Below are 55,989 nucleotides of genomic sequence, written 5' to 3'. Positions count from 1 at the left end.
AAGCCGCTCACCGAGTTGGGCGTCCAGATCAAGGCCTTCAAGAGCTCCTCGGAATCACTCCTGGCACTGCGTGGCAATAACTGCGTCGCTGCGGTACACGACGCCACGCTGATCAATCCGCTGATTGCCGACAACGCCGAATGGCAGGGCTACCGCGCGCTGAGCCCGGAGCTGAACCCGGCACCCTCGGTGGTCTGGACGCGCAAGGGTGAAAGCGATACCCAGGCCAGGTTCGACCCGATTATCAAGCAATTACATCGCAGTGGCTGGCTGATTGACGCCCAGACCCGCAACCGCATCACCCCGGCGTCGCCGGCTCTGGTGGAGTTGCAGAAACAGTTCCAGGCCAGCGGCGCCTGAGCGGCGTCACGCCTGCCTTTTCTCCCAACGACCGACGCTCAAGGTAATCGCCCATGACTTCATTTTTCGCCCCACGAACCCTGGTGAGCCTGTGCCTGGCGTGGTCTGTCGGCTGCGTTGCCAGCCTGGCCCAGGCCGATGCCACGCTGGACCGGATCGAGCAACGCCACGCCATCAGCGTCGGGGTGATGCTCAGTGGTGCGCCGTTCGGCACCATCGACCCCAAGACCGGCGAGCACCTGGGCTACAACGTCGAGTTGGCCCAGGGCATCGGCAAGGCGCTGGGCGTGGAAACCCGGACGGTGTCGGTGCTGGCGCCGAACCGCGTGCAATTCCTGCAACAGGGCAAAGTCGACATCCTGATCGCCAACATGCAGTTCACTGAAGAGCGTGGCGAGATTCTCGATTACGTGCCGACGCCTTATGAAGAGGTCGGTGGCGCGGCGTTGATTCGCAAAGGCTCAGGCATCAGCCAGTGGGCCGATCTAAAAGGCAAACCGGTGTGCGTGTCCCAGGGCAGCAACTTCATCAAGCCCCTGCAGGAAACCTACGGCGCGCAGATCAAGGCGTTTCGCAGCCAGTCCGAGTCGCTGTTGTCGTTGCGCGGCAATGGCTGCGTGGCAGCGGTGCACGTGAGCCCGACCCTGCATGCGCTGTTGAGCGAAGCTGAATGGGCAGGCTATGAAATCCCGCTGTCGGGGGATCTGATTCCGTCGAATTCGGTGATCTGGCTGCGAAAAGGCGAGCACGATACCCAGGCAAAACTTGATGCCATCGTGCGCGAGTGGCACCGCAGCGGCTGGCTGATCGAACTGGGCGAGCGCACCGGCATGGCGCCGTCCCAGGCCCTGCGCGACCTGCATGCCAAGTACAGCAATGCCGTCCCCCTGGCCGCGCAACCATGAGTCAGTCGTTGTTTGTGGCGTTGCAGGCACTGGTGGGCGACAGGCATGTGCAGGACGGTGAAGAGGCCGCGCCGTACCTGACCGACAAGCAGGGTCGTTTCGTCGGCCAGGTGATTGCCGCTGTACACCCAGCCAGTACCGAAGAGGTCGCTGCGGTAGTCCGGGCTTGCGCCGCCACCGATATACCCGTGGTGGTGCAGGGCGGCAACACCGGACTGATGGGCGGCGCCACCCCGGACGCCAGCGGCCGCGCCGTGTTGCTGTTGCTCGACCGAATGAATCGGGTTCGCGCCGTGGACACCGACAACGACACCCTGACCGTCGAGGCGGGCTGCATCCTGCAAACCGTCCAGGACGTTGCCCGCGGAGCCGGTCGCCTGTTTCCCTTGAGCCTCGGGGCCGAAGGCAGTTGCACCCTCGGCGGCAACCTGGGCACCAACGCTGGCGGCACCGCGGTGCTGCGCTATGGCAATACCCGCGAACTGACTCTGGGCCTGGAAGTCGTGACTGCCCAAGGTCAAATCTGGAACGGCCTGCGCGGCTTGCGCAAGGACAACACCGGCTACGACCTGCGGGACCTGTTCATTGGCAGCGAAGGTACCCTCGGCATTATCACCGCTGCGACCCTGAAGCTGTTTCCACTGCCCAAGGCCCAGGCTACCGCGCTACTGGCGTTCGACTCGTTGGAGCAGGCAGTGGCCTTGCTATCCCACGCCCGCGCCGGTTTTGGTGCCAGCCTGACGGCGTTCGAGTTGCTCAGTGCCGAGTGCCTTGCGCTATTGCGCGAGCAGTTTCCCGACGGGCCGCGACCTTTCCCTGGCACTCGCTGGCCTTGGTTCGCGCTGTTGGAACTGTCCGATAACCACAGCGAAAGCCATGCACGGGAAGTCTTCGAGCAGGTGCTGGGTGAGGCCTTCGAGCAGCAGCTGCTGGCCGATGCGCTGATCGCTGAAAACCTCGTCCAGAGCCAGGCGTTCTGGCAGTTGCGCGAAAACATGAGCGATGCGCAAAAGCGCGCCGGTCGAAACATGAAACATGACATCTCGGTACCGATTTCCCAGATCGTGGCGTTCGTTGCCCATACCGATGCTCTGCTGCAACAGCATTTCCCCGGCGTGCGGCACTACACCTTCGGACACCTGGGCGACGGCAACCTGCATTACAACGTTGCCCATCCGCTGGACTCCACGGTTGATGCGTACATGGCCCATTACCCGGCGCTCAGCCAGTTGGTCCACGACAGCGCCCATGCCCACGGTGGCTCGATCAGCGCCGAACACGGTATCGGCCAGCGCAAGGTGAATGTACTGGGTCGCTACAAAAGTGCGGTGGAACTGGATCTGATGCGTCGAATCAAGCAGGCGTTGGATCCGCGCAACCTGCTCAACCCGGGCAAGGTCCTGGAGGAAACGCGGCCATGACCCTTTACCTGTCCAAGCGCGTGCAACGGGTCTCGTTGTCAGCCAATGCCGCCGCCAAAGCCCGGGCCATGGCCCTGCGTGAGGCCGGTCGCGACGTCCTCGACCTGACCACCGGCGAGCCGGATTTCGATACGCCGGCGCACATCAAACAGGCCGCCTATGCCGCCATTGCCGCTGGCGCCACCAAGTACACGCCGACGCCGGGCGTGAAGGCCTTGCGTGTGTCCGTGCAACGCAAGCTGCGCACGGAAAACCAGTTGGACTATCCGCTGGAGTCCATCGTGATTGCCAGCGGTGCGAAACAGATCATCTTCAATGCCTTCGCCGCCACCCTCGATGACGGCGACGAAGTGTTGGTGCCGACGCCGTACTGGCCGTCCTTCCCGGACAGCGTGCGCTTCAACGGTGGTGAGCCGGTGTTCATCGAATGCGGGTTGGAGCAGGGCTGCAAGCTCACGCCGCAACAGCTTGAGCAACACATCGGCGAGCGCACGCGCTGGCTGATCCTCAACAGCCCCGGCAACCCCAGTGGCGCGGTGTACAACGAGGCCGACCTGCAAGGCTTGGCCCAGGTGTTGCGGCGCTATCCCCACGTGCTGATTCTGCTGGATGAACTCTACGAGCATATTCGTTTCGACGGGCGTGCGGCCCAGAGCCTGCTCAACGTCGCGCCGGATTTGCAAGCACGCTGCCTGCTGGTGGGCGGGGTGTCGAAAACCTATGCCATGACCGGCTGGCGCATCGGTTTCGGTGCCGGGCCGCAGGCGTTGACCGATGCCATGACCGTGGTGCAATCGCAATCCACCTCCGGAGCTTCTTCGGTCGGCCAGGCAGCGGCGTTGGCGGCGTTCGACGGTGGGCTGGATTTTCTTGCGCAGCAGGTCGCGGCCTATCGTCAGCGCCGTGATGTGCTGGTGAATAGCTTGCGCAACATCGAAGGTCTTGAGGTCCTCGAGCCCCAAGGTGGTTTTTTCGTCTTTGTGCGCTGCGCCGGGTTGCTGGGGCGCTATCGCCCGGACGGTCGGCGCCTGGAGCACGATGCCGATGTCGTGGCGTACCTGCTGGACGAAGGTGTCGCCGGCGTTGCGGGCAGTGCTTATGGCTTGTCGCCGTGGTTTCGCCTGTCCATCGCCACGGCGACCGAAACCGTCGTCGAAGCGGGCCGCCGTATTGCCTTCGCCTTTGGGCAATTGAGGGACGAACCATGAGTCATTGGCTGGAGAAATTCGTTCATTGGAGCGCCGGGCTCGGCCTCAACTACAATTTTTTGCTCGATGCCTATCAGCGCGGCACGTTGGAGCAGGGCGCGTTGACCACGGTGCTGTTGTGCCTGCTGACCATTGTCGGCAGCCTGCTGGCGGGCGTCGGTCTGGCGGCGCTGTTGATCTCGGGCAAGCCCTGGCTCGCCAGGCCTGCGCGGGTATTTGTCGAAGTCACCCGCAACACGCCAACCCTGGTACAGCTGTATTGTGCCTTCCTGGTGCTGAACATGTTGCTGACCGAGGCGGTCGGTGCGGCCAACCTGCTGACACCCTTCGCCTGGGTGGTGATCGTGATCTCGCTGCACAAGGGAGCGTTCCATGCCGAGGCGCTGCGGGCCGGTATTGAAGCGGTTCCCGCGGTAACCCTGGAGGCGGCCAGTTCGCTGGCCTTCAACAACCGCCAATTGTTATGGAACGTGCAACTGCCCCTGGCCCTGCGTTTTGCCTTGCCGTCGCTGATCAACAACCTGATCGACCTGGTGAAGATGACCGCGGTGGCCTCGGCCATCGCCGTGGGCGACGTCACCTACGCGGCCATCATGATCTGGACCCAGAGCGATAACGTGCTGGAGCTGATGATCCTGATCCTGGGTTTTTTCGGCCTGCTGAGTTTCACCGTCAATTGCGTGGGGCGCTACCTCGAAGCGCGCCTGAGGATGCCCGGCTATGGCCATTGATTCGTCCGTTATCGCGCCGCTGACTTGGCCGCGTCGACATTTCGGTAAAGTGCTGCTGGGAGTGGGGGCGCTGTCCTGGCTGGTGTATTTCGCCCCGCACAGTCCGGTGCTCAAGGCGTTACTGCAATGGTCGCCGGCCCTGGCCGAAGGGTTCGGCCAGAACATTCTCATCAGCCTGCTGGCGATTGGGCTGGGTTCTGTCGCGGGGCTGTTGGTCGGCGCGATGGTGCTGTCGCCCCTGCGCCTGCTGCGCTGGCCAGCGCGGGTCTGGGTGCAGATATTCCGCAACGCGCCCTGGCTGGTGCTGATCTATTTCACCACGTATGTGTTCCCGTTCGAGATTCGTATCGGCAGTGCCTATGTCGCGTTCCCCGATTGGGTCAAGGTCACCCTCGGCCTGGCCTTGCCGGCCAGCGCCAATGTCGCGGAAATCTTCCGTGGTGCTATCGCCTCGATCCCCAGCACCCAATGGGAGGCAGCGCGGTCCCTGGCGTTCACCCGTGGGCAGATTTTCCGCTCGATCATCCTGCCGCAGTGCTTCAAGCGCATGTTGCCGCCATGGATGAACCTCTACGCGGTGATCACCATGGGCACCGCGCTGGCGTCTCTGGTGGGCGTGCATGACGTGATCGACACCGCGCAGATCGCCAGCAACACCGTGAACCTGACCGGCTTCACCGTGGTGATCTACCTGAGCCTGCTGGTGCTGTTCTTTGCCTATTGCTACCCGATTTCCCGTCTTACCCAATACCTGGAGCGACGTTATGCCTTCTATTGAAACCGTCGCCGAACCCCTGGTCAGCCTGCGCGACCTGCACCTGTCGTTCGGCAGCAACCCGGTGCTCAGGGGCATTGACCTGGATGTACGCCGTGGCGAGGCCGTGTCGATCATCGGCCCGTCCGGCTCGGGCAAGTCGACGATCCTGCGCTGCATCACCGGCCTGTTGCAGCCCCAGCGGGGCAGTATCCGCGTCGGTGCCACCGAGGTTCACGCGCTGGCTCAGGAAGCCCAGCGTATCGAATTGCGCAAGCGCGTCGGGTTTGTGTTCCAGCAGTACAACCTGTTCCCGCATCTGTCGGTCCTGGAGAACCTGGTGATTGCGCCGCGCAAGGTCCTGGGCCGCAATCGGGCCGCCGCCGAAAAAGACGCCCGTGCTTTGCTCGCCAAGGTGCGCATGGAGCACAAGGCTGACGCCTACCCGGGGCAGCTCTCGGGCGGCCAGCAACAACGGGTGGCGATTGCCCGCGCCCTGGCGATGCGTCCGGAGCTGATTCTGTTCGATGAAGTGACCTCGGCCCTGGATCCGGAAACCGTTGGCGAGGTGCTGACGGTGATTCGCGAGCTGACCGAAGAGGGCATGACCTGTGTACTGGTCACCCATGAAATGCGCTTCGCCGAGGAGATCAGCGATGTCGTCTATTTCACCGAAAACGGCGTGATCGTCGAGCACGGTAGCGCCGAGCGGATTTTCCAGCACCCCACCAGCGAGCGCACCCGGGAGTTTCTGCGCCATGCCTTGGGTGACCCGGGGCGACGGCCGCCCATCGCCGATGATCCTTACCTGTTGACCAACCTGAGTCGCTACAGCCTGTCCGTCTGACTTTTTGAAAAAAATGGAGCCCGCCTCATGAGTATTTTCAACCGCCCAGATGTCATCGAAGACTTCCTGCAGAAAGTGCGCGTCATCCACCAGCGCGATGTCGACCGCGCCGCGCTGGCGGAGATCGTCGCCCTGCTGGAAGGCCTGGCCGAGCGCCGCGACTTGTTCAACTTCGACACCTTCCCCGCACCAGTGCCAGGGCAGGGCAGCACTGCGTTTCGCTATCGCCTCAATGACGACGGCGACACCCCGACGCTGTATCTGAACTCGCTGTTGCCGGGCAAAAGCACGCTGCCTCACAACCACGAAACCTGGGCGATCATCAGCGCCGTCGAAGGCCAGGAAATCAACTACGTCTACACCCGCGACGATGAAGGTCGCGAGCCTGGCTACACCACGTTGCACCTGGAAAAAGAAGTGGTGGTGCAGCCCGGTACGTCCATCGCGTTCCTGGGTGACGACCTGCATGGCATTCGGGTCGCAGGCGAACAACCGACCCTGCATTTCCATCTCTATGGCTTGCCACTGGAATCGCTCAACGGCCGTTACGGCGTCGAAGCTGACGGGCGAATCCTCAATTACAACGCCTCGCAAATGGCGCCGTCGATCAAGGCCTACACCCACTGACGCGACTCGCGTTCCAGTCACTCCATTTTTCCAGCGGGACTCCCATGAGCCAGACCCTAACGCCCCAGCAGTTGCAGCAGTGGTTGTTCGACGGGCAGGAAATCGCCCTGTTTGATGTGCGCGAGCACGGCCAGTATGGCGAAGCCCATCTGTTTTTCGGGGTGAACCTGCCCTATAGCCGTTTGGAGTTGGAAGCGCGGCGGCTGGCGCCGAACCTCCAGGTTCGGTTGGTGCTCCATGATCAGGATGGCGCATGCCTGGCGGCACGTGCGGCGCAACGCCTGCAAGCGTTGGGTTACGCCAATGTGCACATCCTGGAGGGCGGCGCCGATGGTTGGCAGGCCGCCGGCTATCAGCTGTTTGCCGGTGTGCACGTGCCGTCCAAGGCCTTTGGCGAACAGGTGGAGGCAGTCCGGCACACGCCTCACGTCAGCGCGCGCCAACTGGCGCAATGGCAGGCCCAGGGTGAACCGTTGGTGATACTCGACGGCCGTCCGTTGGAGGAGTATCGCAAGATGACCATTCCCGGTTCGATCTGTTGCCCCAATGGCGAGCTGGGCTACCGGGTGCACGACCTGGTGCCGGACGAGCAGACGCCGATCGTGGTCAATTGCGCCGGCCGGACCCGTAGCATCATCGGCGCCCAGACGCTGATCGACCTGGGGTTGAAAAACCCGATCTATGCCTTGGAAAACGGTACGCAAGGCTGGGACCTGGAGGATCTGCAACTGGAGCATGGCAGCGAGCGTCGCTATGCCGACCAGGTGTCAAGCAACGCGCTGCCGGGGCAGCGTTTGGCGGCGACACGACTGGCCGAACGGGCCGGTGTGCCTACGGTCAAGGCTACCCAGGTCGAGCAGTGGGCAGCGGGCACTGGGCGCAGTCTGTTTCTCTGCGACGTGCGCACCGCCGAGGAGTTTGCCGCCGGCACGCTGCCGGGAGCGCAGCACACGCCGGGCGGACAGTTGATTCAATCCACCGACCTGTATATTGGCGTGCGTCAGGCGCGGGTGGTGTTGTTTGACAACGACGGCGTTCGCGCACCGATCATCGCCAGTTGGCTGCGGCAGTTGGGGCATGAGGCTTTTGTATTGTCGGGTGGGTTGAGCAGTGGCTTGGCACTACCGGTTCCAGCAATCGTCGCACCTGAAGAACTGCCGCTGATCAGCGTGCGGGCCTTGGCCGATGCCCTGAAGGATGACGCGGTGGCATTGATCGACCTGCGTTCGAGCAGGGCGTATCGCAAGGGGCATATTGCCGGGGCGCGCTGGTCGATCCGGCCGTTATTGGCCCGTGCGCTGGCGGGGGAGCAGCGGCCGCTGGTGTTGGTGGTCGACGATCCCCGACTCGCGGCCCTGGCGGCCCTGGAGTTGCCTCACGCTGAGGTCCGTTTGCTGGACGGCGGTCCAGATGCCTGGCGCTCGGCGGGCCTGGCGCTGCAAGAAGGCGCCGACACATTGCCGGATGCACAGTGCATCGATTTCCTGTTCTTCACTCACGACCGCCACGCTGGCAACAAGGACGCGGCGCGCCAATACCTTGCGTGGGAAATCGGCCTGCTGGCGCAAATGAACGACGAGGAAATCGCCAGCCTCAAGCCACTGCACGGAACGCTTCAAAGCACTGTCGAGGCGCGACTGCGCACCCGTCTGGTCCATGGCGCGCGCACTGAAAGGGGCGCCGGTGCCAGGGCCGTCAACGTACCGGTCAGCCGCCTGAGCACGGTGCTGTTCGACAACCTGGCACAGATGCGTGACGCCCGCTCCCGGCGCGACAGCGAGCGAGTCCTGAGTTATGGCGCCCGGGGCAATCCGACGGCCTTCGCCCTGGAAGACCTCGTCACTGAGCTGGAAGGTGGCTATCGCACTCGGCTGTTCGGCACCGGGTTGGCTGCCGTGGCGCAAACCTTCCTGGCCTACCTGCGGCCTGGCGATCATGTGCTGATCACCGATGCGGTGTATGCCCCGGTACGGCGTGTGGCCCGGGACTTCATCGAAGCCTTCGGCATACAGGTCGACTACTTCGCCCCCGACGGCAGCGACCTGCCCGGACGGCTGCAAGCCAACACCAAAATGGTCTACACCGAAGTGCCCGGTTCATTGCTGTACGAACTCTGCGACTTGCCAGCTATCGCCGCACTCTGCAAGCCGCGGGGCATCCTGCTGGCAGTGGACAATACCTGGGGTTCGGGCGTGCTGTACCGGCCGCTGACATTGGGCGCCGACATCTCGATCATGGCCCTGACCAAATACCTGAGCGGACACAGCGACGTGGTCATGGGCAGTGTGTGCACTCGGCAGCAGGCTTGGCCGGCACTGGCGGCCATGAGCGACACCTTCGGCAACACCGTCAGCCCCGACGACGCCTACCTGATCCTGCGCGGCGCCCGCACCCTCGCGCCACGCCTGGACACGCATGAGCGCCAGGCACTGGAAATCGCCCATTGGCTGCAGGCGCAGCCGCAGGTGAAGCGGGTCTTCCATCCGGCACTGCCCGAGCATCCCGGTCATGCGCTGTGGCAGCGGGATTTCAAGGGTAGCAATGGGTTGCTGTCCTTTGAACTACGCGAAAATGACGACGCCTATCTGGAGCGATTCATCGACGCATTGCAGGTGTTCGGGTTGGGTGCATCCTGGGGTGGGTTCGAGAGTTTGGTGACCGTCGCTGATACCAAGGACCGGCAAAGTGCCGAGGATCGGACGTTGAATCCGGTGGTGCGCTTGCATGTGGGGTTGGAGGATGTCGAGGTATTGGTCGAGGACCTGCAGCGGGGGTTTGCGCAGGCTGCTTCCAGTGCATCGATGGCTTGAAGCTCCGTGGGGGTAAGGCGTCCAACATCGATTGCGAACTGCCCCGGCGCTTTCGCGAGCAAGGTTGTGCACCCCACCACAAAACCTATCAACAATGGGCTACCAAATCCCCGGCCAACCGCTACCATTGCGCGCTGATCTTCCAATATCCCGGACCTCACCTTCATGAAATTGCGCCTGCTGACCGTCGCCTTGTTTTTTACCTGCACCCTGGCTCACGCCGCTGAATCGAAACCTGTTCCGAAAGCCCTGGAAGTACAGATCGGGCACTTGGTAGCGCTCATCAAGGACAGCTACGCCACCGGCTACCCCGAAGCAACGCTGGTGCAGACGCTGGACACCGGCGAGGACAGTCAGGTCACCCTTGCGGTCTTCACCATCGAGGGTTTCGGTATGGGCAACAACTACAGCCAATACCTGGCGGCCTTTACGCCCGAAGAGAACGAAGAAGGTGTGCCGCACTACAGCCTGTTGGACGTGATGCGCATCGGTGGCGACAGCTGGCGTGCCATCGACAAACTGGATGCCAAGCTGGTCAGCGACCCGACCGGGGAGCAGACCCTGATCGACATTCCCGTGATGGAGAATACCGACGAGGACGCGCCGAACTTCCCAAGCAAGGCCGCCGTGATTCACTTGTCGCTGGACGGATCACAGGCAGTGCGGTTGGTTGAGATCAAGTAAAGCGGATTTATGCGATTGCGATATGAGTGCTATGTCATTGGCATGGTTTATCGATTAATGCGGCAAGGTTAATTTGCTTCTCTGCGATATCAATCGAGAGGAAAGCCAAATGACTCTGCGTTCAACCGGTAGCCTTTGTTTTGCGCTATGCGCGGCGGCGCCTTTTGTCGACGCCGCCAGTACAGAAAGCACCAGCGAGTCCCGGACTTCGCAACAGATCAGTCGGGCCGACAGCCAAGCGTCGGTCGCAGGCCCGGCGGACTCTTTCACCGGGCGCGTGCGTGTTGATCCTCTGTTCCCGGCAACCGACGACATCAATGCCTCTGGCGCCTACGTCAGCTTCGAACCGGGCGCGCGTTCGGCCTGGCACACCCATCCCGCTGGGCAGCGCTTGGTGGTGATTTCCGGTGTCGGTCTGACGCAGGAATGGGGCAAGCCCGTGCAGCAGATCCTCCCGGGCGACGTGATCGTCTGCCCGCCTGGCGTCAAGCACTGGCATGGTGCCGCGCCGACGAGCGCCATGACCCACCTGGCCGTGACTGGCACGGTGGAGGGCAAAAACGTGGAGTGGCTGGAGAAGGTCAGCGAAGAACAATACAGCGCCGCTGGAGTGTCGACGCCATCGACCAAGCCGGATGCCGTGGCGGTTTCGCAAACCCTATCGACCAAGCAGCAAGCCATCCCGCTGATTGCCGCCGCCATGGCGACGAGCAACATGCCCGGCCTCAATACCGCCTTGAATCAAGGGCTGGATGCCGGCCTCTCCGTCAGTGAGGCGAAGGAAATCCTGGTGCAGCTTTACGCCTACAGTGGCTTTCCCCGCAGCCTCAACGCCCTCGGCGAATTGATGAAAGTGGTGCAGGCGCGCAAGCAACGCGGCGTCCAGGACGACCCGGGGCGCGAGCCCGTTCGCCTGATCCCTACCGGCGATGCGCTGCTGGCGGCGGGCAAGGCCAATCAGACGCGCATTGCCGGTGCGCCCGTCCAGGGACCGTTGTTCGACTTCGTCCCAGTCATCAACCAGTACTTGCAGACGCACCTGTTCGGCGACATTTTCGAGCGTGACAACCTGGACTGGCAAAGCCGTGAGCTGGCGACAGTCGCCGCGCTGGCGGTCACCCCCGGTGTGGAGTCACAACTGCGCTCGCACATGGCCGCCAGCCTGCGCGTCGGCTTGAGCGCCGCGCAACTGCGGCAACTGATCCAGCTACTGGGCGAGCAGGGCGATGCCGCCGCGGCCAAGCGCGCCGCCGAAGCATTGGACACCGTCCAGGCCAGTCAACCCTCGTAGCGCAAGGCTTCGCGCAGCAGCGTGAAGGCCGGTGAACTTTGGCGGCGACTGGGATAGTAGAGGTGGTAGCCGGAAAACGGCTCGCACCAATCTTCCAGCACCCGAATCAACCGGCCTTGCGCGACAGCATCCTGCACCAGGTCCTCCGGCATGAAGGCCAACCCCAAGCCTTGAAGCGCAGCCTCCAGGCGCATCGCGATGGTGTTGAACACCAACTGGCCTTCCACGCGGACGTTCAATTCCTGCCCCTGTTTCTCGAACTCCCAGACGTAGAGGCCGCCATGGGTCGGCATGCGCAGGTTGATGCAATTGTGCGCCGTGAGGTCGTCTGGGATGACCGGCTTGGCATGCCGGGCGAAATACGCCGGCGAGCCCACCACCGCCATGCGCATGTCAGGGCCGATGCGCAGGGCAATCATGTCCTTGGCCACCTGCGGACCCAGCCGCACACCGGCATCGAAACCCTCCGCGACGATATCGGTAAAGCCATAGTCGACGATGATTTCGATGTTGAGGTCGGGATGGTCAGGTAGCAGCCTGGCGAGAACGGATTGCAGGATCGTGATTGCGGAGTGCTCACCGGCAGTGATGCGCAACTTACCCGCCGGCTTATCGCGAAACTCACTGAGCATCGCCATCTCGTTATCGATCTCCTCGAAGCGCGGCGCGACCACCCGCAGCAGGTGTTCACCGGCTTCGGTCGGGGCGACACTTCGAGTGGTTCGCGACAACAACCTGACCCCCAGCCGCTCCTCCAACTGACGCATCGCCCGGCTCAGCGCCGGTTGCGACATGCCCAGTTTGGCCGCTGCGCGGGTGAAGCTGCGCTCCTGGGCTACGGCGGCGAAGATGGCGAGTTGGTCGTAGCGTTCGGTGGTCATTGATCCGTCTCTGGTATGAGCAGGCTTGGATTATGACATCTATTGTATTAATTGGCTGAGCCATTTGAAGTTGGGATCTGCCTGGAAAATTGACTGCTATAGTCCACTGGCACCCCCTGATGAACTTGTTGTACGTGAGGCGCTAAGCGCTATAAAAAATTATTTAAGTTGGCTAATTGTTATATCGAACAAGGAGAGGGGCGATATGCGTAGGGCCATGGCATTTCTGGTACTGTTGATGAGTGCCTCGAATACACTTTTTGCGAGTCAATTTACAGGAGAGCTGAAGCTACTCCCTGAAGGCTGCCAATTTACCAAGGAGCGAAAGTGTCAGTTAGGATCGATGCTTACGTTCAAATCGCCAAATGGCTTGGTTTGGCAAACCGATATTTGGAAAGCAGGCAATCATGAGTCAGGAACCACGGATGGCGCGTCGATCCCCAAATGGGCGCAACCTATAATAGGCGATGCTTACGACGCGTCTTTCTTGAAAGCGGCAATTGTTCATGATCATTATTGCTACGAAGAAAATCGGGTCCGGTCGTGGGTTGAAACGCATCGGATGTTTTATTACGCGCTCATCGATCTTGGTATTGATAAAGTCAAGGCGAAAACAATGTATTTTGCCGTCTTTACTTTTGGACCTCACTGGAGGGATGTTGTCGAGGGAGAGAAGTGTGGTGAAAATTGCATCAAGACTTTAGCTCCTTCTGGACTGGTTTCAGAAGAAAGCCAACTCAATTGGGATAATTCAATAACGACGACACAAAACTTCAAGGCGGCTCTTGAGGCGGATCCGAGCATGAGTCTCAATGAAATCGAAGCTTATGCCGAATCGGCCAAGCCAAATGATTTTTACGTTGGCCAGGGGAGTACGTATGTTCCCGAGGGCGTGAATGATCCCAATTTATTACAGAAATATTAGTCGAGTGGAGAGGGCGATCCAAGATCGTTCATTTCCCCTCGCTCCGCAGCTTGCGCCCGCAACCGTCTCCCAATCATATCGCACCCGTCGCGCAGCGCTTCGGTGGGGGAATGGTTGAACGAGCTTGTCGTAGGAATCGACGGAGCGAATATTCCCCATTGACTTGCAGGACATTTCCTAGAAAATTCCAGCCTCTTGCGCCTGCTGATTCCGGTGCCTAGTCTTTGTCCACCGCTGCCAATTCAGCGGTCGGGTTTAGTCGCTCGGTATTTCGTTAGGCGCAAGGTCTCCTTGAAGTCAGGCTACGGTTTTCTCGCTGATTTTATGGTGGCTGTGCGCAGGGCACTTTCGGGTGCGCCGGTTTCCTAACGTCCCGGTCGACTAACCTGCGCACAGCCGCCACCCCATTTCGTTTAGTCGCGAACAGTGGCGGATCCGACTGACGTTAGGAGGTCCATATGGACAAACTCATCCCCGACCCACCCGTTCCACCGCTGCACCTGGACATCGCAGCCGACGCCAACGCCGAACGCGTTATCGATTCCTATCTGAACCCCAAGCCCGCCCAGCCTGACAAGAAGCCACCTCCGGAGCAGCTATTCACCGTCGTGGAGGATGTCGATGCTGAAAGCCTGTTGGCCAATCTCAGCGAAACCTTGGCCTCCGCCAATGCCATGGCCGGCGATTTGGCGTTCGACCTGGAGGATTCTCGACGGCATGTTGCACTAGGGCTGCAGCAGTTGATCGAGCTGGGTCAGCTATTGGCAAACCGGGCGCTGGATGTCATCGACCCTAGATAGACGTTCGTAACTGGCGTGGGATAGACCCCATTTTTCCAAGATAAATCGGGTCGGAAGCAGAGCAGCTTCCGACCCAAAACACCCGCTTGCAGATCATCCCCAAGCGCTCAGCGCTCATACCTGATCCATGTCCTCCGTCACCCCCCGGTCCTCACCCAGGAATCCGCCACTCTGATGGTGCCACAGCCGCGCATAAATACCGTTCTTGGCGAGCAATTCAGCGTGGGTACCCTGTTCAATGATGCGTCCATCATCCATGACAATCAGTCGATCCATCGCCGCAATCGTCGACAGTCGATGAGCAATGGCGATGACAGTTTTACCCTGCATCATTTCATCGAGGCTTTCCTGGATGGCCACTTCGACTTCCGAATCCAGCGCACTGGTCGCCTCGTCGAGGAGCAGGATCGGGGCGTTCTTGAGCATCACACGAGCAATCGCGATGCGCTGGCGCTGGCCGCCCGAAAGCTTGATGCCGCGCTCGCCCACCAAGGTGTCGTAGCCGCTATGACCCTGGCGGTCGCTCAGTTGGCTGATGAACTCATCGGCCTGGGCATTGGCCGCGGCTCGGCGGATTTGTGCGTCGCTGGCATCGGGTCGGCCATAGGCGATGTTGTCGCGAATGGAGCGGTGCAGCAGGGAGGTATCCTGGGTGACCATGCCGATGGCGCTGCGCAGGCTGTCCTGCGTCACGTGGGCAATGTCTTGCCCGTCAATGCGAATCTGCCCGCTGTCGACATCATAGAAACGCAGCAGCAAGTTGATGAGCGTGGATTTGCCCGCGCCGGAGCGGCCTACCAGGCCGATTTTCTCGCCCGGGCGAATGTTCAGGCTCAAGCCATCGAGCACCTGGCGTTCACCGTTGTAGTTGAAGCTCACCTTGTCGAAGGTGACCGCTCCGCCAGTGGTCGCCAGCACCGCGGCGTCCGGCGCATCCTGCACCTTGGGGCCGCGGGTCAGGGTGGCCATGCCGTCCTGCAAGGTGCCGATGCTCTCGAACAGCGAGGTCATTTGCCACATGATCCAATGCGACATGCCGTTGATACGCAACGCCATGGCGGTAATCGCCGCCACGGCACCGGCGCCGACGTCACCCTGGTGCCACAGCCACAGTGCATAACCGCCTGCAGCCATGATCAAGCCCACCACCAACGCCTGGTTGACGATTTCGAATTGGCTGACCAGGCGCATCTGGCGAAAGCCGGTCTGCTTGAAGTCCTCCATGGCCGCGCGCGCGAAGTGCGCTTCACGGTTGGAGTGGGAGAACAGCTTCACGGTGGTGATGTTGGTGTAGGCGTCGGAGATCCGTCCGGTCATCGAGGAGCGCGCATGGGCCTGTTCCTGTCCGACTTTGCCCAAGCGGGGCACGAAGTAGAGCATGGCCAGCCCGAACAACACGATCCAGGCCACGAAAGGCAGCATCAGTTTCAGGGCGAAGCCGCCGGCCAATGCGATGATCGCAATGAAATACACGCCGATGCCGGGTGCGATCTCGATCAGAGTGAACAGCACGTCGCGCACGGCCAGCGCAGTCTGCATCACCTTGGTGGTGACCCGGCCGGAGAACTCATCGGAAAAAAACGACAGGCTTTGGCGCAGCATCAGGCGGTGAAAGTCCCAACGCAGCCGCAACGGCAGATTGATCGCCAATACCTGGTGCTGCACCATGGTCCGCAATGCCACCAGCCCGATGCTCGCCACCATGACGATGCCCATGCCCCATAGCACGCGACTTTCCTGCGCCGCCGCCTCACCACCGGCTTGCCAGGTCGAGAGCAGATCCACGACCTGACCGAGGAAGGAAAACAGCCAGGCTTCGTAGATCGACACACCGGCGCTGAGCAGCGCAAACGCAAGGATGTAGCCGCGGGCGCCCCGTGTGCACGCCCACAGAAACCGCGCCAGGCCTTCGGGGGGCGGCGGTACCTCGTCGGGTGGGAAGGGGTCGAGTCTTTGTTCAAACACGCGAAGCATGGTGGTCTCCAGAACGATCAATTAAGGAGATTCTGCCATTTAAAGGTGGCTTTGAGGGTTCTGTGGCGCCGCTGTCGAATTGACTACTCTCAGGGATGGGAACTCATCCGGCCCCGGATCGCCATGCGCAGACAACCCCAGGCGATGAATCCGAGGATCAACACCTCGGCCATGCCCACCAGCAGGTTGAATGAGAAGGTGAGCGGTTGCTCGGCCCAGTAGAAGGTTGTCGTGCCCGTTCGACCGCCGACACGCAGCCGCCCGGCAAACAGAGCGGGCACCAATGCGATGACGCGACTCAGCTCCAATAGTGCCAGGAAAACACCCATTAGAAGGAGCAGGGCGCGTGCGGGCGTGCCGAGTTTTTCGGTGGATTCATGGGAACGCGTGAGCCCCTTGGCTTTGCGCTGCCTGGCTTCCCTCACCGTTTTACCGCTGGTTGGGGCTGGAGCAGGCCTGTAGATTGCCTTCTTCACACCCGCCGCCGAGCCCACCACGACTTCGGTGGGCACTGCCACGTTCAGGTAGTCGGCCAGCTCACGCAACCACACGTCGGTGCGTTGACTTCCTGGCACCACCGGAACGTTGTCGGTCGTCAGGCGGTGCTCGCTGCCATCGCGCATCACCAGCCACAGTTGGGTGTAGGCCGGTTCGGCATCTTGGCGGCGGCGAAGCTCGAGGCATTTGGGGGTATCGATTCTGAACACCGAATGCACACGCTCGCGACGCCCAAAAAAGTTTCGGGTGCGGCGCTTGCCTTCACCGTCGCGTCGCGATAACAGCAAGGTCTCGTGGATGCCGGTGTACACCATCAGGAGCAGGCCGAGTGCGGGAATCAGCAGCAACCCGAGCACGATCAGCAGTGAGGACATTGGATCGACATCAATCAGCGGCGTGCCCCCATCAGCGATCACAAATACGGCGAACGCCACCGGCAAGATGAAGGCAAGCGCGCCTGTCAGCAGCACGAAGGCGCTCTGCACCCGGTTGCGCGAGTGGATGTGCAGGTCATCCTGGGCGGTGCGCTCGAAGCGATGTCCAAACAACATGCAGATCTCCTGGTGCGCCGCTTTTAGATCGATCAAGGGGACGTGACAATCGGTTGCACGTCGCAGGCCTGGATCGTGTTTTACGCCGCGCAGAATACCTCATGCCCAGACATAATCACTCCGCACTCAACTCCCACAACACATCCAGCACATGTTGCGTAGGCCGTTCGATCTCCTGACTGCGGTGGGCGATACCCAGTTGACGCCACAATAAGGGCTTTAGTGGCCGCATGACGATCCTGTTATCGAGCAATGGCGTGGCCGCCTCATGGGGCAACAACGTCGCACCATATCCTGCCGCCACCAGACTTTTGATCGCGTCGTTGTAGTTCAGTTGGATACGCGGCGCAGGCGGTTGCCCATCACTGGCGAACCACTCCGCCGTCAAGCGCGAAAGACGCGTGGTGGTGTCGTTCAAAATCAACGGCTGAGCGGCCAGCCAAGCGGGGGTCACAACCTCCGGGGACTCCCAGCGAGCCGGCAGGAACGCCATGACCGGATCCCGTCGCCACGGCTCGATCCGCAAGCCCTTCACCGGAGACTGCGGCAGCGCAACCAAACCAACCTCCAAAGAGCCCTCGGCAAGTTTCTTCAAGGTTTCCTGGGAGGTGAGCACCGCGACTTGTACATCGATAGCGGGGTGGCGTTGGCTCAATGTCTCCAACGCATGCGGCAGCAACTGTGCGATGGCCCCTGTGGAGGCGCCTAACCGCACACGCCCGGCCAACCCTTGAACCTGACGTTCAACGTCTTCAAGCGCCTGCTCTGCGTCCGCCAATAGGCGCCGCGCGCGTTCCACCAATGTGTTCCCTATCGCTGAAGGCTGAACGCGCCCGCGGGTGCGCGACAACAGCTTGCCGCCCACGCGCGCCTCCAGGTCGGCGATATGCAGACTGACGGTGGGTGGTGCAAGGTGCAGCGCACGGGCGGCCTCGGCAAACGACCCCAGGTCGGCAATCGCTACCAAGGTGCGCAGACGGTCGAGGCTGATTTCGCGCATGAGGGATTCCTTGTTCAGAAAAACTGAATTTCATCGTTTATAAATTCAACTTTTCCTATCTTAGAGCCTCGCTGAAGATTGGGCTCCTGATTTCCAATGTCCGAGAGCATTCCATGGCAAGTCCCCTTGTATTCATCGATGGCGACCAAGGCACCACCGGGCTGCAAATCCATCAACGTCTGCGCGAGCGCAGCGATCTGCGGCTTTTCACCCTCAGCCCTGAACATCGCAAGGATCCGCAACGTCGCGCCGAAGCCATCAACCACTGCGACATCGCGATTCTCTGCTTGCCCGACCAAGCCGCACGCGACGCGGTAGCGACCATCGAAAACTCCGCCGTTCGGGTGATCGATGCGAGCTCGGCGCACCGCACCCATCCAGACTGGACCTATGGATTCGCAGAGATGAACCCGCAACAGGCCCAACGCATCGCCGCTGCGCGCCGGGTCAGCAATCCCGGTTGCTACCCAACGGGGGCGATCGGGTTGCTGCGTCCATTGCTGGAGGCCGGATTAGTGCCCAGGGATTACCCGCTGAACATTCATGCAGTGTCGGGTTATTCCGGAAAAGGACGCGTCGGCGTGCAAGAGCATGAGGGCGCAGGCGCAGCACAGGCGTCGGCGTTTCAGGTCTATGGGCTGGGGCTGGCACACAAGCATATTCCGGAGATTCAGCAGCAAAGCGGGCTGACGGAGCGGCCGATGTTCGTGCCGGCCTATGGCGCTTTTCGGCAGGGGATCGTGCTGACCATTCCCTTGCAAACCCGATTGCTGGCGCCAGGCGTGAGCGCGGTGCAGTTGCATGGATGTTTGATGCAGCACTACGCCGATGCGCACCATGTACAGGTGATGTCGATGCAGGAATCCAAGGAGATGACGTCCCTTGATCCTCAAGCGCTTAACGGAACCGATGATTTGCGATTGTCGGTGTTTGAGAATGATGAGACCGGGCAGGTTTTGCTGGCTGCGGTGTTTGACAATCTTGGGAAGGGCGCCGCTGGCGCGGCGGTGCAGAATCTGGACTTGATGCTTGCAGGCGCATGACCGCGCAAATCAGCTCGCTGCCCTGACTTCAATGGGTAGCGGGAATATTCTGTTTGGGCATGAAGAATCGAGCAAAGAGCTCAGATTGTGACTTGATATTTAATTTTGCGTAAATGTTGCGGCGGTGAACTTTTATGGTCTCCGCCGAGAGGGACAGCTTTCCGGCTATCTCTTTATTGGAGAAGCCGCTGAGCAATAAACGGAGTACATCACTCTCGCGTGCTGTTATTTGGGTGCCAAGCTGATTGACCGTTTCCGGCCACAGAGGCGGTTCAGCCGGAGTTTTCTCTACGTCAACTTCATAGCCCATGCGCTGATGCATTAATGCAGTCACCCACGGCTTGATGATGTCAAGCATGGTTATTTGTTCTTGGCTAAAGCGAACTTTGCTGCCGATGGAAATGCACAACGTTCTGTCGGGGTCGAGCTGGACATTGTACTGTGCCTCATCCATGGAAATGTATTGTGCAAAATACTTGTGGTAGTACTCGGTTTCAAGAAAGTATGCCGGTGCAATATCCAATAGATGGAAGAAACCACTCTGTGGATTTTCCCGATTGGCTATATAGAACGGATCCAGCAAGTAAAGACCTTTCACATAGCGATGAATGAATGCGTCGACTTCTTCCGCGTCTGCTATCTCAGGAAGGCTAACGACCTGCACGTGTTGATTGCTGAAAATCAATACAACCCAATTATCGATCTGTACATACTCATTTAATGTGCGAACAAGTGAACTCCAGAAATCTGGACGATTCAGCTGCATGATCAGCTTTCCAATCGATCGATGCCAAGCCAGGCTGTGGAGGTCAAACGGCATTTTCTACCCCTTTAGGGTTAGGGATTCGCAGGTCAAAGGTAAGTATTCGTAGGTATTTACTATTCGGTAACACCCGGTATATTCACTGCCAGGGTTAACGATGGCCATGAGGGCATATCGTCTTGACAAGGATGTTGCATGAGAAAGTCACATTTGCGAACCATTTTTTCCGCCTCGCTTCTCTGTGCAGGGATAAGCACATCAGTAGCGGCTGTAGAGCCCGGGATGTATCTGTATAACTGGTTCGGGTTGCTTGCGCCGGAGACGCCAAAGGAGTTTGAACAGGAAACTGGTACGAGCGTGCATATGGATGCGTTCGACAGCGCCGAAATCATGCAGAGCAAGGTCATGGCTGGGCGCACCGGTTATGACGTGGTTGTGGCGACCTCCAATGTGTTGCCCAGCCTGATCCAGGCGGGAGTCCTTCAGCCGTTGGATCGTAGTCAACTGAGTAACTTTTCACATATTGATCCTGAGCTCTTGGCCCAGCTCGCGGTCAATGACCCTGGTAACCGCTACGCCGTACCTTATCTATGGGGCACTACCGGCATTGGTTATGACGTTGACAAAGTCAGGGTGGCATTGGGTGATAGTGCGCCGGTGAATAGTTGGGACCTGATCTTCAAAGAAGAAAACATTAGCAAGCTCCAGTCATGTGGTGTGGCAATGCTTGACTCTCCAAGTGAGATCATTTCCATTGCCTTGAATTACCTTGGACTCCCTAGCAATAGTAAGAACCCGGAGGATTACCAGAAAGTCCAGGCCTTGCTGTTGAAAATCCGTCCTTATGTCCTATATTTCGACTCATCCAGAATCGACGCCGACCTGGCTGACGGCAATATTTGTGCAGTTGTGGGATGGGCCAATGGTGCCCTTGCGGCACAGGCCATCAACGAGAAGACCAACACGGGGCGCAAGATCGCCTACAGCCTGCCTCGCGAAGGAGCGCTGTCCTGGTCGGAGAATCTGGTTTTGCTGAAAGATGCTCCCCATCCCAAGGAAGGCATGACGTTCATTAATTATATGATGCGACCAGAAGTTATCGCCAAGACCTCAAACCACACGCTATACCCTAACGCCAATAAGGATGCCGCCGAGTTTGTCGAGCAGAAGCTGCGAGACAATCCTTGGATTTATCCAGACAAAAAAACGGTCGCAACACTTATTCCTCTTGAGCCACTGCCATTGAAGTTGGAGCGGATCCGCACGCGGATCTGGACCAAAGTGAAGAGTGGTGTCTGATCTGACTTGATTTGCATGTCTGGAAAGTAAGACGCAAACGCCGATATACAGGGATGCTGGGCGGGTGGGTGAGTACCTGTTAATCCATCAACCCAGTATTACTCAGGGTCTTCCGGTCCATTGCGCCGCCTTATGTAAGAAGAGAACAGCGGATGTTCAGCCCAGCCAATCAAACGCACTTCAGTTTGACCATCGACGGTTTTGAGCACGATTTTCAAGTGCTCGCATTCACTGGAGAAGAGGCGATCAGCAGGCCTTACCTCTTCAACGTGGAATTTGTTAGCGAGCGGCCTGACCTGGATCTCGAAAACCTCTTCGACGTAGAGGCTTTTCTGACCTTCGACGCGAAGGGCAACGGCATTCATGGACGGGTCTACCACATCGCTCAAAGCAGTAACGGTGAGCGTTTGACGCGCTACAGGCTGGCCCTCGTACCGCACCTGTCCTACTTGCGCCATCGCATCAGCCAGAGGATCTATCAACAGTTCTCGGTGCCGAAAATCGTCGCCTTGGTACTGGAAGAGCACGGCATTCTGGGCGACGCCTATCGGTTTCATCTGGGGGCGACCTACCCCGAGCGTGACTACTGTACCCAGTACGACGAAACGGATTTGCACTTCATTCAGCGCTTGTGCGAAGAAGAGGGTATCCACTTTCACTTCCAGCACAGCGCTCAAGGTCACGTGCTGGTCTTTGGCGATGATCAGTCGGCTTTTCCCAGTATTGGCCAACCCACTGCTTATGGGCATGAGAGCGATAGGGTGGCCGACGAGCCATTGATCAAGCGCATCAACCTGCGTTTGGGACAGCTCACCAGTCGTATCTCGCAGCGCAATCATGATTTCGAGCAATATCTGGACAATGAGAAAGATGACAGACCGGAGCGTTTCACCGGTCATGAGCACGGCAAGCAGATACGCCTTCGGACTATGGAGCGCCGCCATGTGGCCTATCGACAAGCCGAGGGGCAAAGTGACCAGACTCGGTTAGTCAGCGGCCACGTGCTGGAAATCTCAGGCCATCCGCGCCAAGAGTGGAACACTCTATGGCTACTGACCCAGGTCATCCACGAAGGTCGGCAACCACAGGTGTTGGGTGAGGACGTCGCCAGTGACAACACTGGGAACGACGATGACTTTCATCAGGGTTACCGCAACCGCTTTGTCGTTCTTCCGTGGAATGTTTCCTATCGTCCGCCGTTGGCTCACAAGAAGCCTCAGGTACCAAGCCTCCAGACCGCTGTAGTCGTCGCTTTGGAAGGCGAGGGGATCCAGAGCGATCGGCGCTTCGGGCGGATCAAGGTCAAGTTCCCCTGGGACCGCGAAGATAGATTTGACGACAAGAGTCATTGTTGGCTGAAGGGAACCGCCGATTGGAGTTGTGAGATGGGGCCGCCTCGGACGGGCATGGAAGTCGTGGTTACATTTCTTGAGAATGACCCTGATCAGCCGGTGGTCAGCGGTTGTCTGTGTTGTCGCTAAGGGGGACAGACCCTTACATTGATGTTGCTGAGCGCCAGTTTTTGGCCGATTGCTGCCAGTCACAAGTGACTGCAATCGACTTTGGTGACCTTACGAACTGCCTTCGCTACGGATCACTCTATAGGCGCACATCAAAGAGCTTGCCTATACCGCAGAGCGGTCTGCGCGGGTTAATCTGCGACCACAAACGATCATATCGCAGCGTCGGTCGGGTGCCTTTACTGTCTTCCCGAGCCGACATCACACAGACATTCGTCAGGATTTACCATGGGCGAAACACAAATGATCCGCCAAGCAGTTGCAGACGATGAAGTAGCAGTGCGTGCTTGTGCCGAGAAAGCGTATGCCCAGTATGTTTCGGTAATAGGACGAAAGCCTGCACCGATGTTAGCGGATTTCGGTGCTCAGATCGCAGCCGGTTTTGTGCACCTTTCAGTCGGAGAACAAGACGAATTGCGAGGCTTCATCGTCTTCTTTCCTGTGGGTCAGCAGATGTTTCTCGAAAATGTAGCCGTGTCCAAAGAAGGTCGTGGGAAAGGGATCGGCAAAGCACTCATTAAATTTTGCGAGGCGCGGGCGACGCGCTTGGGCTTTGGTAGCGTTTGTCTCTATACGAATGTGAAGATGACCGACAATCTGTCAATTTACTGATTGCACATGGCCGATTTCTGCCTGCCGCGATTGCCATGGATGCCCGCTTCAGCGCCTTCGCTGCCGGAGCCAAGGCAGACCTCATTGATGCAACGAACCGGGTTGTTCGATGAGTCGAGTCACGACGAGCATTGTGGTCGCTGTCATGCCTCAGACCGGCGGCAGCGCCGCAAGGTGTGGAGAGTCGCCGAAGTACTCGATCAGGAGTTCGGTGAGGACCCGTATCTTGCGTGCGGGATGCTGGCCTGACGGGCGAATGACATAGGCACCTGCCGGGGGCGGTGGATGACGCGTCATGATCGGCACCAGTGCCCCCGAGGCCACATGTTCAAAGGTGAGGCAATCGGGCAGGTAAGCGATCCCAAGGCCTGCTGTTGCCGCAGCGACTAACGCGATGCCGTTGTCGGCTTTGAAGCGGCCCTGCGGACGAACCGTGATGATCTTGTCCCCATCCATGAATTGCCAGGCTTCGGTGCTCTGCATCAGGGCCTGATGGGCGACAATCTCCTCCGGCGTCTCAGGTGATCCGTGCGCCTTGATGTAGTCCGGACTGGCGAGGAGCTTCCCATAGATCGGGCCGATGCGCCTTGCGATCAAGTTGGAGTCCTGAAGGTAGCCAACCCGTATCGCACAATCGTAACCCTCCGTGATGAGGTCAACGAAACGATCGCTGTAGCAGGTCTGGATATGAAGCTGGGGGTGGCGTCGTGCCATTTCCGCGAGCACGGGCGCGAAATGCGTCGGGCCGAAAGAGAGTGGTACGGCGACTCGCAAACGGCCACGAAGGGCTCCGGCGGGCAGGATCGTTTCCTTGGCTATGTCGATCTCGGCGCAGACTCTGGCGGCGTAGTCGCGGAACGTAGCCCCGGCTTCTGTGAGAGCCGCCCCGCGTGTGGATCGTGCAAGCAACTGGACGCCAAGTTCCGTTTCAAGCCGAACGAGCCTGCGACTGACGATCGATTTGGACACGCCAAGCCGAAGCGCGGCAGGTGAAATGCCCCCCGCATCAGCCACTTCGACGAAGGTCTGCAGCTCTTCAATGTCCATTCCAGCGTTCCCCATTTTGCGACACAGCTCGCCTCGCAATGCTACTACTGCACCGAATAGGGGAACAGCACAATGCTGCTTCCGGGCAACGTCGCCGCTGGTGCATGTCTCCCGGAAAATCATTTCTCCCACAAGCGTGGATTACCCATAAAAGGATTTGCCAATGGCAAGCGAGAATATCCGCAACCCGCAGACCGACCAACTCCTGTCCCCCGAGAACTCGGCATTGATCATCATCGACTACCAGCCGATCCAGGTCTCCTCGATTCGCTCGATGTCCCGTGACGAGCTCGTCTTCAACATAACGAGCGTCGCCAAGGCGGCGGTCAATTATAATCTTCCGATTATTCACTCGACCGTCAACGTCGCGACCGGCCGCAACAAACCACCGATCCAGGAGCTGCAGGACGTGCTCGGCCATCTGCCAACCTATGACCGCACCTCGATCAACAGCTGGGAAGACACAGAGTTCAAGCAGGCGGTCAAAGCGATCGGCCGCAGGAAGCTCATCATGACTGCGCTCTGGACCGAAGCATGCCTGACGTTCCCGGTACTCGACGCGATTCAGGAAGGTTATGAAGTCTATGTGCCGGTCGATGCGGTCGGCGGCACGTCACTGGCCGCGCACGAGGCGGCGTTGCGCCGAATGGAACAGGCGGGCGCGAAGCTCATCAGCCGCGTGCAGATGTACTGCGAACTCCAGCGCGACTGGGCGCGAGCGTTGACCGTTCCCGGCTTCATGGGTGTCTTCGATAACTTCGATGGTTTCAACGCCGAAAAGGCCCATGGAGGCACGCGCTAAGAACGCCTGACTGATACGTGATGAAAGTGGCGTTCGCGAATGCGGCCGCTACTTTCACTTCCATAATCGGCGTTGATGGTCTTGCATTGGTGCTCAAGTAAAACAACAAGGAACCCTCAAAAATGCCCACCGCCCACGTCTTCATCGCCACCAGCCTGGATGGCTTCATCGCTCGCCCCGACGGTGACATCGACTGGCTTCTACAACGTGATGACCCATCCGAAGACCACGGCTATTCAGCCTTCATCGCCGACAAGGACGTGATCGTGATGGGGCGTGGGAGCTATGAAAAGGTGCGGACCTTCGACACCTGGTTCTACGACCGGCCCGTGATAGTGCTGTCCGAACAGCTAGCCGATTCGCCAGTGCCCGAGGCGTTGGAGGGCAAGCTGCGTTTCTCCGATCTGGCCCCCAAGGATTTGATGGCTGAGCTGGAGAGTCAAGGCGTGCAGCGCGTCTATGTGGATGGTGGGCGGGTGGTGCAGTCGTTCCTGCGCGATGGGTTGGTCACCGATATGGTGATCACCACCGTTCCTGTATTGATCGGCTCGGGGCGGCCGTTGTTTGGCGGGCTTGAGCGGGATGTGGATTTGAAACTGGTATCCAGCCGCAGCTTTCCTTCGGGGCTGGTGCAGTCCACCTACCGACTGGTCCTATGACTGGCGATTCATGCCACACAACCGGTGGGGCTTGACAGCCATGGGATACTGAAAGAGTAGCCACATCCATCGCGGCTTCATCCCGTCACGACGCAAAGGAAGGTGCTCTCCATGCGCAATGAAGAACTCAAGGCCTTATTCGATCAGCAGGCCGCCAGCTACGATAAGCAGTGGGCGGGAATGGCGCCCATTCGTGACGCCCTGTACACCCTGCTCGACGCGGTGTTCGCTGACTTACCGGAGAATGCCCGGATACTCTGTGTCGGTGTGGGCACTGGTGCGGAACTGACCCACCTGGCCAAGCAGAACCCCGGCTGGCATTTCACCGCCGTTGATCCTTCGGACGCCATGCTCGATATCTGCCGACAGAAAGCGGTACAAGAAGGCTTCCTTTCGCGTTGCAGCTTTCACCATGGTTACCTTGACGCGCTGCCTGCCGAGCCTGACCACGACGGCGCTACCTGTTTTCTGGTGTCTCAGTTTTTGCTCGAGCCACAAGCCCGTATAACTTTCTTCCACGAGATCGCCCGCCGGCTTAAGCCGGGTGGAATACTGGCAAACGCCGACCTCGCCGCTGATACCGAATCACCTGCCTATGAGGCGCTACTGCGCAACTGGATGACGCTGATGTCCTCTGCAGGTGTACAGCCGGAAATGCTGGTGAGAGCTCGTGCCGCCTACGCCCGAGACGTGGCTATCCTGCCGACACAGCAGGTCGCCGGTCTCATCGAGAGCGCTGGGTTCGAGGCTCCGGTACAGTTCTTCCAGGCGGGGCTGATGCATGGGTGGTTTTGCCCGCGCAAGGCAGACATCGTCTTGAGTTAGACGTGACCTTGACTTTCAACGCACGCGGTCGCGGCTTTGTGCGGCCAGGTCCAGGGCCTTTTGCATGTCCAGCCGCGCCGAGCGGCCGACGTCTTTGTCGTTGAGTTGGTAGCGGCGCTCCGACGGCAGAATGGGGGCGGTGAGGTCTTCGGCGTCCATCTGTTCGAAGTCGTGATTGTCGCCGATGGTCATGGCGCTGCGGCGTAGCAGCATGCGCAGTTGCTCGGGTTGCAGTTGCGGGTTGATGGACAGCATTGCCGCCAGCAGCCCCGCGACCATGGGCGTGGCGTAGGACGTGCCGCAATGCACTGCGCCTTGCTGGCCTGCGTTGGTCGTCGAGGCATGTGCGCATGCGGCGGCGGTGATGTCGACGCGCATGTCGATGTTCGAGGAGCTGCGTTTGACCGCGTAGGCCGGGTCGTCGACGGCGACGCCGGTGTGCTCGCTGCGCTGGTGCCCGCCGACCACCAGCAATTGCTCGGTGATGAAGGAGGAGGGCAGGCGGTATTCATCGCTGCCCGAGAACGAAGCGCCATTGCCGGCGGAGTTCACCACGATGACGTCGGGATGTTCCTTGCGCAGCCAGAGGAAAAACTCCTCCAGCAACTCCTCGTACCCGCCCATGGCGATGCCCGAGCGCAGCAGCGAGTCGATGTCATCGCCTTTGATGTCTTTCGCGCCGACGCGGTGGATGCCCCAGCTCCAATTGAGTACGCGTACACCGTCCTCCACGAGGTTGACCGAGGCAGCGACGTTGGCGGTGATCCCGGCATCGGAATTACGTTCGACGATGACCTCGAAGCCACCGCTGGTTTTGTCCAGCCCGCGGAGAAAACCAGTGTTGCCGCTGTCGTCCCAGCGTGCTGCGAGAATGCCGGCGACGGTTGTGCCGTGGTTGTCCGGTTTATCTGCGTCGCGGGCGTAGACGCAGGTGCGTGGTGGTGAGCAGGCGCCGAGGTAGTCTGCAAAGTCCGTCGTGTCGAAATCCACATCGCGCTCGATCAGGCCGATGCGCACCGGTTGCGGCTGGATGGGCGGCTGTCGTCCGGGGATGCGTCGTTGGTAATAATTCACCGCGTCGAGAAAGCGATTCGCGGCCCACTCATCGGAGTCCAGGGCTGGCTTCTTCGGTTCTTCAGGATGGACTGCGGCTTGCTCGGTTTCTTCGGCCGAGGACTCTTCGATGACCACGGCGTCCACGCTGGTCTCGCTGCCCAGGCGCAGCACCAGGGCGTCACGCTGCACCAAGTCCTTGGCCGGCAGGTGAAGTTGGTACAGGTTCAGCGGCGCGATGCTGCCGACCACCGTTGCCCCGTACTTGCGGGCCAGGCGCTCGGCTTCCTGGCGGCCATCACGGTCTTCTTCGATCAGCACGCTGACCAAGTCGACATAGGTGGTCAGGCCATCCATGTTCTTCGCTACTTCGTCCGTTCCGGCGGCCAGTACGTGACTGTTGCGCAAGGTCAGCCAGGCGGCATTGCTGGCGCGTGGGCCGTCCTGCAGCCAGAGCGGGCCGCTCTGGTAGTCGGCGCTGTCCAGGCGCAAGCGCAGGTTTTCCCCTTCGCGCTGGACCTTGTCTGCGGGTATCACCTTTGCGCCCAGTTTCAGTTGTGGCGTTGCGTTGCCCAGTCCGCGTACGGTCAGGCACCAGTCCTGGTGCTGGCTTTGCAGCAGGTCGCCGCAGCGTTTCAGGCTTTCCAGGCGCAGCGGTTCAGGCACTGCGGCAGTTGCGCAGGCAGACAAAGAGAACAACGTAGCGAGGGCAGCGGATCGTAGGGGCATGAGCCAGGTTTCTTTGCCGAGGGTCCTGTTGCTCCGACTGTTGCGTTGCTTGCTTCGTTCAGCGCAATAACGCTACCCAGCGATGACGCCTCTTCGTTCAGAAGCTATCGAGGCGCACACCCAACATGAACGCGATACCTGATATCCCGATCAAAACTGTCTTCCGGGTTTTCATAAGCTTCCAGTGTTTCCAAGAACCCTGTGCGCTCAAGACTCACCAGATCCTCAAGGGACCAATCAAAGGGGAAGTCGCTGGAAAAGCTTTCGCCCTGGTATTCAATCCAATGAAAAACCGGGAAGGGCAGGTAACCGAGCCACTCTGATCGATAGGTGATCTCGTCGGATTCGCTGCTCGTCACCACGGCGTGGATCTTGTTCTTGATGGTTGCTTGGCGTTCATCCATGGTGTTTCGATCCTGGGTGATGAGATGGAGAGAGCAGCAAAGTTGTTCGGCTAATGGCAATCATCGACGACATGCCTCGTATCCTGTGTAGAATCCGTTTTTTCCAGTTTTCAAAGGATTGAGCCCGTGATTACTTGCCATGTCAGGTACGTCATTGACCCCTACCAGATCCCAGCTTTCGAGAGCTACTCGCGCCAATGGATTGAAGTGGTGACCCGAATGGGGGGCGTCCATCATGGCTACTTTCTTCCCGCCGAAGGCGCCAACAATATCGCCTACTGCCTGTTCAGCTTTTCCAGCCTGGCCGACTACGAAAACTATCGAAGGAAAGCCGAACAGGATCCAGCGTGCGTTGAATTGGTGACCCAGGCGACGGAACAACGATTCATTCTGAGTTATGAGCGTAGTTTCCTGCGGCCTGTTCTTGATTGAGCGGGTGGCTGCTTGAATCAATGTCAGATTTCAAGCCATGAGCCAACATTCGTTAAAGTCCTACATCACACCGAAGACCTATTACTATCGCGGCACCTAGATAGACCTCTGGTTAACGCGTTTGGATAGCGCTTCGGCGCTTTCCTTGCGCTCGGAGTAGCGGTCGACCAAATAGGTTTCTCTGCCGCGCACCAGCAAGGTGAACTTCATCAGTTCCTCCATGACATCGACGACCCGGTCGTAATAGGACGAGGGCTTCATGCGCCCGGCTTCGTCGAACTCAAGGAAGGCTTTGGGGACGGAGGATTGATTGGGGATCGTGACCATGCGCATCCAGCGACCCAGCACGCGGAGTTGGTTTACTGTGTTGAAGGATTGCGAGCCGCCACATACCTGCATCACCGCCAATGTCTTGCCTTGGGAAGGACGAACCGCGCCCAGTGCGAGCGGGATCCAGTCGATCTGCGCCTTGAACACCGCCGACATCGAGCCGTGGCGTTCCGGCGAGCACCAGACCTGGCCCTCCGACCACATCACCAAGTCGCGCAGTTCCTGCACCTTGGGGTGATCGACGGGCGCATCGTCCGGCAGTGGCAACCCGGACGGGTCGAAGATAGCGGTTTCGGCGCCCATGAGCTCCAACAGACGCGCCGCTTCGCGGGTCAGCAACTGACTGAAAGAGCGTTCGCGGGTTGATCCGTACAGCAAAAGTATGCGCGGTTTATGTTCGGGGGCTGCGTTCTTTGCGAGTTTTTCCGCTGTTGGTACGTCGAAAAGTAACAGGTCAAGATTTGGGAAGTTATGCGGGGTTTCGCTGGAGAATTCAGTCATTACACAGCTCCAATCCGGTCCAGAACATATGGAAAAAAGCATATTCGTATTTCCATATGTTTATCGCAAGCCGCAATTGGCTGACCGCGCAAAATTCTGCCGATGGAAAACGATATTCCTTATGGGAATGCTACGCATAAGATTAATGAATTTTTATTATCCATAAGCGCGGTGTAGCTTGATTTCAGCACACGGAGAACTGCGCCTTGAAATCATCCTCGTTAAATTCAGCGGAAAAATTTGATACTTCACGGGCCAACGAGTACGGCCGGCAGAGCCGCATTGCGCTCGCTGGATACGACGCCTGCCAGGACTTGGCGGCGTGCATGCTGGCAGCGACCCTTGGGAATGTGGGCTCGGCGAAAATACTGGTGGTGGGCGCCGGCGGTACGGCGCAAGAGATCATTGCAATGGCCAAGCTGGAGCCGAGTTGGCGCTTCACTGCCGTCGATCCGTCCGGGCCTATGCTGGAGGCCGCGAAGCAGCAATTAGCCGCAAACAACGTGCTTGAAAGAACCGCCATGCATCTTGGGCATGTTGAAGACCTGGTAGCCAACGGGTCGTACGATGCTGCCACCTTGATCGGTGTGCTCCATCATCTCGATGGGGATGAAGCCAAGTCGAAAATATTACGGTCCATCCAGGCACGTCTAAAGCCGGGGGCGCCGCTGATTGTCGCCGGGAACCAATATGCGTATGCCAGTCAGCCGTTACTCCTCGCGGCCTGGGGGCAGCGCTGGCGACAGCATGGCGCCAGCCCGGAAGAAGTGACGGTCAAGCTTGGCAAGATTCTTCAAGGCGCCGACCCTCCACATTCCGAGGCAGCGGTTCAAAAACTGTTGAATGATGCAGGATTCGGCAGTGCTACCCGGTTCTTCAGCAGTCTTTTCTGGAGCGCCTGGTTAACGTGCAAAACGGCCTGAGCATGGAGCTTCAGCGACGGGGGTCAGCTTTCCGGCGGCGTGATGGGGGCGTCGCTGGCTTCTGCCGCCAGTTTCAGTCGGTCGGCTTTGCTGATGTATTGAGTCTTGTTTTTGGGTGCCAGCTTGGCACTGGCTTTTTTGGCGTTAGCCTTCAATATCTGGTTTATTTTCTTGCGGCGATTCATGGTGTTCTGCTCAGCATGTCAATTTTCCGGATGGTATCAGCTTTCCGTTTTCTCAGGATTTTTCCTCATTTTTGCAGGGGGCTTCACACGGCGCTCGATAATGATCGAGTCATTCGGGATCTCCAACCGGATCGCCGTTTCATCGGCGTGCATTTCAATGAGTGTCGAATTGCCTACGCCTCGGAAAATCACCGTCGCATTTTCAAATTTTTTGTAATTTTCCAGCGGTGAATCCTTGGGGGCTGGCAATAGATTGGCGTAAGGCGGTTTCACCAGAATCGTTGCCCTTTCTATACGTATTTGCGCGAAGCTCATGGCCACTTGCAGCAAGTCCGAAGTCACGCCCCCCATGAGAAGGGGCGTCAGGAGGATGACCCCAACGATCACTGCCCTGGTTCTCTTCAAGGGTTTCATTTCGGCGTGAGGATTCTGGTCAGGATGCTCGGAATCGACGACTTCAGGTACCGATGGCTGCGCTGCTTTTACTTTCTTGTTCTGCTCCAGATAGGCGGAGTAAACGATGTACTGAAAAATGGGCAGAAGGATGAGCTGAATGTGTTCCAAGGGGCTTTTATGGGTAAGGAAATAAATGGTCACCGCGCCGCATATTCCAAAAAATACCGAGAGGAAGGTTATTTTTGGTCGTTTGAATTCCAGTACGGGGTTTTTATCGGTGATTTTTCCATGTAGCCAGACGAAGCCTCTAAGTACGGGTATGAAGAACGGCGAAAGTAATATCCCGACAGCCGTGACGGAGACTGAAAAGTAAACACAAACCAGCCCGAAGCAAAACGCCGTGACCAGAAATAACAAGCTGTCTCCAACGGATACGCCTTGTGGGTAATGACCGTTGCTCAATAAATAACTGACGATGCACGTGCCGCCAATCAGCAATCCGATTTTTGCCGACAGGGAGAGTAGTTTTGTAGCGATCTCTATCTGTTTTTCCAGTCCGGTGGTTGCTTCCCGCATCATAGAATCCTCCTTGATATTAAGCAGCAGATGGTCGCTTCCCGGACGCATCTATCCGTAGAGCATAGCGATGCTTTGGTTGTTCGTGGCGTGTGAGTGCGCGCAGAGTTGGGGCGAGGTTGGCGAATGCTTCCCATGAGTCTCTGGAGGTGATCGCGGGTTCGCACTTGGTACAACGTCTAAATGTAAAAAAAGCGTCTTGGAATGCCGGTCTTCAGACTGCCTTAAGACTTTACCCGCAGGTTGGCAGCATCGCTTCCCAGCGATCGGATCGGGGCTGCCGAATGAGTCGGCGGCTCGTCAGACTTTCACGAGGCGCGTTATGACCCGCGATATTGCCGTAAACCGTTATGGAAAACTGTCGATCACCCTGCACTGGTTGATGCTGGCGCTGTTCGTCGGCGTATATGCCTGCATTGAAATCAAGGGGCTGTTGCCCCGTGGCAGCACCGGGCGAAGCCTGTTCCTGGGGTTGCACGGGCTCTTCGGGTTGAGCATTTTTGCACTGGTTTGGGTCCGCCTGTTCGGGCGCTTGACACCGCGCCCGCCGGTCACACCCGCGCCGCCGGCCTGGCAGACGGGTGTTTCCCACCTGATGCATGCGGCCCTGTATGGCTTGATGATCGCGACACCGGTGCTGGCCTGGCTAATGCTGGCCGCCGGAGGTAAGCCCATGCCGTATTTCGGGTTCTTCTTGCCGGCCCCCGTGGCGGTGGATCCCGATTTGGCCAAACAGCTCAAGTATTGGCACGAATTGCTCGGCAGCAGTGGCTACTGGCTCATCGGCCTGCATGCGGCGGCGGGTCTGTTTCATCATTACTGGGTGCGTGACAATACCCTGGCGCGGATGCTGCCGGGGCGGAACCGCTCTTGACTACTCGGCTGACGGCGATGAGTACCGCGCTCGAAACGCCTGTCTGACGCGGCCCAATTTGCGCCGGTTTGTCAGGTAGGTTTGCTCGCACGAACATATCTGACAAATCGGCGTTCCTGTTTCCGTGTCCCCTGGAACTCCGTGAAGAAACTAGTCCCTTTGTCACTTCAGATTGCTCTGGAAGAAGCTCGTCAGCTTATCGAACGGAATGAGGTTGACCCGATCATAAAGATCGACATGGCCTGCCCCAGGAATGATGACAAGTTCCTTGGGTTGACCGGCGAGCTTGTAAGCCTCCTCGCTGAACTCCCTGGAGTGCGCGTCGGCGCCAGCAATGAATAACATCGGATGAGGCGAAATGGTCTCGATGTCATTGAGCGGGTAGAAATTCATGAACTTGATGTTGCTCGTCAGCGTCGGGTGCGTGGTCAGGTCTTTGGAGGAGCTGGCTGGTGTGAATTCGCCGCGCGGGGTGCGGTAAAAATCATAAAATTCACGCTGGATAGGATGGGTACTTTCATCCAACTGATGCACCGTACCGCTGGTGTAAAGCGTTTCACCGCCTGCGAACTCCACATTACGCTGCTGTGTGGCCTGCGCGATGATCGCCCGGCGCTGTTCAAGCGTTTGGGAGTGCTTCAATCCGTTGCGATTGACGGCTCCCATGTCATACATGCTCACCGTTGCAATGGCTTTCATGCGCGGGTCAATCTTGGCTGCACTGATAACAAAGCTGCCACTGCCGCAGATGCCGATTGCGCCAATCCGCTCTTTATCGACAAAAGGCTGGGCGCTGAGAAAGTCCACTGCTGCGCTGAAGTCTTCGGCATAGATATCCGGCGAGACTGCATTGCGCGGCTGCCCCTCGCTTTCGCCCCAGAATGACAAGTCCAGGGAAAGGGTCACGAAGCCTCTTTCTGCCATTTTCGTGGCATAGAGATTGGCGCTCTGTTCTTTCACTGCGCCCATCGGGTGGCCTACGACAATTGCCGGATTCCTTGTCTTGCCATTGAGTTTTTTCGGGATGAACAGATTGCCGGCTACGTTCATCTGATATTGGTTTTTAAAATTGACCTTCTGTACGGTCACTTCGTCGCTGGAATAAAAATTGTCTGCGCCATTAGACATATCGGCCCCTATTGCTGACAGTGAACTGACAAGCAGCGTCAGTAAAACGATGATCTTTTTCATTGGAAATCCTATCGATGCGGAGTAATCAATTCTGGGAAAACATCACTTGCACACCCCGCCGGCCCAGCGCCTGAGCCAGTCTTGCGGGGTCGTCCACACGCCCCAGGCGCGTGTATGCGTAGGTTGAAACGAAGTTCGTATAGAAGATGACCAGGGTGTCCGGGCCATACAGCATGAGATCGCCGCTGTGGATCGTTCCCGGCTTGCTCGCTTGGGTAGGTAGTGCTTGGGGGAGGGCGGCGTACTTTTCATTGCAGTTGAGATCACTCATGTCCAACGTCAGTGGCAATGATGCGACAAGCGCGCGGGCAGCTGCGTTGTTGGCCAGGGTGATGGGGAAGCGTTGTTCCCCGACGGTCATCCACATGCCAGTGTTCTCCGTTAGCGAAGATGCCGATGCGGCTTCATTCATTGTCGAGTAGCTGCCGAGCACGAGCATCGAAGCCAGCAAACCAAGCCAGGTCGCCCTCATCGCAGTTCTGCTTTCATTCCTGTTCATGGGGAACATGGTGAGCGACGGACAGTCACGCGACTAGCTAATGAATGCTTAACAAGGCTATAAGTAAGGCTAATTAATAGGCTTAGATGTGTTTCGCCATGATCAAAAGAAATCTCAATGATCTGCTGTCTTTCGTCACGGTCGCGCGCGAAGGCAGCTTCACACGCGCTGCCGGGGCATTGGGTGTCACACAATCTGCACTGAGCCAGGCAATCAATGGCCTGGAAGCACGCTTGCAGATCCGGTTATTGACGCGGACCACTCGCAGCGTTTCGCCGACCATCGCTGGTGAGCGGCTGCTGCAAGCGATAGGCAATCGCTTCGATGAAATAGAAGCGGAGCTGGATATGCTGACGGAGATGCGCGATAAGCCCGCGGGCACCGTACGCATCACCTGCGGTGATCATGTCTTGCGCACGACCTTGCTACCCAAACTTACCGGGTTGCTGCACGACTACCCGGATATAAACGTTGAATTTGACGTGTGTTATGGATTCCGAGACATCGTGGCGGATCGGTTTGATGCTGGTGTGCGCCTGGGGGACACCATCGACAAAGACATGGTTGCCGTTCCGATAGGCCCTCCATTGCGGATGGCTGTCGTCGCTTCGCAAGCGTACTTCGCTGCCCACGCCATTCCCAAGGCCCCGCGCGACCTGATGAGCCATCGCTGTATCAACCAGCGCATGCAGACATCAGGCGGGCTCTATGTCTGGGACTTTGAGCGGCGAGGCAAACAGGTGAACGTGCGAGTTGACGGCCAGCTGATTTTCAACACGTCGACTCATATCGTGCAGGCGGCAGTGGCCGGGCTGGGCGTTGCCTACCTGCCAGAAGAAGAGTTTGAACCGTACCTGCAAGAAGGCCGGCTGGTGCGGGTGCTGGAAGATTGGTGTCCGCCGTTTTCAGGCTACTATTTGTACTATCCCAGCCGGCGACAGCCTTCGCCTGCATTTACATTGGCTGCTAATGCCTTGCGCAAAGACATCTGAAAAAAGGTGATTGACCGTTCAGCGGGGAAACCCGCACTTGCGCATCGTCTATGTTGTTCAGGCAACGCCGATTCACGGGGACAAGTTATCAAGTAGTCGCTTTCAGGACACGTTTCGTCGTCCATGTGCAATCGCCAACCCCCGGGAGTGGCAAGCTGTGAGGATGCCCCGGACCAGATGCGCCAAAGACACCTGGCCGGAGAGCGAGAATGGCGATCGGATGTGCCACGCGACCGTGACGTGGGCCGCACGCCCAAGCCAAGACTCCGGACGGCGGCCGCTATGCGGCGGTGGCGTTCGAGATGCCGAGGTACGTTTATGCCCGATGAGACGCTTCACCTGCCTTTGATCCACAGCGTGCTTGCGCGCGAAAAGGACACCCCCGGTGCCTTGCTGCCTATTCTCCATGCCATCCAGGCAGGCTGCGGGTATGTCCCCGACAGCGCCGTCCCGGAGATCGCCCACGCCCTCAACCTCAGCCAGGCTGAAGTGCGCGGGGTCATCAGTTTCTACCACGATTTCCGCACCACGCCGCCGGCGCGCCATACCCTGCGCCTGTGCCGGGCCGAGTCCTGCAAGAGCATGGGCGCCGAGACCCTGGCTGCGCAGTTGCGCGAGCAATTGGCGCTGGACGATCACGGCACCAGCGCCGATGGGAGCATCAGCCTGCGGCCAGTCTATTGCCTGGGTGCCTGCGTCTGCTCGCCGGCCCTGGAGCTGGACGGGGAGTTGCATGCGCGGATCACGCCTGAGCGTCTGCGTCAGTTGGTCAATGACTGCATGGAGGAGGGCGCATGCTGACGCTCTGTATCCCCCGCGATTCGGTAGCCCGTGCCGTGGGCGCGGACAAGGTGGCCGATGCGTTGGCCCTTGAGGCTGAGCGTCGACAGCTGCCGTTGACGGTGTTGCGCACCAGTTCCCGTGGCCTCTATTGGCTGGAACCGCTGGTGGAGCTTGAAAGCGCCGGCGTCCGGCTGGGCTTTGGCCCTGTCACACCGGCCGATGTGCCGGGCTTGCTGGATGCGCTGGCAGGCGATCCCGGCAGCCATCCGCTGGCCCTGGGGCCGGTGGAGGAGATTCCCTATCTCAAGAGCCAGCAGCGCCTGCTGTTCGCGCGCGCCGGCATCACACAACCGCTGTCCCTGGACGACTACCGTGCCCAGGGCGGTTTCCTGGGCCTGGCCCGGTCCATCCAGATGGATGGCGCGGACGTGGTCGCCAGCGTGCTGGATTCCGGCCTGCGCGGTCGGGGCGGTGCGGCGTTCCCGGCGGGCATCAAGTGGCGCACCGTGGGTGATGCCGTGGGGGCGCAGAAGTATGTGGTGTGTAACGCCGATGAGGGCGACTCCGGCACCTTCGCCGACCGCATGCTGATGGAAGGCGACCCCTTCCTGCTGATCGAAGGCATGATCATTGCCGGCATCGCCGTAGGCGCGACGATGGGCTACATCTACGTGCGTTCGGAATACCCGGCCGCCATCAGTACGCTGAACGAAGCGCTGCGCATTGCTCGCGGCGCCCGCTATCTGGGCGCGAACGTGAGCGGTAGCGGCTGCGCCTTCGACATCGAGGTTCGTGTCGGGGCCGGCGCCTATATCTGTGGCGAAGAAACCGCACTGCTGGAATCCCTCGAGGGCAAGCGCGGCACGGTTCGCGCCAAACCGCCACTGCCGGCGATTCAAGGCCTGTTCGGGCTGCCGACCCTGGTGCACAACGTGGTGACCCTGGCCTCGGTGCCGATCATCCTGGAGAAGGGCGCGCAGTTCTATCGCGACTTCGGCATGGGCCGCTCCCTGGGCACGATGCCGTTCCAACTGGCCGGTAACGTCCGTCAGGGCGGTCTGGTGGAGCGCGCCTTCGGCCTGAGCCTGCGTGAACTGGTGGAAGGCTATGGCGGCGGTACCGCCAGCGGTCGGCCCCTGAAGGCCGCGCAAGTGGGCGGGCCGTTGGGTGCCTGGGTGCCGCCTGCGCAATTCGATACGCCGCTGGACTACGAAGCGTTCGCCGCCATGGGCGCGATGCTTGGCCACGGTGGCGTGGTGGTCGCCGACGACAGCCTGGACATGGCCCAGATGGCCCGGTTTGCCTTGCAGTTCTGCGCCGAGGAGTCCTGCGGCAAGTGCACGCCGTGCCGGATCGGCTCCACCCGTGGGGTGGAAGTGGTGGATCGCTTGATCGCCAGCACCGAAGCCGGTGCTCGCCAGGAACAGGCCCTGCTGTTGCAGGATCTGTGCGACACCCTGCAATACGGTTCGCTCTGTGCCCTCGGCGGGATGACGTCCTACCCTGTCGCCAGTGCCCTCAAGTATTTCCCCGCCGACTTCGGTCTGGCGACCACGGAGGCCGACCAATGATCAACATCTTCGATCCCAGCAGCGATATCGACCTGGGCACCCCGGCGCGCGAAAGCGACGTGCAGGTCAGCCTGACCATCGACGGGCGCGAAATCAGCGTCACCTCCGGCACCTCGGTCATGCGTGCCGCGGCCTTGCTCGGCACCACCATTCCCAAACTCTGCGCCACCGACAGCCTGGAGGCGTTCGGCTCCTGCCGCATGTGCCTGGTGGAGATCGATGGCATGCGCGGCTACCCGGCCTCCTGCACCACCCCGGTAACCGAAGGCATGGTGGTTCGCACGCAAACCTCCAAGCTCGCCACGCTGCGACGCAACGTGATGGAGCTGTACATTTCCGATCACCCGCTGGACTGCCTGACATGCTCGGCCAACGGCAACTGCGAATTGCAGACCGTGGCGGGGCAGGTGGGCCTGCGCGAAGTGCGCTACGGCTACGAAGGCGCCAATCACCTGGATGAAGCCAAGGACGTTTCCAACCCCTATTTCGAGTACGACCCGAGCAAGTGCATCGTCTGCAACCGCTGCGTGCGTGCCTGCGAGGAAATCCAGGGCACCTTCGCCCTGACGATCACCGGACGCGGTTTTGACTCTCGAGTGGCGGCGGCCGGCGGTGACAACTTCCTCGATTCCGAATGCGTGTCCTGCGGCGCCTGCGTGCAGGCATGTCCGACGGCGACCCTGATCGACAAGAGCGTCGTGGAGATCGGCCAGCCGGAGCGCAGCGTCATCACCACTTGCGCCTACTGCGGTGTGGGTTGCTCGTTCCGCGCCGAGATGAAAGGCGAACAACTGGTGCGCATGGTCCCGGACAAGAACGGCCAGGCCAACCACGGCCACTCCTGCGTCAAGGGCCGCTTCGCCTGGGGCTACGCCACGCACCCGGACCGCATCACCAAGCCGATGATCCGCAAGCACATCGACGACCCGTGGCAGGAAGTCAGTTGGGACGAAGCGGTCACTTACGCCGCCAGCGAATTGCGCCGGATCCAGCTCAAGTACGGGCGCGACTCCATCGGCGGCATCACCTCCAGCCGCTGCACCAACGAAGAAACCTACCTGGTGCAGAAACTGGTGCGCACCGCGTTCGGCAACAACAACGTCGACACCTGTGCCCGCGTCTGCCATTCGCCTACCGGTTACGGCCTCAAGCAGACTTTGGGCGAATCCGCTGGTACCCAGAACTTCGACTCGGTGATGAAAGCCGACGTCATTCTGGTGATGGGCGCCAATCCCACTGACGCGCACCCGGTGTTCGGCTCCCAGCTCAAGCGCCGCCTGCGCCAGGGCGCACGGCTGATCGTCATCGATCCACGGCGCATCGACCTGGTGGATTCACCTCACGCCCGTGCCGAGCTGCACCTGCAACTGCGTCCGGGCACCAACGTGGCAATGCTCAACGCGTTGGGCCATGTGATTGCCACCGAAGGCTTGATTGACCAGCCTTTTGTCGAGGCACGCTGCGAGGCGGCGGACTTCGCTCGCTGGCGCGATTTCGTCAGCCTGCCGGAAAACTCCCCTGAGGTCCTGGGCCCGGTGTGTGGCGTGCCTGCCGAGCAGATCCGCGCCGCCGCGCGGCTCTACGCCACCGGCGGCAACGCGGCCATCTACTACGGCCTCGGCGTCACCGAGCACAGCCAGGGCAGCACCTCGGTCATGGGCATCGCCAACCTGGCCATGGCCACCGGCAACATCGGTCGCGAAGGTGTCGGGGTGAACCCGCTGCGTGGACAGAACAACGTCCAGGGCTCCTGCGACATGGGCTCGTTCCCCCACGAGCTGCCGGGCTATCGGCATATTTCCAACGAAGCGGTACGCGCCGAGTTCGAGCAGGCGTGGAACGTCACCCTGCAACCCGACCCGGGCCTGCGCATTCCCAACATGTTCGAGGCGGCCCTGGACGGCACCTTCAAGGCGCTTTATTGCCAAGGCGAGGACATCGCCCAGAGCGACCCCAACACCCAGCATGTGACGGCCGCGTTGTCCGCTCTGGAATGCGTGATCGTCCAGGACATCTTCCTCAACGAGACGGCCAAGTTCGCCCACGTGTTCCTGCCGGGCAGCTCGTTCCTTGAGAAGGACGGCACCTTCACCAACGCCGAACGCCGCATCTCCCGCGTTCGCAAGGTGATGGACCCGCTGGCCGGCAAGGCCGATTGGGAAGCCACCATCGCCCTGGCCGACGCCCTGGGCTACAAGATGCACTACAACCATCCTTCGGAAATCATGGATGAAATCGCCCGCCTGACGCCGACTTTCACTCGCGTCAGCTACGCCGAACTGGATCGTCACGGCAGCCTGCAATGGCCTTGCAACGATGCCGCACCGGACGGTACGCCGACCATGCACATCGATCAGTTCGTGCGCGGCAAAGGGCGCTTCATGCTCACCGGCTACGTGCCCACCGATGAGAAGGTCAACGGCCGCTACCCGCTGCTGCTGACCACCGGACGCATACTCAGCCAGTACAATGTCGGCGCCCAGACCCGACGCACCGACAACGTGGCCTGGCACGAGGAGGACCGGCTGGAGATTCACCCAACCGACGCCGAGAACCGCGGGATCGTCGACGAAGACTGGGTGGGTATCGGCAGTCGTGCCGGGCAAACGGTGCTGCGTGCGAAGGTGACCGAGCGGGTGGCACCGGGCGTGGTCTACACCACGTTCCACTTCCCTGAATCGGGCGCCAACGTGATCACCACCGACAACTCCGACTGGGCCACGAACTGCCCGGAATACAAGGTGACGGCGGTCGAGATCGTGCGGGTCAGCCAGCCTTCGGAATGGCAGAAGCGTTACCAGGCGTTCAGTGATGAACAGGGACGCTTGCTCAGGGAACGTCGCCATGCCGAGAAAGCCGAGGTGCGTCGATGAGCTCTGACAGCTTGATCAAGATGGCCAACCAGATCGCCCAGTACTTCGCCACCGAGCCGGATCACACATTGGCGGTGCATGGCGTGCGCCAGCACATCAAGAGCTTCTGGACGCCGGGCATGCGCCGGCAATTGCAGGATTGGCAGCAGATGCATCCGGGGGCTGTCCTGCACCCCCTGGTGCTGGAGGCGCTGACGGAGCCGGAGGGGACGACCTAGCGCAGTTTACTGGCGTCAAGTTATCTTCGTTGCGCTTATCAGGTGGCTGTCCTAATCTCCGAGACAAGGCATTGTGCCAGCAACGACTAGGGGAAAGGGATGTTCACCGAAAACGCACCGGTTCAGGTAGCGAAGGCGTTGCGCGCAGCCTTCAGCACTCGATTCGCATTGGTATGCGGATTGTCGCTCTTCATCACGGGTTGCGCCGTTCCAACAGGAACGGCGCATCTTTTCAAGGTTCAATCTGCTCGTCCTTCGACCGTCGTCGATAAGCAGTTCGAAGAGGCGGCAGCACTAAAGCTCAAGTGGCAACAAGCCCAGCAGGCCCACGCTGCCCTGGTGAAAAAAGCGGCGACCTCCGCCGACCTCGCTGCTGCCGATGCACAAACGCAGCAAGCAAGAAAAGAATTCCAGGACGCCATCCGCGATTTGAAAGCCGAGCGCCTGCGCATCGATGGTGACATCTTCAGCGCCGATAAAGCTGGCGCTATTCGTAAACCTGACAGCAACGGCAACGGTGGCGATGTGTTCGCTGTCTATTTGACGGATGCTTACTTTAAGTACCTCAAGGATCTCGGTGGGGTGAACGAAGTCGTGATCGTTGCCGAGTTCACTGAAGTGGGTGGCGAGAATAAAAGCGAAACGGTGACCAAAGTACTCGGGCCTTATCTCGGGGTCGCCGATAACGCCAAGCCGAACCTGCTGAATAAATTGTTGTACGGCCCCAAAAAGCTTGAGTCCGATCACCTGTCGATGAAATTGACTGTCCTGGAATACGACCAGGGCGAGAACGAAGACTCCGCTGCATTTCTCGACTTTATCGGCTCGGCCAGCAAGACATTGTCCCTGGCCAACCCGATAACAGCTGCTGAGCAAGTATTTGCCAAAGAAGTCGCCAAGAGTCTGTTGGCCCTCAACAAAGACGACATTGTTTTGCAGATCGACGTGGATCTGGTGGCTGGCCCCGACGATGAGGCGGTGGAAGATAACGGTTCGGTCTTGGCGCTCAGGCCTGGGAATTACGTGCTGATCAACCAGGAGCGCTGTGCGCCCACCAACTGCTATTTCTATTTGACGAATCGTGGCAATAAAGAGAACCCGCTGGCTTGGCTGGGGGATACGCTGATGCTGGTGCCTACCGCCATGCGGCGCGGTTGGACTGACACGCCAGACGGTACGTCGTTGGAGGACATCCAGGCTGGAGAGATCGAGTACGCCAATCACGGTCTGCAACAGCGCGGCAAGAACGAGACGTTCCTGGACAAGACCTGGGTGTCGTTTGCGGTCCGCAAGGGTGGCGATGACGTGCTCTGGGGACGGCGACGTGCGTTGATCGAGGCAGAGAAAGCCGTCCAATACATCAACAGGCAAGAGACGAGTGCGCTGTTGAAGAGTGCCGACTATGAACGTGCGCGGACGGCCCTGGATGCGGCCCAGCAGGCTGAGCAAGAGAGCCGGAGTGGGATAACGTTCGTTTCCCCCTTGGATGCCAAGGGTCGATTCGCGCCTTCAGCCAAGAACGACTCGTTTTGCCTTACCCACGCCAAGCCGGTCAGCAACCCTCAATATTCGTTCTATCAATTGAACGAGGCTGCTGAGCCTACGCCGATCAAGAGCGTGGCTATTGTTCCGGGTAAATCCACCTCCAGCGTGTCGTGCTTCAGTTATCCGGCAAACACTTTGCTTGCTGGCAAGTATCAATTGGTCGTGACCACGCCCGGGAAGATGATCCCGGTGACCCAGACTGCGGCCTTTGAGATGTTGCCATGAGTTGAAGAGGGGAGCGCAAGTGCTTCGATAGGCAACCCTGGCCGGCATCGTCATGGCGAATAGCAAGCCGGCCAGGGTTGTTTACAACTCAGCGAACAGTCAATTGACGGTGACGTACGGGTCCCAGGTGTTGGTCGGGCCAATCTGGTTCAGGTCACGATCCAGCAGAACGAAGTAGATTTTGTACCAGAGCTTTCCTGCGCTCAGCGCTGTCGATTGCCACATGGTGTACATCACATCGGTTTTGGAAATACCGCCGGGAGCAGCCTTGTTCAGATAGGGCACCACACCGGGGATGTTGAAAGAGTTAGGTTTCGAAATGGTGCCCTTGTAATCACCGCCCTGGTGGGGGTCGCCGATCTCGATGTCCTTGATCAATGCGATGCGGTCGAAGTTGCGCGACAGCGTGGTGGCGCGCCAGCGAATGTTGTCACCGGGGTTTACGTCGAACCACAACTCGTTGCCGCCTTCGCCTTCGCCGGCATTGGTGTTGGCATGGCTGTCGACGGCACCGCGGGTCACCAGCATGGCAATCGCGCCGCCTACGTCGTTGGGGTGGGCGAGCAGGTAATCGGCGTCAACGTTGACGAGCACATCAATGGTTTGGGTCGCTCCAGACATGTTGTTGCTCCTTGAGAGTAATGACATTGACGACCGCCCTTGCAAAGGGGTGTCCGGCCACCCGGTCCCTGGGTGCGGTCTCGAGAGGAACGATAGGTGATGGCCTTGTAGTGTCAAATTTCCAATTCTTGACGCTGGCGAAACGGAGCGAAGCGCAGCACAACCAAGGCTTTGATTTACCTTGTCGTGGTCAATCTCTTAATGGGTTTTTGGTTGTTTTCTGAGGGCATCAGTGGGCAAAGGCGCACAACCGTTGTCGGTGACTGCTTCTGATCCTGCGGAAGATGGGAGCCATTACCGACCGCGGTTCAGTTGTGGGACTGATTAGCCGTCCAGCGCTTCATCTCTTCGGCAATGAAGTGATGCACCAGGTCGCTGTACATCTTCTCGATGGCGTCCGGGCTCAAGCCTTCGGCCTCGGCCCACTTGCGTCGTGTCGCCAGCATGGCCTTGAGACGCTCCGGTGCCTGCACCGAAGTTGCCGATGTCTTGAATTTCGAGGCCGCGAGCACGTATTGATAGCGCTTGCCCAGCCGCGTGATGACCGCCTGGTCGAGGGCATCGATTTCGCGTCGGATGTCCTCCATGTTTGCGCATTGCGAGGGTTGCAACGGGTCCATGCAGTGAGCTCCGCTTGTTGAACAAGACCGGCCCGACGTGAGCCGATCTTCTGATGGAGTTTAGAAGCACCAGTCTTCAGCGCGAACGACACGACAGAAGGCGCCTGCCAGGGTTGCGTTGTGATGGGCGACGATCATTTCTGCCTTCAATTCAGGCGTGTCGGAACAGGTATGACCGTCGGCGATCAGGACCGCGTCGAACCCCAGGTCCCGAGCGGCTCGGCAGGTGCTGTCGATACAATACTGGGTTTTCATACCGGTGATGACCAGGCCTTCAGCAGCGCAAGCCTTTAGCCGCTCTGCCAGGCCTGTCTGGGTGAAGGCGTTGGGGCGATTTTTTTCGAAGATGACTTCATCACCCTCCAACTGCAGTTCCTGCACCAGTTGCGTCAGCGGGCTTCCGGGCTCGATGGGCGAGCCAGGCGGGCCTACGTGGCGAACCAGGAAAATCGGTGCGCCAGCCCTCCGGGCCTTGAGCAGCAAGCCATTCAACGTGTCCAGCAACGCTTCGCCGGCCCAGGGTTTATCCGGGCCGTGAAACAACCCAACTTGCATATCGAGAATCAACAGAGCGTGCATGGTGCTTTCCTTGCGTTTGGGCCAGCGACGCAAGGGCAAAAGAAAAGGCCCTTACCATCACTGGCGGGCCTTTGAGATACGTGTGTTATTGGCTCACGACACCTCACGACCCGCCTTGGCGATCGTGGTTGTGGTGGTCGAGGCAATCTGTGGCAGGTTCATGGTGCTGACATTAGCTTCCGGCCGTCAGGTTTGGCAAGCGGGTATGTCAGCTTGCTTGCGAAAGCGGTCGATCGTTCCCGCGCTGCTGTGTAGGTACGATCGGGTCGTGGGGGCTGTGAAGATCGTTCCTCACGCTCCGCGTGGGAATGCCGCCAGGGACGCTCCGCGTTCCGCTTCTGGGGGGTGACGCAGAGCGTCACGGGATGCATTCCCACGCAGAGCGTGGGAACGATCAGATTGCGGGGGCTGTGGAGATCGTTCCTCACGCTCCGCGTGGGAATGCCGCCAGGGACGCTCCGCGTTCCGCTTCTGGGGGGGGGGGGGTGACGCAGAGCGTCACGGGATGCATTCCCACGCAGAGCGTGGGAACGATCAGATTGCGGGGGCTGTGGAGATCGTTCCTCACGCTCCGCGTGGGAATGCCGCCAGGGACGCTCCGCGTTCCGCTTCTGGGGGGGGGGTGACGCAGAGCGTCACGGGATGCATTCCCACGCAGAGCGTGGGAACGATCAGATTGCGGGGGCTGTGGAGATCGTTCCTCACGCTCCGCGTGGGAATGCCGCCAGGGACGCTCCGCGTTCCGCTTCTGGAGGGTGACGCAGAGCGTCACGGGATGCATTCCCACGCAGAGCGTGGGAACGATCGGGTCGCGGGGGGCTGTGGAGATCGTTCCTCACGCTCCGCGTGGGAATGCCGCCAGGGACGCTCCGCGTTCCGCTTCTGGAGGGTGACGCAGAGCGTCACAGGATGCATGCCCACGCGGAGCGTGGGAACGATCAGATTGCGGGGGCTGTGGAGATCGTTCCTCACGCTCCGCGTGGGCATGCCGCCAGGGACGCTCCGCGTTCCGCTTCTGGAGGGTGACGCAGAGCGTCACGGGATGCATGCCCACGCGGAGCGTGCTAACGATCAGATTGCGGGGGCTGTGGAGATCGTTCCTCACGCTCCGCGTGGGAATGCCGCCAGGGACGCTCCGCGTTCCGCTTCTGGAGGGTGACGCAGAGCGTCACGGGATGCATGCCCACGCGGAGCGTGGGAACGATCAATTGTGCCGTCGCCGTCTCAACGGTTTAGCCTTCGAGCCCGCGCTGTTCGATCACGCCAAACACATCCGCCACATCCTGCACCAGGATCCGGGCGACGTTGGTGATGGTGTTGATGTCGCTCGATGCCGAATCACGCAGGCTGCTGCACGCCACCAAGGTCAGGTAATCGAGCGTGGCGTGCAGGCGTTCGCTGGCGCAAGCATGGAGTTCGGGGAGTGGGGCTTGGGTGTCGATCAGCAGGACGGGGTGGGTGGTGGCGGTTTGGGTGAGAGGGGTGAAGCGGCTGGATGAGTGAGTTGTCATGAGGTTGAATTCCTTTTAAGAAAGAAGAAATGCCACCTTTTTGCTGCGAATCAAATGGGTGGCAGTTGCGCGAGGGTTCGCAGACCGAGGAAAGAATCCAAAAACTCGGCAGACCCGAAAGTCTCCCGCGCACAACCGCCATAAAATGAACGCGGGCAAGTTTGCCTGAATTTCATTTGACGGTATTAGATCTTTTTCATCGAGGGCTGCGAAACCCAGCCACCGGCCAAAGCCAGCGACGACCCAACTATAGAAGTCGATCCCGGCACCCACAACCGACCTGTAGGACGCACGCTTCCCCTGTGGCGAGGGAGCTTGCTCCCGCTCGGCTGCGCAGCAGTCGCAAAACCGGTGCCTGCGGTATACCTGGCGAAATAAGGTGTCTGGTTTGTGGCCGCTTCGCAGCCCAGCGGGGATAAATCCCCTCGCCACAGAGGTAAATTCCTACGAGATTTTCGGACCGCTTTTGGCCGCTACCACTGGAGTGCACGACTTTCTGTGGGAGCAAAGCTTGCTCGCGATGCAGGCACCTCGGTTCCCCGGAAGACCGCGTCGTCTTCATCGCGGGCAAGCCTTGCTCCCACAGGAACAGTGCTCCCACAGGAGGCTTGCGGCGAGTATCTTCAGATTTTTCTAGCGACAGCCGCGAAAAAAAGCCCTGATATCCTCCGCCAACAACTCCGGCTGTTCCAACGCGGCAAAGTGACCACCGCGAGGCATGACGGTCCAGCGATCCACTTTAAAGCAGCGCTCCACCCACCTCCTCGGCGGCATAGGCAGTTCCTTGGGAAACAGCGCAACCCCAACCGGCGGTTTCAGCCGTTCACCGTGGTTGAACAGCAACGGCCGCTTGCCACCTTCCACATACTGGCGAAACGACGAGCCGATGCAGTTCGTCAGCCAGTACAGCGTGACATTGGTCAGCAGCCATTCTCGATCGATGGCGGGGGCGGGTATCGCACCAAGACAGGATCTTTTCGCCCATCCACGCCAACAGTCCCGCCGGTGAATCATTCAGGCCCACGGTCAGGCAGCCTTGCGTTCAGCAGGCGGTGCCGAAGGTCTTCAAGGGCCTTCAGGCCCCTTGAGGTTCGCGTGACATATACCCTTCGCAACCTCCCGACACTCGGGGCGACATAGGGATCACATGAAAGTCCGCCAACAGCAATCAGTTGCCCGTTGTCGAAGACTCCTAGAAAGCACTCTCCAGGTTGATCGAATCGATTGGACCCGTTTCTCCAATCGGCGATCAAGCGAGTAAGAAACCTAAAACCCTCTGTAACAGATTCTGCCTCCAGTTGCAGAATCGCTGAAGGAAGTTCTAGCAGTTGCCGTACCGTCAGTTCTCGTGTTGATTCAATCACTGGATTAAAGTTACTGATTCGGAAGCGGTTGTTGGAAGTTGAGGGCAAAGCGGCTCAGGGGCTTAGGCATCGGCATCGCTTCGACCTAGGCTCTCGGACATTCTTGCCCAATGTGTTGGACCTCAGCGATCATTGCGCTAGAGTCCCAGCCCAAGTTTAAACAGAGCGTCAAGGATGAATGAAAGTCACCACGGAAGCTGCCTATGCGGCGAGATACGTTACGAAATTTCGGCAAAGCTCAAGGCGTTGACTCATTGCCATTGCAGGCGCTGCCAGAAAGCTCATGGTGCTGCGTTCGCAACCTATGCCAGCGTTCCGGCTGCATCACTGCAAATCTCGGCAAATGGAAACGTGCTCAGGTTGTATGAATCTGAAACTGGCGTCAAACGGCAGTTCTGCGGGGGCTGCGGTTCAAGCTTGTTTTGGTCTGACCCTCACGGTGCGTTTCCAGAGTGGATATCGGTTGCCGTAGCCACTCTTGATACTGATTTCACACCTCACAAACAACAGCACAGCTACCGCGAAACTAGCTTTGAATGGCTAGTTTTGTCGGATTGCGTTGAGCCGACATTGCTTGAGAAGCCTTAAGCAACCTGGCCTTCTCTCTGGAAAACATGATGCGTCCAAACAAAGCTTGTCCCATCATTCTTTCCCATTCTCACCCGCCGCGAATCTTGTTGTTCCGTCATCCGTTGGCAGGTGTGCAAATTGTGAAGGGCACGATTGAGGCCGGTGAGTCTGCCCGGCAGGCCGCACTGCGAGAGCTGAATGAGGAGGCTGGCATCGACTGCGCGACAGTCTCGGCCGATCTCGGATGCTGGGACGCTGATCATCTTGCCCAAGTATGGTCGTTTCATCTATGTGACCCAAGGATCGCACTCCCGAGCAATGGACATACAACACGTGTGACGGCGGCGGTCTTGCCTTTGAGTTCTTCTGGGCACCGTTCGACGATTTACCTTATGACCAATGTCATCCCGTCTTTTGCCGATCGCTACGTTTTTTAACCTTTACCCTGGATGCGTCTGGCTATTTGCAGCACTGCTAACTGGATCTGAATGACTGAAACCCTGTCCATCCCAATCCTGCTGGACCTGAGAAAACAACCAATCAACAAAAACCTGCGTCTCAGCCACCGCATCCCCGGACACCCCGTAGTAATAGCGGGCTAACGGCAGGCGCAACGACGGCAGTGGACAGGTCAGGCGCCCGTTGGACAAATCCCTGCCCAGCAGCGAAGCCGGACACAACGCCACGCCCAGCCCATCGACGGCGGCCTGCAGCACGAGGTGCATGTGATCGAATTGCAGGGTCGGCGAGTTGTTCAATGGCTCGATCCCAGCGTGTTCCGCCCAGTCTTGCCAATCGCTGCTGCGCGTCCTGCCCGATAACAAGGTGTGTCGGGCCAGGTCGTGGACGTTTTTCAATGGCACGCTTTGCAGCAACGACGGGGCGGCGACCAGCAGCAGGTCGTCTTCCAGCAGCACCGTGGGCTGTACATGGGGCGACCAGCCGGCGTGCCCGCGGCGGATGACCACGTCGAACGTTTCCCGTGATGGATCGGGAGGTAGGGTGCTGGTGACGATGTCGGGCTTGATGTCCGGGTGAAGCGCCATGAAGTCGGGCAGTCGCGGGATCAGCCAACGCACCGCGAAGGAGGGGCGTACGTTGATGGTCACTTTGCGCTGGGCAGCGTTGCGCGTCAGTGCGGTGGCGGCGTTGGCGATCTGGGTCAGGGCCTCGCTGACCTGTTCGTAGAAAGCCCGGCCGGCCGGTGTGAGCAAGGACTGGCGGGTTCGACGTTCGAACAGCAGCACGCCCAAGCGCTCTTCGAGCAACTTTACGTGGCGGCTGACGGCACTGTGGCTCACGTGCAGTTCTTCGGCGGCGCGGCTGAAACTCTGGTGGCGAGCGGCAGCGGCGAAGGCGCGGACGGCGTTCAGCGGGGGGAGGTTGGTGATCATGTGTCTAATTTAGTCACATATGCAGTGCAATTAAAGCGTTTGTCAGCGTCCCGGTGCCACGCCACCCTGAAGGCCACAGCAATTTTCCTTCAATGTGGAGTGAGACATGGCCGGTTACGGACTTTTTCTGATCCTGGCGACCCTGACGGTGCTCAGCCCGGGCCCCGGTGTGGTGCTGACGATTTCCAATGCCTTGCGCCATGGCTGGCGAGGTGCGTTGCCGGGGATCTTCGGGATCGCGTCGGGCGCGTTTATCGTGGCGGGTATCTGCGCCAGCAGCTTGGGGTTGATCCTGGCCGCCTCGGCGACGGCCTTCACGCTTTTGAAATACATCGGCGCGCTGTACTTGTTGTACCTGGGCATCAAGATGTGGCGCACCCAACGCTTCGTGCCCGAACTCACGGCCACGTCCACGCGCCCGTGGCGGCGATTCGGCGAGGCGCTGTCGATCCAGTTGCTCAACCCCAAGGCCGGGTTTTTCTTCCTCGCCGTGTTCCCCCAGTTCATCAAGCCGGCGGGTGACTACTACAGCCAGTTCTTCTTGCTGGTGTCGTCCTACAGCGTGCTTGTGGTGCTGGTGCATTCCGGTTATGCGCTGATGGCCAATGGCGCCAGGGGCTGGCTCTCCTCAAGCCAGGGCGCCAGGGTTGTCGGCAAATTCTCGGGCATCACCTTCCTGGGCTTTGGTGTGTTGATGGCGTCTGCCAGCAAATGATGAGCTTCCTCAACGTCGCCCTGTCCGCGTACTGACATCCACCCACACCGCCAGCACCAGAATGCTGCCTTTGACGATCATCTGCCAGTAGCTGTCGACATCGAGCATGGACATGCCGTTGTCCAGGCTGGTGATCACCAGCGCGCCGAGGAGGGCGCCGTAGACCGTGCCGGAGCCGCCGCGCATGGAGGTGCCGCCGATGAAGCAGGCGGCGATGGCGTCGAGTTCACCCATGTTGCCGGCAGAGGGTGAGCCGGCGGCCAGGCGTGCGGTATTGACCACGCCGGCGAGGGCGCACATCACGCCCATGATGCCGAAGATCCACAGCTTCACCGCCTGTACGTTGATGCCGGACAGGCGCGTGGCTTCCATGTTGCTGCCTACCGAATAGACGCGGCGGCCGAACACGGTCTGGCTGGTGACGTAGCTGAACACCCCCAGCAGGATCAGCAGGAGCAGCACCGGCACCGGGATGCCATCGTAGCTGTTGAGGGTATAGACGAACCCGGCCAGCACCGCGCCGATCACCACCACGCGCAACACGTCACGTACCAGGGAGTGGGCCGCGAGGCCATGGAGCGCGCGGTTGCGTCGCTGTTTCCAGGTCAGGAACAGAGTCAGGGCGAACAGCAGGATGCCGAGCCCGGTCCCGACCGTGTGCGGCAAATAACCCTGGCCAACGTAGACGAGTTCCGGTGACACCGGGGCAATGGTGGTGCCGCCGGTCACCCCCAGCAGGACGCCGCGAAACGCGAGCATGCCACCCAGGCCAACGATGAACGACGGGATACGCAGGTAGGCGGTCATGTAGCCGTTGCCCAAGCCAATCACCAAGCCGCACAGGGCTACCAGGCTCAGGTTCGCCAGCAGCGGAATGTGATAGACCACGTCGAGAATCGCCGCCAGGCCACCGAGCAGCCCAAGCAATGAACCCACCGACAAATCGATCTCGCCGCTGATGATCACCAGCACCATGCCGCAGGCAAGGATCCCGGTGATGGACATCTGCCGCAGCAGGTTGGAGAGGTTGCGCGGGGTCACGAACCCACCCTCGGTCTGCCAGCTGAAGAACAGCCAGATCAGCGCCACGGCGATCACCAGCGCGAGCATTTTGTAGCGGGAAAACAGCTGTTTGACCTGATTCATCTACGCGGACTTCCGATCATTATTGTTATGGCCATCGGGATGGCTGAGCGCGGCGGCGAGCACCTGTTCCTGGGTCAGTTCGTGGTTGATGAAGTCGCCGCGCAACTGACCTTCGCCGATCACCAGGACGCGGTCGGAAACCCCCAATACTTCGGCCAGTTCCGAGGACACCATGATGATCGACACGCCTTCGGCCGCCAGCGCGCCCATCAGCTTGTAGATCTCGTACTTGGCGCCGACGTCCACACCCCGGGTCGGTTCATCGAGAATCAGCACGCGGGGTTTGGTCAGGAGCATTTTCGCCAGCACGGCTTTTTGCTGGTTGCCGCCGGAGAGACTGGTGATCGGCAAGAACGGGCTCGCGGTCTTGAGGTGCATGCGCGCGATCTCCTTGTCGATGCTGCCCAGTTCGGCTTCGGCGTCGATGCGCGTCAGTTTCGAATAATTGTCCAGCACCGCCAGGGTGATGTTCTGGCCCACGCCCAGGTCCGGAATGATGCCTTGGCGCTTGCGGTCTTCGGGGACCATGCACAGGCCGGCACGGATCGACTTGAGCGGCGTGCGCGTGTCGATTTGTTGGCCGCCCAGCCAGACTTCACCTTCGTAGCGGCCGGGGTAGGCGCCGAACAGCGCTGACACCAGTTCCGTGCGGCCGGCGCCGACCAGCCCGGCGATGCCGAGGATTTCCCCGCGCTTGAGAACGAATGAAATGTCGTCGACCCGTTTGCGCCTGGGGTTGTCGACGTCGTAGCAGGTGAAGTGGCGCGCCTCGAAAATCACTTCGCCGACGTCATGGGGTTCAGTGGGGTAGAGGTTGCTCATTTCCCGTCCGACCATCTGGGTGATGATCTTCGGGATGCTCATGTCCGCCATGGCGGTGGTAGCGATGTGTTTGCCATCGCGGATCACCGAGATGGTGTCACACACGGCGGCCACTTCATCGAGCTTGTGGGAGATGTAGACGCAAGCGACGCCCTTGGCCTTGAGGTCGCGGATGATGTCCAGCAGCACCTCGATTTCCGAACGAGTCAGGGCCGAGGAGGGCTCATCGAGGATCAACAGCCGCGCCTGCTTGTTCAGCGCCTTGGCGATTTCCACCAGTTGCTGGTAGCCACCGCCGTACTGCGAAACCGGCAGCGAGACGTTCATGTCCGGCACTTTGAGTTCACGCATCAGGGCTTCGGCGCGGTGGATCATCGCCGGGTAGTTCATGCGCCCGCCGGGCAGCGTGAGTTCGTGGCCCATGAAGATGTTTTCAGCCACCGACAGGTCGGGGACCAGGGTCAGCTCCTGGTGAATGATGACGATCCCGGCGGCTTCCGTTTCGCTGATGGACTGCACCTTGAGCGGCTGGCCGTCCCAAACAATTTCACCCTCCCAAGTGCCGTAGGGGTAGACCGCCGACAGCACCTTCATCAGCGTGGATTTACCGGCGCCGTTCTCACCGCACAGGCCGACACACTCACCCGGCCTGACCTTGATGTCGATGCCGTTCAGGGCTTTGACACCGCCAAAGGTTTTGACGATGCCGTTCATTTGCAGCAGGTAGTCGGACATGGCAAGGACTCATGAAAAAGGGCTCACACATCAGCAGTGGGGCAGGCAGTCAAGCCATGTGACCTTGTGGGAGCGAGCTTGCTCGCGATAGCGGTGGTTCAGCTTGCATCAATGTTGGATGTGCTGCCGTCATCGCGAGCAAGCTCGCTCCCACAGGTTTTTTGCTTGATTGCCTGGTCAGATCACTGCCCGGCGATCTGCGCCTTGGTGTAGAACCCGTCCTTTTCCAGCAGGTCGATATTGTCCTTGGTCAACGGCGTGGGGGTAAGCAGGATGGTGTCGACTTTCTTGCTGCCATTGTCGTATTGCGAGCTGAAGGTCGGCTTCTCGTTGCGCGCCAGTTGCACCGAGAGCTTGGCGGCTTCGGAGGCGATCAGTTTCAGCGGCTTGTAGACGGTCATGGTCTGGGTGCCATCGATCACCCGCTTGACCGCTGCCAGGTCAGCGTCCTGGCCCGAGATCGGCACCTTGCCGGCCATTTTCTGGGCGGCCAGGGCTTGGATGGCGCCGCCGGCGGTGGCGTCGTTGGAGGCGACGATGCCATCGATCTTGTTGTTGTTCCGGGTCAGGGCGTTTTCCACGATGCTCAGGGCTTCGGTGGGGTTCCATTCCTTCACCCACTGCTGGCCGACGATCTTGATGTCGCCCTTGTCGATGGCCGGTTGCAGCACCTTCATCTGGCCTTCGCGCAGGACCTTGGCGTTGTTGTCCGTAGGGGCGCCACCGAGCAGGAAGTAATTGCCCTTGGGCGCTGCCTTCAGCACGCCGCTGGCCTGCATCTCGCCGACCTTTTCGTTATCGAAGGAAATGTAGGCGTCGATATCGGCGTTTAGGATCAGTCGGTCGTAGGACACGACCTTGATCCCGGCCTTCTTGGCTTCGGCGACGGCGTTGGTCAGCACGGTGGCGTTGAATGGCACGATGACGATCACATCGACGCCGCGGGAGATCAGGTTTTCGATCTGCGAGATCTGCTTCTGCTCGTTGGCATCGGCCGACTGGACGAAGACCTTGGCGTCGAGTTTTTCCGCCGCCGCGACAAAGTAGTCACGGTCCCGTGACCAGCGTTCCAGGCGCAGGTCATCGATGGAAAAACCGATTTTCGGATGGGCCGCATCGGCCATGACCGGAAGCGAGAGCAGGGCGAGGGCGCCGGCGAGCAGGGTACGTTTGAATGTATTCATGTGGTGCGTCCTTTTATTGTTGTTTGAAAGACACTGCCTGACGATGAGCGTGATACCGGGTAGAACTGTAGAGCGTTGCAGCGCGCCGTGGGCACAGATTTGTCGCGCGAATGTAACAGCCCCTGTGCCCCGACCATTGCCCGTTGTCAGGGGTAGATGAACCGATTGACCACGTTTTCGAGCATCTCCTGTCGACCGCTGACGGCTTGGGGATTCAGCTCGTTGGTGAAGGCATGCTCGGCCAGTGATTCAAGGCTGAAGTCACCGGCCAGTACCGCTTTGCCAAATGGTTGCTGCCAGCCGGCGTAGCGCTGGTCCTTGAACTGTTGCAACTGATCGTTCTGCACCATGGCCGCCGCGCGTTCCAGGGCGAGGGCGAGGACGTCCATGGCGGCGACATGGCCGTGGAACAGATCGATCTCGTCCAGGCTCTGGCGCCGGACCTTGGAATCGAAGTTGAACCCACCATTGCGAAAGCCCCCGGCCTTGAGGATTTCATAGGTGGCCAGGGTCATTTCCTCGACGCTGTTGGGGAACTGGTCGGTGTCCCAGCCGTTCTGCGGGTCGCCACGGTTGGCGTCGATGCTGCCGAAGATGCCCAGGGACACGGCCGTAGCGATCTCGTGATGGAAGCTGTGCCCGGCCAGGGTCGCGTGGTTGGCTTCGATGTTGACCTTGATCTCGTTTTCCAGGCCGAACTGTTGCAGGAAGCCGAACACCGTGGCGCTGTCATAATCGTACTGGTGCTTGGTCGGTTCCTGGGGCTTGGGCTCGATCAGCAGGTCGCCCTTGAAGCCGATCTTGTGCTTGTGCTCGACCACCATGCGCATGAAGCGGCCCAACTGTTCGCGCTCGCGCTTCAAGTCGGTGTTGAGCAGGGTTTCGTAACCTTCACGGCCGCCCCACAACACGTAGTTGGAGCCTTTGAGGCGCTGGGTGGCGTTCATGGCGCTGAACACTTGCGCGGCGGCGCAGGCGAATACTTGCGGGTCCGGGTTACTGGCGGCGCCGGCGGCAAAACGCGGGTTGCTGAAGCAGTTGGCGGTGCCCCACAACAGTTTGATCCCGGTCTCTTCCTGATGGCGCTCCAGATGATCGACCATCAGGGCGAAGTGTTCGCGGTACTCTTTGAGCGAACTGCCTTCGGGGGCGACATCGGTGTCGTGGAAGCAGTAGTAGTCGATGCCCAGCTTGGAGAAGAACTCGAAGGCCGCTTCGGCTTTGCCGATGGCCAGTTCCATGGGGTCCCCGGCGTGCTGCCACGGGCGCTTGAACGTGCCGGCGCCGAACACGTCCGATCCCGGCCAGACGAAGGTATGCCAGTAGCAGACCGCCATGCGCAGGTGCTCGCGCATGGGCTTGCCGAGCACCAGTTTGTTGGCGTCATAGTGACGGAAGGCAAGCGGCGAGTCGCTGGCGGGACCCTCGTAGCGAATCTTGTCGACAGCAGGGAAGTACGACATGGGCGAGTTCCTTTTTATTCTTGGCGGTGTCTCGATACTAACGCCGGCCCCGTGGCTGCTGATTATGAAAATCACCAACAGGGCGTTCGATTTTGAGTATTGAGGTTCGTCGCTTGCACGCCTAGTCT

The 55,989-nt window shown here is 59.6% G+C and carries 55 protein-coding genes and 1 pseudogene (1 of these 56 running past the window's edge); 32 read left to right on the top strand and 24 right to left on the bottom strand.

Features of this window, described 5'->3' with window-relative positions; all coding sequences use genetic code 11:
• The 11 genes from AB4O22_RS12825 to AB4O22_RS12775 all read left to right on the top strand — a co-directional run.
• Positions 1-360: the 3' end of a transporter substrate-binding domain-containing protein gene (locus AB4O22_RS12825; protein WP_223471801.1), read on the top strand. It extends 483 nt beyond the left edge of the window; 360 of the gene's 843 nt are visible here — the last part of the coding sequence; the start codon falls outside the window, past its left edge; the stop codon is at positions 358-360.
• Positions 361-413: 53 nt separating this feature from the next.
• On the top strand, positions 414-1,265 hold the full coding sequence (locus tag AB4O22_RS12820; protein WP_367860261.1) for a transporter substrate-binding domain-containing protein: 852 nt from the start codon (positions 414-416) through the stop codon (positions 1,263-1,265).
• Complete coding sequence (locus AB4O22_RS12815; RefSeq protein WP_460096428.1) at positions 1,262-2,686, top strand: FAD-binding oxidoreductase; 1,425 nt, start codon at positions 1,262-1,264, stop codon at positions 2,684-2,686. Before AB4O22_RS12820 ends, AB4O22_RS12815 begins: the two co-directional genes overlap by 4 nt.
• Positions 2,683-3,894 carry an aminotransferase class I/II-fold pyridoxal phosphate-dependent enzyme gene (locus tag AB4O22_RS12810; RefSeq protein ID WP_223471804.1) on the top strand — a complete coding sequence of 404 codons (1,212 nt, stop codon included), beginning with the start codon at positions 2,683-2,685 and terminating at the stop codon, positions 3,892-3,894. Before AB4O22_RS12815 ends, AB4O22_RS12810 begins: the two co-directional genes overlap by 4 nt.
• The gene (locus AB4O22_RS12805) at positions 3,891-4,625 is read left to right on the top strand and encodes an amino acid ABC transporter permease (protein ID WP_460096427.1); all 735 of its coding nucleotides are present in this window, start codon (positions 3,891-3,893) and stop codon (positions 4,623-4,625) included. The genes AB4O22_RS12810 and AB4O22_RS12805 overlap by 4 nt, the downstream gene beginning before the upstream one ends.
• Positions 4,615-5,403, top strand: a complete 789-nt coding sequence (locus AB4O22_RS12800) for an amino acid ABC transporter permease (protein WP_460096426.1) — start codon at positions 4,615-4,617, stop codon at positions 5,401-5,403. The genes AB4O22_RS12805 and AB4O22_RS12800 overlap by 11 nt, the downstream gene beginning before the upstream one ends.
• Complete coding sequence (locus tag AB4O22_RS12795; protein WP_223471807.1) at positions 5,390-6,226, top strand: amino acid ABC transporter ATP-binding protein; 837 nt, start codon at positions 5,390-5,392, stop codon at positions 6,224-6,226. The genes AB4O22_RS12800 and AB4O22_RS12795 overlap by 14 nt, the downstream gene beginning before the upstream one ends.
• Positions 6,227-6,253: 27 nt before the next feature.
• Positions 6,254-6,853 carry a cysteine dioxygenase family protein gene (locus AB4O22_RS12790; protein ID WP_223471808.1) on the top strand — a complete coding sequence of 200 codons (600 nt, stop codon included), beginning with the start codon at positions 6,254-6,256 and terminating at the stop codon, positions 6,851-6,853.
• Between the two features lie 44 nt (positions 6,854-6,897).
• Positions 6,898-9,663, top strand: a complete 2,766-nt coding sequence (gene metC / locus AB4O22_RS12785) for a cystathionine beta-lyase (RefSeq protein ID WP_460096425.1) — start codon at positions 6,898-6,900, stop codon at positions 9,661-9,663.
• Between the two features lie 165 nt (positions 9,664-9,828).
• On the top strand, positions 9,829-10,347 hold the full coding sequence (locus AB4O22_RS12780) for a hypothetical protein (RefSeq protein ID WP_460096424.1): 519 nt from the start codon (positions 9,829-9,831) through the stop codon (positions 10,345-10,347).
• 109 nt (positions 10,348-10,456) lie between these two features.
• Positions 10,457-11,638: a (R)-mandelonitrile lyase gene (locus AB4O22_RS12775; RefSeq protein WP_460096423.1), complete on the top strand. Its 1,182-nt coding sequence runs from the start codon at positions 10,457-10,459 to the stop codon at positions 11,636-11,638.
• Here AB4O22_RS12775 and AB4O22_RS12770 read toward each other — a convergent pair.
• A complete protein-coding gene (locus tag AB4O22_RS12770) occupies positions 11,626-12,519 on the bottom strand; it encodes a LysR family transcriptional regulator (protein ID WP_053162476.1) in 894 nt (297 codons plus the stop codon). The genes AB4O22_RS12775 and AB4O22_RS12770 overlap by 13 nt on opposite strands.
• Before the next feature lie 217 nt (positions 12,520-12,736).
• Here AB4O22_RS12770 and AB4O22_RS12765 point away from each other — a divergent pair, with 217 nt between their 5' ends.
• Entirely contained in the window at positions 12,737-13,444 is a 708-nt protein-coding gene (locus AB4O22_RS12765) for a DUF1353 domain-containing protein (RefSeq protein ID WP_460158250.1), read from the top strand.
• 458 nt (positions 13,445-13,902) lie between these two features.
• A complete protein-coding gene (locus AB4O22_RS12760) occupies positions 13,903-14,244 on the top strand; it encodes a DUF6124 family protein (protein WP_013693177.1) in 342 nt (113 codons plus the stop codon).
• A 114-nt stretch (positions 14,245-14,358) separates the two neighbouring features.
• On the opposite strand, the gene AB4O22_RS12755 is transcribed toward AB4O22_RS12760, so the two are convergent.
• The 3 genes from AB4O22_RS12755 to AB4O22_RS12745 all read right to left on the bottom strand — a co-directional run bounded on the left by AB4O22_RS12755 (position 14,359) and on the right by AB4O22_RS12745 (position 18,267).
• Complete coding sequence (locus AB4O22_RS12755; RefSeq protein WP_028237060.1) at positions 14,359-16,218, bottom strand: ABC transporter ATP-binding protein; 1,860 nt, start codon at positions 16,216-16,218, stop codon at positions 14,359-14,361.
• An 89-nt stretch (positions 16,219-16,307) separates the two neighbouring features.
• Positions 16,308-17,267 carry a hypothetical protein gene (locus tag AB4O22_RS12750; protein WP_460096421.1) on the bottom strand — a complete coding sequence of 320 codons (960 nt, stop codon included), beginning with the start codon at positions 17,265-17,267 and terminating at the stop codon, positions 16,308-16,310.
• A 115-nt stretch (positions 17,268-17,382) separates the two neighbouring features.
• Positions 17,383-18,267 carry a LysR family transcriptional regulator gene (locus AB4O22_RS12745; protein WP_460096420.1) on the bottom strand — a complete coding sequence of 295 codons (885 nt, stop codon included), beginning with the start codon at positions 18,265-18,267 and terminating at the stop codon, positions 17,383-17,385.
• Between the two features lie 113 nt (positions 18,268-18,380).
• Between AB4O22_RS12745 and argC the strand changes: the two genes are divergently transcribed.
• Positions 18,381-19,310, top strand: coding sequence for an N-acetyl-gamma-glutamyl-phosphate reductase (gene argC / locus AB4O22_RS12740; RefSeq protein ID WP_003201243.1), 930 nt, complete (start codon positions 18,381-18,383; stop codon positions 19,308-19,310).
• A gap of 28 nt (positions 19,311-19,338) precedes the next feature.
• Here the strand turns inward: argC and AB4O22_RS12735 are convergent, their stop codons facing one another.
• Entirely contained in the window at positions 19,339-20,130 is a 792-nt protein-coding gene (locus tag AB4O22_RS12735; protein ID WP_053162497.1) for a helix-turn-helix transcriptional regulator, read from the bottom strand.
• 138 nt (positions 20,131-20,268) lie between these two features.
• Here AB4O22_RS12735 and AB4O22_RS12730 point away from each other — a divergent pair, with 138 nt between their 5' ends.
• The 3 genes from AB4O22_RS12730 (at position 20,269) to AB4O22_RS12720 (ending at position 23,504) form a co-directional block, all read left to right on the top strand.
• A complete protein-coding gene (locus AB4O22_RS12730) occupies positions 20,269-21,372 on the top strand; it encodes a polyamine ABC transporter substrate-binding protein (RefSeq protein WP_223471816.1) in 1,104 nt (367 codons plus the stop codon).
• Positions 21,373-21,524: 152 nt separating this feature from the next.
• Entirely contained in the window at positions 21,525-22,853 is a 1,329-nt protein-coding gene (gene tssI, locus AB4O22_RS12725; protein WP_053162499.1) for a type VI secretion system tip protein TssI/VgrG, read from the top strand.
• Between the two features lie 267 nt (positions 22,854-23,120).
• A complete protein-coding gene (locus tag AB4O22_RS12720; RefSeq protein WP_223472761.1) occupies positions 23,121-23,504 on the top strand; it encodes a GNAT family N-acetyltransferase in 384 nt (127 codons plus the stop codon).
• Positions 23,505-23,654: 150 nt separating this feature from the next.
• Here the strand turns inward: AB4O22_RS12720 and AB4O22_RS12715 are convergent, their stop codons facing one another.
• The gene (locus tag AB4O22_RS12715; protein WP_003201254.1) at positions 23,655-24,551 is read right to left on the bottom strand and encodes a LysR family transcriptional regulator; all 897 of its coding nucleotides are present in this window, start codon (positions 24,549-24,551) and stop codon (positions 23,655-23,657) included.
• Positions 24,552-24,714: 163 nt separating this feature from the next.
• Here AB4O22_RS12715 and AB4O22_RS12710 point away from each other — a divergent pair, with 163 nt between their 5' ends.
• The 3 genes from AB4O22_RS12710 to AB4O22_RS12700 all read left to right on the top strand — a co-directional run bounded on the left by AB4O22_RS12710 (position 24,715) and on the right by AB4O22_RS12700 (position 26,837).
• Positions 24,715-25,353, top strand: coding sequence for a hydrolase (locus tag AB4O22_RS12710; RefSeq protein ID WP_003201256.1), 639 nt, complete (start codon positions 24,715-24,717; stop codon positions 25,351-25,353).
• A 122-nt stretch (positions 25,354-25,475) separates the two neighbouring features.
• Complete coding sequence (locus AB4O22_RS12705) at positions 25,476-26,012, top strand: dihydrofolate reductase family protein (protein ID WP_460096418.1); 537 nt, start codon at positions 25,476-25,478, stop codon at positions 26,010-26,012.
• A gap of 111 nt (positions 26,013-26,123) precedes the next feature.
• Positions 26,124-26,837, top strand: a complete 714-nt coding sequence (locus AB4O22_RS12700; protein WP_013693188.1) for a class I SAM-dependent methyltransferase — start codon at positions 26,124-26,126, stop codon at positions 26,835-26,837.
• A gap of 15 nt (positions 26,838-26,852) precedes the next feature.
• On the opposite strand, the gene AB4O22_RS12695 is transcribed toward AB4O22_RS12700, so the two are convergent.
• Both AB4O22_RS12695 and AB4O22_RS12690 read right to left on the bottom strand, forming a co-directional pair.
• Positions 26,853-28,619 (bottom strand): S8/S53 family peptidase, encoded by a 1,767-nt coding sequence (locus AB4O22_RS12695; protein ID WP_460096417.1) that lies wholly within the window; start codon positions 28,617-28,619, stop codon positions 26,853-26,855.
• Between the two features lie 104 nt (positions 28,620-28,723).
• Entirely contained in the window at positions 28,724-29,023 is a 300-nt protein-coding gene (locus tag AB4O22_RS12690; RefSeq protein ID WP_003201264.1) for a hypothetical protein, read from the bottom strand.
• Between the two features lie 126 nt (positions 29,024-29,149).
• Between AB4O22_RS12690 and AB4O22_RS12685 the strand changes: the two genes are divergently transcribed.
• Positions 29,150-29,455, top strand: a complete 306-nt coding sequence (locus AB4O22_RS12685; RefSeq protein WP_003201266.1) for an NIPSNAP family protein — start codon at positions 29,150-29,152, stop codon at positions 29,453-29,455.
• Between the two features lie 96 nt (positions 29,456-29,551).
• Here the strand turns inward: AB4O22_RS12685 and arsH are convergent, their stop codons facing one another.
• Positions 29,552-30,286, bottom strand: a complete 735-nt coding sequence (gene arsH, locus AB4O22_RS12680; RefSeq protein ID WP_460096416.1) for an arsenical resistance protein ArsH — start codon at positions 30,284-30,286, stop codon at positions 29,552-29,554.
• A gap of 206 nt (positions 30,287-30,492) precedes the next feature.
• Between arsH and AB4O22_RS12675 the strand changes: the two genes are divergently transcribed.
• Positions 30,493-31,209 (top strand): class I SAM-dependent methyltransferase, encoded by a 717-nt coding sequence (locus tag AB4O22_RS12675; RefSeq protein WP_460096415.1) that lies wholly within the window; start codon positions 30,493-30,495, stop codon positions 31,207-31,209.
• Positions 31,210-31,232: 23 nt separating this feature from the next.
• Here AB4O22_RS12675 and AB4O22_RS12670 read toward each other — a convergent pair whose 3' ends face one another.
• Both AB4O22_RS12670 and AB4O22_RS12665 read right to left on the bottom strand, forming a co-directional pair.
• Positions 31,233-31,394 (bottom strand): DUF2986 domain-containing protein, encoded by a 162-nt coding sequence (locus AB4O22_RS12670; RefSeq protein ID WP_460096414.1) that lies wholly within the window; start codon positions 31,392-31,394, stop codon positions 31,233-31,235.
• A gap of 36 nt (positions 31,395-31,430) precedes the next feature.
• Positions 31,431-32,369 (bottom strand): hypothetical protein, encoded by a 939-nt coding sequence (locus AB4O22_RS12665; RefSeq protein ID WP_460096413.1) that lies wholly within the window; start codon positions 32,367-32,369, stop codon positions 31,431-31,433.
• A gap of 319 nt (positions 32,370-32,688) precedes the next feature.
• Here AB4O22_RS12665 and AB4O22_RS12660 point away from each other — a divergent pair, with 319 nt between their 5' ends.
• On the top strand, positions 32,689-33,240 hold the full coding sequence (locus tag AB4O22_RS12660; protein WP_460096412.1) for a cytochrome b: 552 nt from the start codon (positions 32,689-32,691) through the stop codon (positions 33,238-33,240).
• 162 nt (positions 33,241-33,402) lie between these two features.
• On the opposite strand, the gene AB4O22_RS12655 is transcribed toward AB4O22_RS12660, so the two are convergent.
• Positions 33,403-34,431, bottom strand: coding sequence for an alpha/beta hydrolase (locus AB4O22_RS12655; protein WP_027912259.1), 1,029 nt, complete (start codon positions 34,429-34,431; stop codon positions 33,403-33,405).
• Between the two features lie 25 nt (positions 34,432-34,456).
• Positions 34,457-34,903, bottom strand: coding sequence for a cyclophilin-like fold protein (locus AB4O22_RS12650; RefSeq protein WP_460096411.1), 447 nt, complete (start codon positions 34,901-34,903; stop codon positions 34,457-34,459).
• 125 nt (positions 34,904-35,028) lie between these two features.
• On the opposite strand from AB4O22_RS12650, the gene AB4O22_RS12645 reads away from it, so the two are divergent.
• From AB4O22_RS12645 to AB4O22_RS12620, 6 genes are all read left to right on the top strand, one after another.
• Complete coding sequence (locus tag AB4O22_RS12645; RefSeq protein ID WP_460096410.1) at positions 35,029-35,922, top strand: LysR family transcriptional regulator; 894 nt, start codon at positions 35,029-35,031, stop codon at positions 35,920-35,922.
• 318 nt (positions 35,923-36,240) lie between these two features.
• Positions 36,241-36,723 carry a formate dehydrogenase subunit gamma gene (locus tag AB4O22_RS12640; RefSeq protein ID WP_003201284.1) on the top strand — a complete coding sequence of 161 codons (483 nt, stop codon included), beginning with the start codon at positions 36,241-36,243 and terminating at the stop codon, positions 36,721-36,723.
• A complete protein-coding gene (locus tag AB4O22_RS12635; protein WP_460096409.1) occupies positions 36,717-38,276 on the top strand; it encodes a formate dehydrogenase beta subunit in 1,560 nt (519 codons plus the stop codon). Before AB4O22_RS12640 ends, AB4O22_RS12635 begins: the two co-directional genes overlap by 7 nt.
• Positions 38,273-41,149 (top strand): formate dehydrogenase subunit alpha, encoded by a 2,877-nt coding sequence (fdhF, locus tag AB4O22_RS12630; RefSeq protein WP_003201288.1) that lies wholly within the window; start codon positions 38,273-38,275, stop codon positions 41,147-41,149. Before AB4O22_RS12635 ends, fdhF begins: the two co-directional genes overlap by 4 nt.
• Entirely contained in the window at positions 41,146-41,367 is a 222-nt protein-coding gene (locus AB4O22_RS12625; protein ID WP_460096408.1) for a formate dehydrogenase subunit delta, read from the top strand. Before fdhF ends, AB4O22_RS12625 begins: the two co-directional genes overlap by 4 nt.
• 99 nt (positions 41,368-41,466) lie before the next feature.
• On the top strand, positions 41,467-43,137 hold the full coding sequence (locus AB4O22_RS12620; protein ID WP_460096407.1) for a hypothetical protein: 1,671 nt from the start codon (positions 41,467-41,469) through the stop codon (positions 43,135-43,137).
• Between the two features lie 99 nt (positions 43,138-43,236).
• On the opposite strand, the gene AB4O22_RS12615 is transcribed toward AB4O22_RS12620, so the two are convergent.
• The 6 genes and pseudogenes from AB4O22_RS12615 to AB4O22_RS12590 all read right to left on the bottom strand — a co-directional run.
• On the bottom strand, positions 43,237-43,758 hold the full coding sequence (locus AB4O22_RS12615; RefSeq protein WP_057448168.1) for an AidA/PixA family protein: 522 nt from the start codon (positions 43,756-43,758) through the stop codon (positions 43,237-43,239).
• 308 nt (positions 43,759-44,066) lie between these two features.
• Positions 44,067-44,378 carry an isochorismate lyase gene (locus AB4O22_RS12610; protein ID WP_460096405.1) on the bottom strand — a complete coding sequence of 104 codons (312 nt, stop codon included), beginning with the start codon at positions 44,376-44,378 and terminating at the stop codon, positions 44,067-44,069.
• A gap of 60 nt (positions 44,379-44,438) precedes the next feature.
• A complete protein-coding gene (locus AB4O22_RS12605) occupies positions 44,439-44,957 on the bottom strand; it encodes an isochorismatase family protein (protein ID WP_003201300.1) in 519 nt (172 codons plus the stop codon).
• Between the two features lie 1,232 nt (positions 44,958-46,189).
• Positions 46,190-46,468 (bottom strand): hypothetical protein, encoded by a 279-nt coding sequence (locus AB4O22_RS12600; protein ID WP_053162554.1) that lies wholly within the window; start codon positions 46,466-46,468, stop codon positions 46,190-46,192.
• 633 nt (positions 46,469-47,101) lie between these two features.
• The gene (locus tag AB4O22_RS12595; protein WP_051003441.1) at positions 47,102-47,482 is read right to left on the bottom strand and encodes an alpha/beta fold hydrolase; all 381 of its coding nucleotides are present in this window, start codon (positions 47,480-47,482) and stop codon (positions 47,102-47,104) included.
• 29 nt (positions 47,483-47,511) lie between these two features.
• Positions 47,512-47,832: pseudogene (locus tag AB4O22_RS12590) on the bottom strand (GNAT family N-acetyltransferase); the annotation flags it as partial.
• A 174-nt stretch (positions 47,833-48,006) separates the two neighbouring features.
• On the opposite strand from AB4O22_RS12590, the gene AB4O22_RS12585 reads away from it, so the two are divergent.
• Complete coding sequence (locus AB4O22_RS12585; protein WP_080587829.1) at positions 48,007-48,420, top strand: GFA family protein; 414 nt, start codon at positions 48,007-48,009, stop codon at positions 48,418-48,420.
• Between the two features lie 29 nt (positions 48,421-48,449).
• Complete coding sequence (locus tag AB4O22_RS12580) at positions 48,450-48,839, top strand: NUDIX domain-containing protein (protein WP_460106655.1); 390 nt, start codon at positions 48,450-48,452, stop codon at positions 48,837-48,839.
• 3 nt (positions 48,840-48,842) lie between these two features.
• On the opposite strand, the gene gcvA is transcribed toward AB4O22_RS12580, so the two are convergent.
• Positions 48,843-49,796: a transcriptional regulator GcvA gene (gcvA, locus tag AB4O22_RS12575; protein ID WP_460096403.1), complete on the bottom strand. Its 954-nt coding sequence runs from the start codon at positions 49,794-49,796 to the stop codon at positions 48,843-48,845.
• Between the two features lie 106 nt (positions 49,797-49,902).
• Between gcvA and AB4O22_RS12570 the strand changes: the two genes are divergently transcribed.
• Entirely contained in the window at positions 49,903-50,511 is a 609-nt protein-coding gene (locus AB4O22_RS12570; protein WP_003201310.1) for a LysE family translocator, read from the top strand.
• Between the two features lie 9 nt (positions 50,512-50,520).
• Here the strand turns inward: AB4O22_RS12570 and AB4O22_RS12565 are convergent, their stop codons facing one another.
• The 4 genes from AB4O22_RS12565 to xylA form a co-directional block, all read right to left on the bottom strand.
• Positions 50,521-51,657 carry a sugar ABC transporter permease gene (locus tag AB4O22_RS12565; RefSeq protein ID WP_003201312.1) on the bottom strand — a complete coding sequence of 379 codons (1,137 nt, stop codon included), beginning with the start codon at positions 51,655-51,657 and terminating at the stop codon, positions 50,521-50,523.
• Entirely contained in the window at positions 51,658-53,214 is a 1,557-nt protein-coding gene (gene xylG / locus AB4O22_RS12560) for a D-xylose ABC transporter ATP-binding protein (protein ID WP_460096402.1), read from the bottom strand.
• A 182-nt stretch (positions 53,215-53,396) separates the two neighbouring features.
• Entirely contained in the window at positions 53,397-54,398 is a 1,002-nt protein-coding gene (xylF, locus tag AB4O22_RS12555) for a D-xylose ABC transporter substrate-binding protein (protein WP_013693217.1), read from the bottom strand.
• Positions 54,399-54,544: 146 nt separating this feature from the next.
• Complete coding sequence (xylA, locus tag AB4O22_RS12550; RefSeq protein WP_003201318.1) at positions 54,545-55,861, bottom strand: xylose isomerase; 1,317 nt, start codon at positions 55,859-55,861, stop codon at positions 54,545-54,547.
• Positions 55,862-55,989: the final 128 nt, after the last annotated feature.

The organism is Pseudomonas sp. S3_B11 (assembly GCF_054667715.1).
The sequence above is the reverse complement of the archived record's forward strand: the minus strand, read 5'-3'. Positions and strand labels throughout refer to the sequence as shown.

Coding starts and splice junctions, on each gene's coding strand:
- AB4O22_RS12745 (WP_460096420.1), bottom strand. CDS start 18,267: ATGCGCGAAATCAGCCTCGACCGTCTGCGCACCTTGGTAGCGATTGCC.
- AB4O22_RS12600 (WP_053162554.1), bottom strand. CDS start 46,468: ATGACAACTCACTCATCCAGCCGCTTCACCCCTCTCACCCAAACCGCC.
- AB4O22_RS12695 (WP_460096417.1), bottom strand. CDS start 28,619: ATGCCCCTACGATCCGCTGCCCTCGCTACGTTGTTCTCTTTGTCTGCC.
- AB4O22_RS12730 (WP_223471816.1), top strand. CDS start 20,269: ATGAGAAAGTCACATTTGCGAACCATTTTTTCCGCCTCGCTTCTCTGT.
- AB4O22_RS12750 (WP_460096421.1), bottom strand. CDS start 17,267: ATGTTGTTTGGACATCGCTTCGAGCGCACCGCCCAGGATGACCTGCAC.
- AB4O22_RS12580 (WP_460106655.1), top strand. CDS start 48,450: ATGCGTCCAAACAAAGCTTGTCCCATCATTCTTTCCCATTCTCACCCG.
- AB4O22_RS12715 (WP_003201254.1), bottom strand. CDS start 24,551: ATGGACATTGAAGAGCTGCAGACCTTCGTCGAAGTGGCTGATGCGGGG.
- AB4O22_RS12770 (WP_053162476.1), bottom strand. CDS start 12,519: ATGACCACCGAACGCTACGACCAACTCGCCATCTTCGCCGCCGTAGCC.
- AB4O22_RS12615 (WP_057448168.1), bottom strand. CDS start 43,758: ATGTCTGGAGCGACCCAAACCATTGATGTGCTCGTCAACGTTGACGCC.
- AB4O22_RS12645 (WP_460096410.1), top strand. CDS start 35,029: ATGATCAAAAGAAATCTCAATGATCTGCTGTCTTTCGTCACGGTCGCG.
- AB4O22_RS12790 (WP_223471808.1), top strand. CDS start 6,254: ATGAGTATTTTCAACCGCCCAGATGTCATCGAAGACTTCCTGCAGAAA.
- arsH (WP_460096416.1), bottom strand. CDS start 30,286: ATGACTGAATTCTCCAGCGAAACCCCGCATAACTTCCCAAATCTTGAC.
- AB4O22_RS12775 (WP_460096423.1), top strand. CDS start 10,457: ATGACTCTGCGTTCAACCGGTAGCCTTTGTTTTGCGCTATGCGCGGCG.
- AB4O22_RS12640 (WP_003201284.1), top strand. CDS start 36,241: ATGCCCGATGAGACGCTTCACCTGCCTTTGATCCACAGCGTGCTTGCG.
- AB4O22_RS12820 (WP_367860261.1), top strand. CDS start 414: ATGACTTCATTTTTCGCCCCACGAACCCTGGTGAGCCTGTGCCTGGCG.
- tssI (WP_053162499.1), top strand. CDS start 21,525: ATGTTCAGCCCAGCCAATCAAACGCACTTCAGTTTGACCATCGACGGT.
- AB4O22_RS12670 (WP_460096414.1), bottom strand. CDS start 31,394: ATGAATCGCCGCAAGAAAATAAACCAGATATTGAAGGCTAACGCCAAA.
- AB4O22_RS12780 (WP_460096424.1), top strand. CDS start 9,829: ATGAAATTGCGCCTGCTGACCGTCGCCTTGTTTTTTACCTGCACCCTG.
- gcvA (WP_460096403.1), bottom strand. CDS start 49,796: ATGATCACCAACCTCCCCCCGCTGAACGCCGTCCGCGCCTTCGCCGCT.
- AB4O22_RS12755 (WP_028237060.1), bottom strand. CDS start 16,218: ATGCTTCGCGTGTTTGAACAAAGACTCGACCCCTTCCCACCCGACGAG.
- fdhF (WP_003201288.1), top strand. CDS start 38,273: ATGATCAACATCTTCGATCCCAGCAGCGATATCGACCTGGGCACCCCG.
- AB4O22_RS12655 (WP_027912259.1), bottom strand. CDS start 34,431: ATGAAAAAGATCATCGTTTTACTGACGCTGCTTGTCAGTTCACTGTCA.
- AB4O22_RS12815 (WP_460096428.1), top strand. CDS start 1,262: ATGAGTCAGTCGTTGTTTGTGGCGTTGCAGGCACTGGTGGGCGACAGG.
- AB4O22_RS12570 (WP_003201310.1), top strand. CDS start 49,903: ATGGCCGGTTACGGACTTTTTCTGATCCTGGCGACCCTGACGGTGCTC.
- AB4O22_RS12595 (WP_051003441.1), bottom strand. CDS start 47,482: ATGATTCACCGGCGGGACTGTTGGCGTGGATGGGCGAAAAGATCCTGT.
- AB4O22_RS12800 (WP_460096426.1), top strand. CDS start 4,615: ATGGCCATTGATTCGTCCGTTATCGCGCCGCTGACTTGGCCGCGTCGA.
- AB4O22_RS12805 (WP_460096427.1), top strand. CDS start 3,891: ATGAGTCATTGGCTGGAGAAATTCGTTCATTGGAGCGCCGGGCTCGGC.
- AB4O22_RS12765 (WP_460158250.1), top strand. CDS start 12,737: ATGGCATTTCTGGTACTGTTGATGAGTGCCTCGAATACACTTTTTGCG.
- AB4O22_RS12760 (WP_013693177.1), top strand. CDS start 13,903: ATGGACAAACTCATCCCCGACCCACCCGTTCCACCGCTGCACCTGGAC.
- metC (WP_460096425.1), top strand. CDS start 6,898: ATGAGCCAGACCCTAACGCCCCAGCAGTTGCAGCAGTGGTTGTTCGAC.
- xylA (WP_003201318.1), bottom strand. CDS start 55,861: ATGTCGTACTTCCCTGCTGTCGACAAGATTCGCTACGAGGGTCCCGCC.
- xylF (WP_013693217.1), bottom strand. CDS start 54,398: ATGAATACATTCAAACGTACCCTGCTCGCCGGCGCCCTCGCCCTGCTC.
- AB4O22_RS12705 (WP_460096418.1), top strand. CDS start 25,476: ATGCCCACCGCCCACGTCTTCATCGCCACCAGCCTGGATGGCTTCATC.
- AB4O22_RS12620 (WP_460096407.1), top strand. CDS start 41,467: ATGTTCACCGAAAACGCACCGGTTCAGGTAGCGAAGGCGTTGCGCGCA.
- AB4O22_RS12610 (WP_460096405.1), bottom strand. CDS start 44,378: ATGGACCCGTTGCAACCCTCGCAATGCGCAAACATGGAGGACATCCGA.
- AB4O22_RS12700 (WP_013693188.1), top strand. CDS start 26,124: ATGCGCAATGAAGAACTCAAGGCCTTATTCGATCAGCAGGCCGCCAGC.
- AB4O22_RS12650 (WP_460096411.1), bottom strand. CDS start 34,903: ATGAGGGCGACCTGGCTTGGTTTGCTGGCTTCGATGCTCGTGCTCGGC.
- AB4O22_RS12585 (WP_080587829.1), top strand. CDS start 48,007: ATGAATGAAAGTCACCACGGAAGCTGCCTATGCGGCGAGATACGTTAC.
- AB4O22_RS12665 (WP_460096413.1), bottom strand. CDS start 32,369: ATGATGCGGGAAGCAACCACCGGACTGGAAAAACAGATAGAGATCGCT.
- AB4O22_RS12690 (WP_003201264.1), bottom strand. CDS start 29,023: ATGGATGAACGCCAAGCAACCATCAAGAACAAGATCCACGCCGTGGTG.
- AB4O22_RS12625 (WP_460096408.1), top strand. CDS start 41,146: ATGAGCTCTGACAGCTTGATCAAGATGGCCAACCAGATCGCCCAGTAC.
- xylG (WP_460096402.1), bottom strand. CDS start 53,214: ATGTCCGACTACCTGCTGCAAATGAACGGCATCGTCAAAACCTTTGGC.
- AB4O22_RS12605 (WP_003201300.1), bottom strand. CDS start 44,957: ATGCACGCTCTGTTGATTCTCGATATGCAAGTTGGGTTGTTTCACGGC.
- argC (WP_003201243.1), top strand. CDS start 18,381: ATGGCAAGTCCCCTTGTATTCATCGATGGCGACCAAGGCACCACCGGG.
- AB4O22_RS12810 (WP_223471804.1), top strand. CDS start 2,683: ATGACCCTTTACCTGTCCAAGCGCGTGCAACGGGTCTCGTTGTCAGCC.
- AB4O22_RS12660 (WP_460096412.1), top strand. CDS start 32,689: ATGACCCGCGATATTGCCGTAAACCGTTATGGAAAACTGTCGATCACC.
- AB4O22_RS12635 (WP_460096409.1), top strand. CDS start 36,717: ATGCTGACGCTCTGTATCCCCCGCGATTCGGTAGCCCGTGCCGTGGGC.
- AB4O22_RS12720 (WP_223472761.1), top strand. CDS start 23,121: ATGGGCGAAACACAAATGATCCGCCAAGCAGTTGCAGACGATGAAGTA.
- AB4O22_RS12565 (WP_003201312.1), bottom strand. CDS start 51,657: ATGAATCAGGTCAAACAGCTGTTTTCCCGCTACAAAATGCTCGCGCTG.
- AB4O22_RS12735 (WP_053162497.1), bottom strand. CDS start 20,130: ATGCCGTTTGACCTCCACAGCCTGGCTTGGCATCGATCGATTGGAAAG.
- AB4O22_RS12795 (WP_223471807.1), top strand. CDS start 5,390: ATGCCTTCTATTGAAACCGTCGCCGAACCCCTGGTCAGCCTGCGCGAC.
- AB4O22_RS12710 (WP_003201256.1), top strand. CDS start 24,715: ATGGCAAGCGAGAATATCCGCAACCCGCAGACCGACCAACTCCTGTCC.